Origin of the sequence: Bacillus badius NBRC 15713, from assembly GCF_001591605.1 — a bacterium.
In the GTDB taxonomy this organism is placed as follows: domain Bacteria; phylum Bacillota; class Bacilli; order Bacillales; family Domibacillaceae; genus Pseudobacillus; species Pseudobacillus badius.
In genome coordinates this window covers 1-48,798 of the sequence record NZ_BCVF01000033.1, presented here as the reverse complement: position 1 = coordinate 48,798, position 48,798 = coordinate 1, and the positions used below count along the sequence as shown (strand labels likewise).

Genomic DNA, 48,798 nt, shown 5'->3' with positions numbered 1-48,798 from the left:
TGGAAAGCAACACACCTATCCGCAAGCAAACTAAAAAAAGACCGCGGACAAACCTCGATTTTCATTGAGTTTGTCTACAGTCTGAAGCCTGGGAAACTCCCAGGCTTTTTGTTTATTTTTTTAGCATATCAAATACTTGTTCAACATCCTTGTCACCGCGGCCGGAAATGTTGATAATGATCAGCTCTTCCTTTTTCATCGCCGGCGCCAGCTTGATCGCCTGGGCAACAGCATGGGCACTTTCTAACGCCGGAATAATCCCTTCCGAGCGTGACAATAATTGAAAGGCCTCCAATACTTCTTCATTCGTCACTGTATAATAGTCGGCACGCCCTGTTTCCTTTAAGTAGCTGTGCTCTGGGCCTACACCCGGATAATCCAGCCCAGCGGCAATCGAATAAGTTGGCAGCGGATTTCCTTGTTCATCCATTAATACAAGGCATTTAAAGCCATGCAGCTCAGCCGGCTTCCCTTTTGTCAGCGTTGCGGCCTGTTCGGGTTCAACGCCAATCAGGCGGACCGCAGGCTCATTAATGTAATGGGCGAAGGCGCCAATTGCATTGCTGCCTCCGCCGACGCAAGCAATTACAGCATCCGGCAGGCGTCCTTCCTTTTCCAATATTTGCTTTTTCGATTCTTCACTAATTACGCTATGAAAATGCTTGACCATTGTTGGGTATGGATGCGGTCCTACTGCAGAGCCAAGCAAGTAAAAGGTATTTTTATAATTGGCTACATAATCATTTAATGCCGCATCAACAGCATCCTTCAAGCGGCCCTGCCCGCTTTCAACAGCTACCACCTCAGCGCCCAGGAGCTCCATTCGAAACACGTTCAGTGCTTGGCGGCGAATATCTTCCGCCCCCATGTACACCACGCACTCCATTCCGAACATGGCACAAACGGTCGCAGTGGCTACCCCATGCTGGCCAGCACCGGTCTCAGCGATAATACGCTTAGCTCCCATTTTCTTCGCAAGCAGAATTTGGCCCATGACATTATTAATCTTGTGCGAGCCTGTATGGTTTAAATCTTCCCGTTTTAAATAAATTTTGGCGCCGCCAAGCTGCTCTGTCAATTGGCTGGCATAGGTCAGCGGATTGTCACGGCCTATATATTCTTTTAAGTAATATTTATACTCCGCCATGAACTCAGCGTCGTTCTGGTAGGTCTCAAACTGTTCAGCCAGGTAATCCAAAGCCTCTTTCAATTCAGGCGGCACAAAGCTGCCTCCAAACTGTCCAAAATATCCTTTTTCTGTCTCAACTATACTCATCTTTCTCTTCTCCTCTCTAGGTAAAACTATTCTGAAAATTATTTATTACTATACCAATGTCCTGTTTATCCGTCAATTGGTTGTTATGGTATTTCTCCCTCTTTCTTCATATAAGCGGTTTTTGGCCGATATAGAACGAGAAAAGAGAAATATAGATATAGATGCACCTTTAAGATGATTGCATGGCGGTCACAGTCCATATACTTATGCAATTAAAAAGCTTATAGACTCTATTAAAGCACCTGACTGATTTTTCCAGGGAGAGCCGCCGCCTTTCGCTTCTTTACCTGAACAATGAAGGTATACAGATAGCATCATAATAATACAGAATTGGAAAATATTAATAATAAAATTAATGATATATGACCTATTCTATTAGGAGAAAAAAGTTTAATATAGTTGCAAATGAGGTATATTCAATAGGTTTTTATAACTATACAGGAGAAAAACTGATCATGTCCCTTCGCCGAAAAATTATTTTATCCTTTACTGTTGCTGTTCTATCAGGACTTGGTATCGTATACTTGGCCGTTCATCTTTTTATATGGAACCACTTTAAGTCTCTTGAAAATGCCCAAGCAAGGGAAAACATGCAGCGGGTGCTGCATTTGCTTGCTAAGATGGAGGATCATCTTGCCGCCCGTTCATTCGATTATGCAGAATGGGATGATACGTATAAATATGTAAAAAGCCCAAACAAGGCTTATGAAAAAAGCAATTTGCTCGACCAAACCTTATTTGTTAATGACTTTAATGTCCTTATTATTTTAAATAACGATCAAAAAGTAGTATTTAAAAAAGCCGTCAGACTGGATGAAAAGAGAAGAGCGGTAGTTTCCGCTTCTCTCCTGGAAAAACTAACAACTGGCCCACTATCAGAAAGTGTGGCAGCGCGCCAGTCTTTCTCGGGCCTTCTTCAACTTCGCGAGGGGCCGATGCTCCTTTCTTCGCACCCTATTATAAAAAGTGATTCCACTGGTCCGCGTGCCGGCACACTGATTGCCGGGCGCTATCTGGACCAGCAAGTGATGGATCAACTGCAAACTGACACTCTTCTTCCGGTGGAACTGTCTAACCTGAAGAAAATGCCGGTTCCGCCAATCAAAGAAACAGGCGCACCCCATTCTCTTCAATCGGCTGCCGTTTGGACCGATATGAGCCAAACCGATCAGTATAAGGTGTATGCGGCGCTTCCTGATTTAGAGGGCAAGACGGCTGCTGTATTGCAAATTGCTAATGACAGACAGCTTTATCACAATGGACAAAAAAGTATCTTTTACGTATTGGTCTTAATTGCTGCAGCCTCATTTTTATTATTAAGAGGGACACTTTCCTTTGTGGACAGAACGGTCTTCCGGCGTCTTCAGCGCCTCATGAATCATATGATTGCCATCCAGGAAAGCAACGATTTATCCGCCCGCTTCCCTGTAAAAGGAAATGATGAGATCTCTTCACTCGAACGCGAATTCAACACGATGGTGGAATCCCTTGACAACTACCGCCAGCACATTACTGAGCTAGCCTACAAGGACAGTCTTACTCATTTGCCGAACCGCACATTCTTTTACAGTGAAGTATCCAAAATTTTACAAAAAATAGAAGGCTCGGAGCAAATAAGCGCCCTTTTGTTTATTGACCTTGACGGCTTTAAAGAAGTAAATGATACTTACGGACATGATCAGGGGGATTTGCTGCTGCAAAAAATGGCGGAGCGCATACAGAAGGTGATCCGTCCGGAAGACATGCTTTCCCGTCTTGGAGGAGACGAATTTATTCTCTTTGCAGCGCATGTACATGGGCAAGACGAAGCAGCGGATCTTGCTGAACGAATTTGCGAAACAATTACCCGCCCCGTTGATTTGCATGACGTGACAGCCGCATTATCCGCCAGCGTTGGAATCAGCCTTTTTCCGAAAGATGGCCGGCACCTTGATGCCTTAATTAAAAAAGCGGACCAGGCTATGTACCAAGCGAAGAAAACGGGGAAAAACAAGCTTTATATGTACAATGAAAGAGCTGCCGCCGACGAAGCATCCCGCCAATAATTGGCGCCATTGCTTCACCGGGGCAGCTCTTTTTCTTATTGGAACACAATTGTCTTGTTTTCGTGAACAATCACACGGTCTTCCAAGTGCCATTTAACTGCTCTTGCCAATACACGGCGTTCAATTGAGCGGCCAATCTTCTTCAAATCAGCCACATGATCGCGGTGGTTCACCCGCTCAATATCTTGTTCAATAATCGGGCCTTCATCAAGATCATTAGTTACATAGTGTGAGGTTGCACCAATCAGCTTTACTCCGCGGCCGTATGCACGCTCGTAAGGACGGGCGCCGATGAAAGCCGGCAAGAAAGAGTGGTGAATGTTAATAATCTGATTTGGAAATTCGCTGACAAAATCAGGCGTTAAAATTTGCATGTAGCGGGCAAGAACAATTAAATCAATTTGATGCTCTTTTAACAATGCAATTTGTTCTTGTTCTACCTGCTTGCGGATGTCCTTGTTAGCCGGAATATAGCAAAACGGGATACCCAAGGATTCAACCATTCCTCTCGCCTCTTCATGATTGCTGATAACGAGAGCAATATCTGTCGGCAGGTCACCGCTCTGCCATTCCCATAGCAGTTCAAGCAAACAGTGCGGCTCTTTCGAAACAAAGATCGCCGTCCGTTTTCTGTCTTCTGTATAGGTAAATTGATAATCCATTGTAAATTCCTGAGCCAGCGCTTGGAAGTCAGCCTCCAGTGCTGCTTTCTTCTCCTCCAGGGACGGACAGTCAAATTCGATGCGAATAAAGAACGTGCCGCCTTCCGGATCGCTGGAATACTGGCTGGATTCAATGATGTTCGCTTGAAAGTCAGACAAAAATTTGGAAATCGCTGCGACAATTCCCGGGCGGTCCGGACACTTGACGAGCAATCTGCCGCGATTTGTCTCCCCTTTTTCCTGCATAAAAGGGGTGGTCTTTACGTTTGTCTCCATAAATAAAACCCTGCCTTTTCCTGATGATTAATTACTCATTATACTGTAAGGCAAAAGAATTGGAAATAGTTTTCTGTCAATGAGCTAATCAGCATCACCCCGCCATTCACTGATAGTCAAAAAAGGTCTTCTTCCTGAGATGCAAGCAACAAACAAGTAAACAGCCGAATAAACCGGGACAGAACAAAATACACATACGAAGGAGGAGGCTGAAAACTTGATGCAAAAACAATGGATAGATATCTCGCAGCCGCTGAATAGCCGGATCGCGCATTGGCCTGGTGACGTTCCCTTTTCTTACTCCCTTTCTGTTACAAAAGAGCAAACTGGGTCCGTCAATATCGGAACAATAACAACGAGCCTTCATACAGGGACACACATAGATGCGCCGTTCCACTTCGATTCCAAAGCGCCAAGCGTGCTTGATCTGGACTTGTCCATTTTTATTGGCAAAGCGCGGGTGATCGATGTCTCTCACCTGCAAGAAATTAATGCGGAACAAATGGCCGCATTTCCTTTGGAAGGCGCAGAACGGCTGCTTTTAAAAACAGCATCTGCAAGCAGTCCGGAAATATTTCCTGACAAAGTGACACCGCTCTCTACAGACCTTGCCTCTCTGTTCAAGAAACATAACATTTGCTTAATCGGCGTGGATGTTCCTTCTGTGGATGTACCGGACAGCAAAGAAGTGGCTGTCCATCATGCTTTCTACCAACACGGGGTCCACATTCTCGAAAATATTGTCCTTGATCATGCGCCGCCGGGAGATTACCAATTGATCGCCCTTCCTTTGCCGCTAGAAGGAGCAGATGGCAGTCCGGTCCGCGCTGTTTTACGTCCCCTTGAGGCAGGAACGGGAAAGGAGGAAACACAATGACAGCTGATGACAAGAAAGCCCCGCAGGGAGAGCTGCTGCACACCGATTTTACAAATAACATGACATACGGCGAATACTTAGCGCTTGATCAGCTGCTCTCCAGCCAAACGCTCTTATCCGGCCATCATGATGAAATGCTCTTTATCGTTATTCATCAGGTGAGTGAATTATGGATGAAGCTAATTATTCATGAAGTACAAGCGGCCATTTCTTCTATCCGCAAAGCTGAACTGCAGCCAGCGTTCAAGATGCTCGCCCGCGTATCTGCTATTCAATCGCAAATGACTCAAGCCTGGGATGTCTTATCTACCTTAACGCCGGCTGAATACATGGAATTCCGCGGCAAGCTTGGGCGGGCTTCAGGATTTCAATCTTATCAATACCGGCAAATTGAATATTTGCTTGGCTATAAAACTCCCCATATTCTAACTATTTATGAAAAGGACCCTGAACTGCATTCTCTATTAAAAACAGCCTATCACGCGCCCAGTATTTACGATGCAGCCATTGAAGCGCTCGCCCGTGCCGGATTTCCGATCGACCGCCATCTTCTTAAACGGGATTATTCTGTGACCTACACGGGAGATCCGACTGTGAAAGCCGCCTGGATGCAGATATACAACGACGTCCATGCCTATTGGAATTTATATCAGCTAGCTGAAAAGCTCATGGATGTAGAGGACAGCGTGCAGCAGTGGCGATTCCGGCATATGAAAACAGTTGAGCGAATTATTGGATTTAAGGTGGGCACAGGCGGCTCATCAGGTGTACAATATTTAAAGAATGTGCTTGACCACCGTTTCTTTCCGGAATTGTGGGATGTGCGCACAGAGCTTTGAAGTTTGAGCAGAGATAGATAGAAGAGGTGAGTAGTGATGGAAAAGAAAGAACAATGGTCTTCCCGTCTTGGCTTTATTTTGTCCTCCGCCGGAGCGGCAATTGGCCTTGGAGCCATTTGGAAATTCCCTTATGTAACCGGCCAAAGCGGCGGTGGGGCTTTCCTGCTGTTGTTTGTTGTGTTTACTTTATTAATTGGACTGCCCATGCTGGTTTCCGAGTTTATTATCGGCCGCGGTTCAGGAAGAGAAGCGGTCAGCGCTTATCAAAAGCTGGCTCCAAGCAGCCTATGGACCGTGATTGGCAAACTAGGTGTGGCTGGTTGTTTTCTCCTCCTTTCCTTTTATAGTGTAGTTGGAGGATGGGTGCTTATTTACACGCTGATGGCGCTTGGAGGACAAGTGATCAGCAGCGGGGAAAATTACGGTGCGCTGTTCGGGCAGATTACCGGCTCGCCCATGATTACGATTGGCGGTCTGGCAGCTTTCTTGCTCATCAACGTAGCTGTCATTGCATCCGGTGTCCAAAATGGCATTGAAAAAGCCAATAAATACATGATGCCGCTCTTGTTTTTATTTTTTATTATCCTTGTGATCCGGTCGCTAACTCTTGATGGGGCAATGGAAGGTGTCCGCTTTTTCCTCCAGCCTGATTTTTCAAACATCACGGCAGAAGCCGTTCTTTACGCCCTAGGGCAATCATTCTTTTCACTTGCCGTCGGCTTTTCATGCATGGTCACATACAGTTCTTATTTAAATAAAAGTGTCAGTATCCCCGCGTCCGCTGGCTCTGTTGCACTTATGAATGTCTTCGTTTCCATTCTTGCCGGATTGGCTATTTTTCCGGTTGTTTTCGCTTTTGGCTTTGAACCGGCTGAAGGACCGGGACTGTTATTTATCGTCCTTCCGTCTGTATTTTCACAGATGCCGTTTGGCAGTGTATTTTTATTCCTCTTCCTGTTGTTGTTTTTGTTTGCGACCTTAACGTCTTCCTTCAGCTTGCTGGAAATCATTGTAGCCGCTTTTCTTAAAACACAGGCTTCAAGGAAAAAAATTGCTGCCATCGCGGGAGCGGTTGTTTTTCTTGCCGGCATTCCGGCAGCTCTTTCCTTCAGCCTGCTGGCGAATGTCCAGCTATTCGACAAAACGGTCTTCGATGCAACAGATTATTTAGTCAGCAATATTTTACTGCCGCTTGGCAATTTATTAATCGCCTTATTTATTGCTTGGCGGATGAACCGCGAATTAGTAAGGGAAGAATTTATGCTTAGCCGCCAATTTCCCGGCGGTATATACTCGGCTTGGTACTTGCTGATGAAATGGCTCGTTCCCCTTACTATTGTGATCGTATTTATTAATACGACCGGTTTGTTCAAATAACCGCTTATCGAATAGGTCCTTCTTTTTAAAGAGGGGCCTATTTTATTCCATCTCATTCAGGCATTGATTACATGTCTTAATGATATTGACGAGATTATTTAGTGTGCCGTAAGATAAGGATAGATCGTTTAATTATTCACAAAATTCTTTATAAAAACGGGAGAGATGGAGATGAATATTACTCAAGAGACACCAAATAAAAGCACGCAGCTGGCAAAGCCTTATGTGGACCGCATATACCAAACTGTGTTGGAAAGAAACCCCGGGGAACAAGAATTCCATCAAGCTGTAAAGGAAATTTTCGACTCGCTTACCCCTGTCTTTGCTAAATACCCCCAGTATATGCAGTACGGCATTCTTGAAAGAATCGTTGAACCTGAACGCATGATTACCTTCCGCGTTCCATGGGTTGATGATCAAGGAAAAGTTCAAGTGAACCGCGGCTTCCGCGTTCAATATAACAGTGCTCTCGGCCCTTACAAAGGCGGCCTCCGCTTTCACCCTTCCGTCAATGCAAGCATCATTAAATTCCTAGGATTCGAACAAATCTTTAAAAATTCATTAACCGGCCAGCCCATCGGCGGCGGCAAAGGCGGATCTGATTTTGATCCGAAAGGCAAGTCAGATGCCGAAGTTATGCGCTTTACTCAAAGCTTTATGACTGAGCTCGCCCGTCACATCGGTCCGGATACAGACGTGCCTGCAGGAGACATTGGCGTAGGCGCCCGGGAAATCGGCTTTATGTTCGGCCAATATAAACGGCTGCAAAATGCTTATCATGCCGGCGTGCTTACAGGAAAAGGCGTCAGTTACGGAGGAAGCTTGGCCAGAACAGAAGCTACCGGATATGGCACCGTTTATTTCGTCGAGGAAATGCTGAAAGACAATGGCTTAAGCTTTAAAGGCAGCACGGTCGTCGTTTCCGGCTCAGGAAATGTTTCTATTTATGCAATGGAGAAAGCAGCCCAGCTAGGCGCAACAGTCGTTGCCTGCAGTGACTCCAACGGCTACATTTATGATAAAAATGGCATTAATCTGGAAACCGTTAAACGTTTAAAGGAACAAGAAAGAAAACGGATCAGCGAATACACGAATGAGCATCCGGATGCTGTATACGTAGAAGGCTGCTCAAATATATGGAATATCGCTTGTGACATCGCTCTGCCATGCGCCACTCAAAATGAAATTGATGAAACAGCGGCCCGCACACTTGTCCAGAACGGCGTGAAAGCAGTAGGAGAAGGGGCCAATATGCCATCTACGCTTGAAGCCATGGATGTTTTCTTGGAATCGAAAGTTCTTTTTGCTCCTGCCAAAGCAGCCAATGCAGGCGGTGTCGCCGTTTCTGCCTTGGAAATGGCTCAAAACAGCTCGCGTATGCCATGGTCCTTTGAAGACGTTGATCAAAAGCTGCATGCGATTATGAAAAACATTTATTCCAGCAGCATTGAGGCAGCCGCCGAGTTCGGCTATGAAGGCAACTTGGTGATTGGCGCCAATATCGCCGGATTTATGAAAGTCGCCAATGCCATGCTTGATCAAGGAATTGTTTAAAGAAAAAACACTGCAAAAGCCAGGTATCTCCTCCCTCATGGAGAGGCCTGGCTTTTTTGCATAGAGAAGTCCTTTTCATAATCCGGTAAAAATAATATGATAAAGGGGTTATATATTTTTTGAGAAAGGCTGGAAAAATCTTTGAAACGTTTTCTAAAAAGCTATCAGTTTACTTTTTTATTGCTGTCAGCTATTCTTCTCGGCGGTATTGCCGGTGTGCTGTTCGGCCCCAAAGCAGCCATCGTTAAGCCGCTTGGCGATTTATTTTTAAATTTGATGTTCATGGTCATTATTCCTCTCGTTTTCTTTAGTATTTCTTCGGCGATTGCCAGCATGGATGGCATGAAACGGCTAGGAAAGATTATGGCGGGCATCGTGATTGTCTTCCTGACCACCGCAGCTGTGGCGGCTGTCATCGGACTGGCTGGCACCTTTTTATTTAATCCGCTCGCGGGAACAGATCTCACCTCTATTAAAGAGGTCATGGATTCCTTTGATCCGGCGGAAGCAGAGACGGAGAAAGTATCGCTTGCTGCCCAGCTGGTAAATACATTTACCGTTAATGATTTTTCCTTGCTTTTATCTAAAAGCAACATGCTGCAATTGATCGTCTTTTCGATTTTATTTGGACTAGCTACGGCCATGACCAAAGAAAAAGGAAAGCCCGTAGCTGATTTTCTGGCCTCAGGTACAGCTGTCATGATGAAGATTGTCTCTATCATCATGTATTATGCGCCAATTGGGCTTGGCTGTTATTTTGCCGCTGTCATCGGGGAGCTTGGCCCGCAAATCCTGAGCGGCTATGCCCGCACATTTGTGCTTTATCTTGGACTGACAGCTCTTTATTATTTCGTGTTCTTCACGCTGTATGCTTTTATTGCAGGCGGAAAGGATGGCGTGAAGGTTTTCTGGAAACATGCCGCCCCTCCTTCCATTACAGCGATTGCTACCTGCTCAAGTGCAGCCAGCATCCCTGTCAATTTGACGGCTGCTCAAAAGATGGGCGTACCGAAAGACATTGCCGAAACGGTTATACCGCTCGGCGCCAATACGCATAAAGACGGATCCGTTTTCGGCGGCGTGCTGAAGGTCGTTTTCCTGTTCGCCCTCTTCGGTAAAGATATGACCAGCTTAACAAGCATCTTGGCGATTCTTGGTGTCTCCTTTCTCGTCGGCGCCGTTATGGGGGCGATCCCCGGCGGCGGCATGATTGGAGAAATGCTGATTCTGAGTGTATTCGGCTTTCCGCCGGAGGCCTTGCCGATTATCGCTGTTATTAGCACTATTATCGACGCTCCGGCTACTTTATTGAACTCAACGGGCAATACCGTCTGCGCCATGCTCGTTACGCGATTTGTCGAGGGCAAACATTGGCTGCAGCGCCAGATGTCTGCTCATGCTTAAAGAAAAGGTGCCTGAAAGCCTTGATGCTTTCAGGCACTCTTTCTTTATATGCTGTAGTCCAAACCATTGATTTTTGTTACGATGACAAGAAGGATAGTTGTCCAGATGGAGGGAATGTTTGTGGAATTGCTGATGATTGTGTTGCCCGCCTTCATGATTTTTTTTGCCGGCTTTCTCGGCCAAAAAATCATCGGCTTTGATATTCGGTCGATCTCTAAAGTTGCGCTTTATATTATGTCTCCATTTCTAGCTTTTCGGACTTTCTATACCAACAAACTGACTGTGGAGTACCTATATATTATTGCATTTTGCCTTATTCTCTGTACGGTTCTTGTCGCGGTCATCCTTTATATCAGTTATTTGATGGAAGCGACCAAGCCGCAAATGTCCGCCATGGTTCTTGGCGGAGCATTTATGAACAGCGGGAATTACGGTGCGCCGGTTGTGCTGTTCGCCTTTGGGGCCGCCGGTTTTGATTATGCGGTTATTATGATGGTGTTTCAATCGCTGCTCATGAATACAGTGGGACTCTTTTTCGCTTCCTTGGGCGGAGAAGATGAATCCTCTCTTAAACAATCTCTAAAAAGTGTCGTTCGCATGCCCGTCATTCACGGCGCACTGGCAGGCGTCATGCTCCAGTTGCTGGCTATCCATATCCCTCAAGCCTTTATGGAGGCTATCGGCCTCGTTGCCGACGCATCGATTCCAACTGTTATGCTCGTCCTTGGAATGCAGCTAGCTGTTATTTCAAGAACGCAGGTTGCCTATCGCTTTGTTTCTGCGGTCACTTTCATTCGAATGGCGGTCTCTCCGATTCTTGCCGTCATCATCGTTTCTTTCATGCCGATGAACCAGCTGCTGAAAGACGTCCTGATCCTTCAGGCAGCGATGCCGGCCGCTGCCAATACGACTATGTTTGCCATTCAATTTGGCACGGAACCCGATCTTGTTTCCTTTACTACACTCGTCACTACGCTGCTGAGCATCCTAACGATCCCTGCCGTGCTTTTTTATCTAGGCATTTAATATAAAAGGTAGCCGTATAATGATTACCTGTTTGAAAATAAATCGATCAAATGCTTGAGGGGACTAAAAAACTGTCGATGCAGGCGATGCTTACTTTCACTGCCATGAATCTCAAGAGAATGGCCAACTAGACTTGGCAAGGTCCCAAAATGGTCTAAATAACGGACTCGGAGCGATCTATCCTGCTCTCAAACGGCTTTAAAACCAATAAAAAATCAAAAAGAGGTTCGGAATGAAATATTCCGAACCTCCTGCTCTTTCAAACAAGCATTGTTATAACGCTTCCTTAACCTTATGCACCCTGTGAAACGGAAATCTGCAGTCCCTCATCCGCAGCATGAGTCCTTGTCTGCTAATAAATGAGCTGTCAGTTCTCTCACAAGGGAGGCCTACACCGTCTCCGCTTATTTCAAAGCAACAGCAGGCGTTTTCTCCCAAACGATTTCGCCGTCCATCAGCGTGACTTCCACTTCCGTTTTCAAGATTTCATCTGCAGGCACATCAAATAGGTTGCGGTCCAATACAACCAGGTCAGCCAGCTTTCCTTCTTCAATTGTACCGAGTTCATTTTCCCGAAACACGCTGTAAGCAGATCCGGCTGTATAAGCTTTGAGCGCTTCCGCTAGAGTAACCCGTTCTTGTTCGTTCCACGTGTCATTCAGCGTGAAGTCTTTTCTCGTTACGGCATGATAAATTTCGATCATCGGCTCAAGCGGAACAATCGGATAGTCGCTGCTGTAGGATACTTCTGCTCCCGACCTTAACAAAGTCGCGTTTGGATAAATGTACGCCTGCTTCTCTTCTCCTACACGCGTTGTATGGCTTTCTCTCGGCATTAACGCCATATGATACGGCTGAATCGATGGCATCACGCCCAGCGCTTTGAACCGGGGAACGTCCTCCGGCGCAATGACCTCAATATGCTCCAATGCGTGGCGGGCATCCCTCTGTCCGTTCACTTCCTGCGCTTTTTCGTATAAGTCCAGTCCAAGGCGGACAGCCCCGTCGCCGATTGTATGGAAGCGAATTTGGAAACCTTCCTTATCCGCTTCTACTACCCATCTCTCCAGCTGTTCTTTCGTATAAGCTGTTTCTCCTCTTGTTTCCGGCTTATCCAAATAAGGATCAAGCATGTAGGCGGTATAGCCTGTGACAACGCCATCGATAAATTGCTTTAATCCTGCCGTCCGGAGCTTATCTGACGCATATCTTTCCCGCAGCTTTTTCGCTTCCTCGATTTGGCCATTCAGCGGCGGATAAAGGTGAAAGCGGCAGGACAGCTCTCCTTTATCTTCAAATTCCTTGTAAACAGAGTAAGCCTCCAGCTTTTCGTGGGCTCGGCTCGCATATAAATCATTGACAGAGGTCACACCAAGCCTGGCTGCATGCTCCAGGAATTGGCTTACCATATCGCGCTGCTGCTCCTTTGGAAAGTCGTAGGCAAAGTCTGCTGCCAGCGCAATGGCCGTTTCAATCAAAATACCTGTCGGCTCGCCTTTTTCATCTTTGTAGATCACGCCGTACTCCGGGTTTGAGGTTTCACTTGTAATGCCGGCAATCTCAAGTGCTTTGGAGTTCACCCAGCCATAGTGCCCCTCTGCGTGCAGCAGCAGAACAGGACGGTCAGCCAACTCTTGGTCCAGCATATACCTATCCGGAAATTCTTTTTTCACCCATGTCGTATGATCCCAGCCAGTGCCGATCACCCACTGGTTTTCAGGCTTTCCATCAGCATACTCCCGAACCTTCACAGCTGCTTCCTCAGCTGATTTTGCCTCCGTTAAAGACACGCAGTAATGGCTGAATAAGCTCCCGAGCATAATATGTAAATGGGCATCATGGAAGCCCGGCATGACGAGCTTATCGCCTGCATCAATTACCTTTGTTTGCTCGCCTTCATACGCAGCTATCTTTTCTTTTGTGTCCACGGCCACGATCTTGTTGTCTTTGACCGCAACTGCCAAAGATTCCGGCTCGTCCTTCAAACCGGTAAATACCGCATTACTCTTTATAATTAAATCTGCTTTCATCATGTATCATTCTCCTTTGTTTTTTTAATACTAAGCTGATAAATCCATGACAGGAGGCTTTTGTCTAAATCCTTTCGTTAAAACGAGCATATACACAAAGCCGACAGCAAACCAAATGCCGCCTAATACTTTGGAATGGACATCCAGATTAACAAGCAGCCAGACATCAAGAAGGGCGCCAATAGACGGAATGATTAAATAAAGAATGGTTCCTTTCACAGAGCGCTGCTTTTTTCGGACATAGTAATAAGCAATAACGGCGATATTGACGCTCGTAAAGGCTAGAAAGGCGCCAAAATTAATAAACGAAGCAACAAGCGACAAGCTTAAAAATAACGCCAGCAGCGAAATAGCGCTGATTAGCAGGATGTTGTTCACAGGGGTGTTATATTTTGGATGCAATGAGCCAAAAAACTGGCTAGGAAGCTGGCCATCGCGTCCCATTGCATACAGCACGCGCGAGGCACTTGCCTGTGAAGACATGGCAGAACCAAATGCTGTCACAGCATAGACAGCCAGAAAAGCAGAAGAGAACGTTTTGCCGCCGACAAAGGTAATAATTTCATGAGCAGCCGAATCAGGATTAGCAAATGTGCTGTAATCCGGCCAAATATTTTGGGCAAAATACGACACCGTAATAAAGATCGCGCCCCCTACCAAGGTGATAATAAACACGGCACGCGGAATTGTTTTCTCTGGCTGAACAGTTTCTTCCGCAAAAGCTGTAGCTGAATCAAAACCGAGAAATGAAAAGCATAACAGCGCCGCGCCTGCAATGATAAAGGATGCCGGCTCCTCAGGGTTATAAAACGGCTTCAATGATAAAAGCGTACCTGTTCCTGCGCCGCCAAGAATTTCTTTAATGGATAGCCCAATGAAAAGAAGAATAAATGCAACAGCAAAAATGGTAATAAAGGCGTTCGCTTTGGTTGCCAGTTTGACGCCCTTCACATTAATCACGGTCACTACGATCAGCATCCCCAACACCCATACGTAGTTTGGCACCGCCGGAAACGCTGCTGAAAAGAAAATTCCGAATAGTAAATAATTTACCATAGGAATGAAGAGATAATCCATTAAAATGGCCCAGCCGACAAGAAAGCCGACATATGGATTAATCGCCTTTTGCGTGTAAGCATAGGCGGAGCCGGCAGATGGAATAGATTTTGACATTTGCCCATAGCTGTAAGCTGTAAACAGCATCACAATTAAAGCTACTAAATAAGCGCCCGGCACCATTCCGTGGGATAATTCTGCAGCAATTCCATACGTGCTAAAAACCGTGGCAAGAGCCATAAATGAAAAACCGAATAACACAACATGGATCAGCCGCAGCGACCTGTTCATTTCTTTTGCCTGTGACATAACAAACCCCCTTAACCCGTTTGGTTAATTATTGCAAATATTATGCCAATTATAAATTATTCAAAAAGACAGTCTATTCATCTGCTTTCGACAAAAAAATTATTCTGATCAGCATATTTTATTCCAATGTGCATAAAAACAGAATCTTGTTTTATCCATGCAGAGTTATGCATAAAAATAGCCGTTAAACATTCGTTTAACGGCTATGAAACTCCATTTATTCTTCTATTACACGCTTGAGCAATTCTCCATAGCTGTCAGGACGGCGGTCTCTATGAAACTGCAACACGTTGCGGGCATGCGTGACCTCTGAAAGATCAATTTCGGCCATAATAATTTCATTTTCTTTTGTTTCTGCTTCTTTAATAACAGTTCCCCACGGATTGCTGATAAAGCTGCGGCCATAAAATGTCATATGGCCTTCGTTGCTGTCCTCACGCCCTACCCGGTTCACTGCGGCAATAAACATATTATTATGAATGCCATGAGCCCGGATCGCATCCATCCATGTTTGCGATGTATCAAGCCCCGGATTATCCGGCTCTGAACCGATGGCTGAAGGATAAAATACGACGTCTGCCCCTTTTAGAGCAAGAATTCGGGACGGCTCCGGGAACCATTCATCCCAGCAAATTAACACGCCAATCGTTCCATACTTTGTTTTAAATACCGGATATCCAGTATCTCCTTCAGTGAAATAATACTTTTCAATATACTGGGGGCCTTCGGGAATATGGTGCTTGCGATACTTCCCTAAATATTCCCCCTCTTCATAGACAACGACCGTATTGAAATATAAGCCGTCACGGACATACTCATAAAGCGAAACAATAATAACGACACCAAGCTCTTCTGACAGGCTTTGCATCCGGTTGCAAATCGGTCCGGGAATTGGTTCAGCCCACTCATATTTATTCACATCGATTGTCTGCGGGAAATACTGCCCGGCAAAAAGTTCTTGTGTACAAATAATTTTGGCTCCCTGCTGGGCCGCTTCTGTAATCATTTTTTCAGCCGTCTGGATATTTTGTTCATGGCTCTCTCCACATTGATGCTGAATCAGCGCGATATTCATTTTTCCTTTTCCCATCATTCTCTCCCTTTCTGTATGTATAGCTTGTCTGTTTAGCAACAGGCCGGCATAGGACCAGTTAGTTCACAAATGCAAGTGCTATGCCAATAACAAACTGATGCAGGGGGATGATTGTTTAATTATCGTCTGTTCTTATGCAGCGCTGAATAGATTCAGCCTTTCTTCGGAACTTGGCCGGCAAGCTCCTTCCAGGAAAGATCCTTATCAATTAAAAACAGGCGGGGAAAAATGAATCATTTTTCCCCGCCTGTTTTTATTTTAGAGACTTATTAGACGGCCTTTCTTTTGTCGAAAGCTATGCTCCATTTACATATATGCGCTGACTTTACAGCGTTTTCCCTCTTGTAAAGCCGTTTTTTTCTGCGGCTTCCGCGGCTTTTCTTTCTTAGGTTTTTCCTCCCTTGCTTCATGGGAAGACTGGCTTTTTTGCAGCTTGGCAAAAGGCACAGGAGCCGGCAGCTGAGACAAGACGCTTGTCGGAATCATTGGACTGCCAGGCGCGTAGGCCTGAATAAAGCTGTTGGCCATTTCCAAGTAGCCGCCGGGTGCCGGATGCACGTCCGCCGGATTGGGAACCAGCGAATCGGCATTGTTGCCAAAACGATGAGCAACCGGCACAAAGTGAGCGCCGGTCCTTGCCGCCTCCTGCTCAATAATTTTATTTAACACAGCAAGCTGATCGGCGACAGAACGCTTCTGTTCTTCTTTTGCATGAGGATAAGGAAAATAATACCCCATGGCATAAATTTCTGCGTGCCGGTTCAATTGCCGAATTTCCTTAAATAGTTTGATGTAATTTTTACGCATCCCGTTAAGTGCGAAAGCGACAGGAATAGCCTCATAGCTTAGCATCCCGCGGACTGAATCATTTTGAATCAGCGGCAGCATATCATTCGCGCCGGCAGAAATCGTAATCAAATCCGCTTTTCGAATCAGTGCCTGTGCTTCCTTCTTGTCAAGCTGATCAATCACTTGACCGGTCGAGTAGCCAGGAAACGCCAGTTGTTTGGAGAAGCTTTGCAGCTGCCCTTTCTGCTGCAAAGCGAAAGCGATCAGGTCGGTATAGCTGGCGCCAATTTCCTTGTAAGGGGTTTGGCCGGCAGCCAGCGAGTCGCCGATAGCCACATAATGAATGCCAGCCGCCTCGGTGTTCAACGGCAGCAAAGAAGCTGCCATTAAAAAAACAGCTGCGATGCTTAAGAAAAGTTTTTTCCTCATCTAGGCCTGCCTCCCTCTTTTCCAAATGTTATCCGTTTAAATGTCTGCTTTTTAGATAATCTAAAAAAGCGCCCGCAGTCAGCGGCCGGCTGATGAAATAGCCTTGTGCAGCATCACAGCCCGCTTCTTCTAAAATCCCCAGCTGCTCTTCTGTTTCTACCCCTTCAGCTACAATCATAAGCCCCAAATTGTGGGCAAGGCTGATCATCGCTTTAGCGATTGCTTGATCAGCCCCTTCTTCTGCAATGTTTTGAATAAAGGATCGGTCGATTTTCAGCACATTCATCGGAAACTGCTTTAAATAGCTGAATGAAGAAAAGCCGGTTCCGAAATCATCAATCGAAATAGAGACCCCCAGCTGTTGCAGACGCAAAAGAATCACGGCCGCTTCCTTTGGCTTATCCATAATCGTACTCTCAGTTAACTCTAACTCAAGCGCCGACGGCTCTAAACCCGTCTCTTCTAAAACACGGGCCGTGAGCTCCGCAAAGTCTTGTTTCTGAAATTGCACCGCTGAAACGTTCACGCTTACTTTCAACTGCGTGTATCCCAGTTCGCGCCACTCTTTGCATTGGCGGCATGCTTCCCGCAGCACCCATTCTCCTAATGGAACGATCAATCCCGTTTCTTCAGCTAATTCAATAAATTCCCCTGGAGGGATTAAACTATTGCTTCTGTTCCAGCGAACCAATGCCTCCATGCCGTATATTTCTTTCGTATCTATATTTATTTTGGGCTGATAATACAGGATAAATTCTCCCTTTTCCAGCCCTTGTGAGAGTGAAATCTCCTTTTCCAGACGCCGTTCAGCCAACTCTTTCATGGACGCAGTAAAGAATTGATACCCGTTCTTTCCTTTACTTTTTAAAACATTAACCGCCAAACCGGCATGGATTAACAGAGAGTAGAGACTTTCCCCATCGTGCGGGTACATGCTAACACCAATACTGGCTGATATCGGCACTTTCCTGTCCAGCACAAGAAACGGCTGCTGGAATAGTTCCAGTACCTTTTCGCAAAGCGCTGAAATCTCGTTTGCACAGCTTGCCCGGGATGCGAGCAGAGCAAAGCGGTCGCCGCTGATCCGGGCGGTTAAAACATCCGCTGTCTCGAGCGTTCGCAACCGGCGGGCTGTTTCTTTCAGAAGCAAATCACCCGCTTCATAGCCAAGGCTGTCATTAATTTTCTTAAAAAAGTCGAGGTCAAAGACAAGCACGGCTGAACATTCTTCAGGGCCGGCCATTAAATAACTGCTGCCATAATGCTCCATGTAACGGCGATTCGGCAAGCCCGTAAGCGGGTCATAATAGGCCAGCTTCTGCAGCTTCTCTTCTGCTTCAACCCGCTCGCTGATATCTAATGAAAAGCCGAGCAAATACTCTTCTCCTGCCGCATGATCTTCAATAATGGTCGTGCCTGTAAGCATGGGAGTAGGCTTTCCGTTAAAATCCACGACGGCTTCCTTTATCCCCATTCGCTTGGATTCCCACGTCTTAAGGTCATGCTGGCGGATTTTCTCGGCGACAGAGGGGGAGAAAAAGTCAAATACAGTTTTGCCAATCAGCTCATGGAGTTCTTTTCCGTTTGTTTCGCAGGCCAGCTTATTGGCAAAAAGCGTTCGCCCCTGCCTGTCTTCTAAAAAAATATGGATGGGCAAAGCATCCAATATACTGATATTCAATGGAGACATAGCACTGACTAAACCGGCAAACGCTGCTTTTTTGGAAATGGCATTCAGTTTTTCTTCAGTGCTGTTCTGGCTCGATACATTCATGAGCGTTTCTCCCTCTATGAAAAATAGGTAGCTTTTTGTCGAAATGTTACATTTTTCTTTCATTTTACCAGAGAAAAGCTGAAAAGTAATTACTAAAGTCCCTGAATTTATGAAAGCCCCCGGGATGGGTTATGCTATAATGAAAACTTATTCTATCTTTAAACTTTGGAGGCATTATGCTGAACTTTAATGAAAAATTGGCGGTCATCGAATCTTTTCCTCAGCTAAAAAGGAACGACGTATCGCTCGGAAGAATCAACTTTCAATTTCCCGATAGTGTTACTGAGAAAAAGAACATCGTTTACCACCTGCATCCTAATGGAAACGGTTTTGTTTATGCCGGGGAATTAGCCGGCTATCAGAAAGATAAAAAAGGCATGGTAAACATCCGGGAATTTTCCGCTGAAGACCTGCGCCAAATCATTGATGAATCGATTCAATCGCTTTCTCCCAAAACGATCGCAGAAGAAGCCATTGCTGGAGAAGCTTACGAAGAAACTTGGATCAACAGAGACAATCAGACACTCCTGCTTGTTGAAGAGGAAGATATGTGGAATGTGTATGCCGGATTAAATTTAGACGGTACTTTTAACTCCTATGGAGAAGCAATTCAATACTTAGACGAAGAAGGCTTTCACCGCCTGTCTTAATAAAGAAGCCGGCTTTCCCTGCCTCATAAAGAGACCGGGAAAGCTGGTTTTGTGTTACATCGCTTTTATTTTTTGCTGGAAGCATTCATACAGACGTCTGGTCACAGGTCCCGGCTGCCCGTCGCCAATCTGGCGGCCATCAGCAGCCGTAACAGCAAGGACCTCTGATGTCGTGCTTGTCAGAAACACTTCATCGGCTTCAAGGAGCTCTTCTGGTCTGAAAGCCCGTTCTATGAAAGGAATCCCCTGCTCTCCAGTGATTTCCTTGACAGCTAAGCGGGTGATCCCGGCTAAAATATACCTGGATAACGGCCTTGTTTGCACTTTGCCTTCTTTAACAATAAATACATTCGTGCTTGACCCTTCCGTAATCATTCCATCCCGCACAAGTACGGACTCAAAGCAGCCTTGTTCAAAAGCTTCCTGCTTCGCCAGGACATTTGGCAATAAATTTAAGGATTTAATATAACAATTTTGCCAGCGCTCGTCCGGAAGCAGCACAATGTGAACTCCTTCACTGCGCACCTGATGGGACAGCTCGCGGGCCGGTTTCACGGTTATGGAGAGGGAAGCCGGGCATTTAGGAAATAAATGGTTTCTAGGCGCAACGCCTCTCGTAACCTGCACATAAAGGTCCGCGTCTGCCAACCCGCTTTTCCCTGCCAGCTCAAGCATGAGCGCCTCCAGTTCCTCCTGCTCTTTGCCAATCTCCAGTTTAATCGCTTTGGCGCTCATAAATAGGCGATCAAGGTGCTCCTTCAACATGAATGGCTTTCCTTGATAGAAACGAATCACCTCATACACTCCATCACCAAACTGGTGACCCCGTTCATCAATCGGAATAACAGGGTCGTCGATTCCGATAATATTTCCATTAAAATATGCCAATGACATCATCGGCACCTCCTTTTTTTCCAAAGAAAAGCACTCCCTTGAATACAATTTATGCCTCTAAAAGACATCCATTCATTGGGAATTTTCACTTTCCATTATACATAAAAAATAACCGCTCCTAGATGAAAAAAACCTAATACTTAAATGACTAGCGTTTCTTTCTTGGCGTTCGCCCTTTCAGAAAAAGTTTGCTTTGGCGGCAAACGGGTAGGATAAGGAAAAACAAAAAAGGAGAAATGAATGAATGAAAAATCGCGAAATTCTTTTAGTGAAACGGCCTGATGGCGCACCGACAAATGAACATTTTTCCATCAAGGAAGCGGCAATCCCCGAATTATCGGAGGGAAAAGTAATCACCCGCCTCCTCTATGTATCGGTAGACCCCTATATGCGCGGACGAATGAACGAGGGCAAGTCTTATATCGAACCCTTCCAGCTGAATGAACCGATTGAAGGCGGCGCCATAGCGGAGGTCATCCAATCGCAAGCAGACGGCTTCCAAGAAGGCGACATCGTCACTGGCTCTCTTCCATGGAGAGAATACACCTCTGTCAACGCCGACTCGTTAAGAAAAATAGATCCAGCTCTCGGCCCGATCACCACTTCTCTGCATATTCTTGGCATGACCGGACTGACCGCTTACTTCGGTCTAATGGACATTGGGCAGCCGCAGGAAGGCGAAACAGTCGTCGTTTCTGGAGCAGCCGGGGCTGTCGGCTCTACAGTGGTTCAACTTGCAACGATTGTCGGCGCCAGAGTCGTAGGCATTGCCGGTTCCGATGAAAAGGTCCAGCTGCTGCAGCAGCTTGGAGCAGATGCCGTGATTAACTACCGGACAGAAGACGTCAGCAAGGCGCTGGCGGAGGCGTGCCCGGACGGTGTAGATGTTTATTTCGATAATGTAGGCGGGGAGATTTCAGACGCTATTTACCCCCTGCTCAACAAATTTGCACGGATCGTCCAATGCGGCGCCATTTCTTCCTACAATAAGAAGAACGACCAAGGTCCCCGCATCCAGCAATATTTAATTAAATCAAGCGCATTAATCAAAGGATTCACGGTTGGCGATTACCGCGAGCGCTATCCAGAGGGCTTTCAGCACTTGTCGAAATGGCTGCAAGAAGGAAAGCTGACTTATGAAGAAACGATCACGGAAGGTTTTGAAAACATTCTGCAAGCCTTCTTTGATTTATTTACAGGTGAAAACGTCGGCAAACAGCTCGTGAAAATCAACGAGCCCTCCCATAAAGAATAAACGAGCAAGCCTCCCTGCTTTTCATGGACAGGCTCTGCCGCTAAAAAGAAGCCGGGATCAGCGCCGGCTTCTTTTTACACATTCTATTTTTTCAATTTTCTTTCTATTCCTACCTATCCGGCTTCGTTTTATTGTAAAATAGAAAAACAAGCAATTATTTTAAGCGGAGGTGTCCGAATGATCCCCAAAATTGTAGACATTGGAGAAATTAAAGTAATTGGCTTGCAAAAAACCTGCCAGGAAACAAATTTGGCAGCTGAGAAAGCAAATTTGCGGAAGCAATTCAGACAGTTTGCCATTGAGATTCCCAATCAAATAGACGGCGATGTCATGGAAATTTGCCTGCAGAAGCACGGCTGCCTGATCACGCACTGTATTGCCATAGAAGTCAACAGCGCTGATATTGTTCCATCGGGTATGATCAGCCTCTCTATCCCCCCGCAGCAGTACATTTACATGGAGCATCGCGGACATGCCCAAACCATTTGGCAGTCTGTCAATAAAATCAAGCAATGGGCGAAAAGCCATCACTGCCGGCTTGATCCCCGTCAATTTATGATTGATGTCCAGACCTCTGAAGAACCTCCTGTGCACGCACTGTATGTAAAACTTGCCGACAAAAAGCGGGAATCCGCCGAAATTGTGATTTAACTGTCCACCCCCACACGTTCAGTCAAGGTGCGGGGGAAGTAGATTAACCGAGAGCCACATCTAAAATCATCATGACCGTAAAACCTGCCATCAGGCCAAGGGTCGCTGAATCCTTGCTGCCGGCAGACTGGGATTGCGGAATCAGCTGCTCAACCACAACAAAGATCATCGCACCGGCTGCAAAGGCGAGGGCATAAGGCATCACCGGCTGAACAGCAAGCACGGCGGCTGCTCCGATAACAGCAGCGACCGGCTCGACAATGGCGGACAGCTGGCCATAATTAAATGCCCGCAGCCGGGACATGCCTTCCCCTCTTAGCGGCACGGAAAGAGCCGCTCCTTCCGGCATATTTTGGATGCCAATTCCAATGGCAAGCCCGAGAGCCCCGACTAGCGAAGCATCGCCAAGACCAATCGCGGCCGCCCCAAAAGCTACACCAATCGCAAGGCCTTCCGGAATATTATGAAGCGTAATGGCAAGGAAGAGCAGAGTAGTCTTTGACAGACCGGTTTTCGGTCCTTCCGCCTCATTTTCAGCTACTCCAGAATCAAGATGGGGAACAACGAAATCAAGCAGCCGGATAAAAAGACCGCCAAGCAAAAAGCCGATCGCAGGCGGCAGCCATGGAATCTGGCCGTTTTGTTCACTAAATTCTATGGAAGGCGCCAAGAGAGACCAAAAGGATGCAGCAATCATTACACCAGCCGCAAAGCCCAGCATCGTGTTCATGACGTTCTGATTGATCTGGCGAAAGAAAAAAACAATAGATGCGCCTAACGCAGTCAATCCCCATGTCATCAAACCGCCAATCAACGCTTGGACAGCCGGATTTAAAGTTGCAAACGAGTCCATTAACATACGAATCTTCCTTTCCGACAAGTCATGATGTTTCATTACTATGATGAAAATACGTTTATTATATAGCCTCATTTTGCCTGAGGCAAACTTTTGTTGTCAATTCCAAATTTCCATTCACTCACTTCGCAGCTGCCTGATGTATTTTATTATCAGCTCAATCAATCCGTGTCATGAATTTTTGTTAAACTGGTTAAAAACCAGGATAGCGGAGGAAACCAATGATCAATCATTACAGCAGCCCCTTCATTAAACAAGTGAGATTTAAGAAAGAAGTTATTCCCTCCTTCGATACGTACCCGTTTCACTTTCCGTTCATCCGGGCGGAAGCCATTGACCTTCATCCGAAGATTACTTACATTATCGGCGAAAACGGAATGGGCAAGTCTACTTTGCTGGAAGCCATCGCCCTTGCTGCCGGCTTCAATCCAGAAGGAGGTACGTTCCATTTTAACTTTTCTACTTATCAGTCTCATTCTGAACTTGAACATTATATAAAGCTTATTAAGGGAACGAGAAGGCCTAAGGACGGTTTCTTTCTAAGAGCGGAAACCTTTTACAACGTAGCAACAAACATTGAAGAGCTGGATAAAGAGCCTGGCATGGGACCCCGGATTATTGATGGCTTCGGCGGAAAGCCCTTGCATGAGCAATCACACGGCGAATCGTTTTTCGCTGCCTTCAATCATCGATTTAGAGGAAACGGCCTTTATATTCTCGATGAGCCCGAGGCTGCTCTTTCCCCTTTAAGGCAGCTTTCCATTCTCTCAAGAATGCACGATTTACTAGCGGAGAACTCTCAATTTATTATCGCTACCCATTCGCCGCTCTTAATGGCCTACCCGGATGCTACCATATGGGAGCTGACTGAAGAAGGGTTGCGTGAGAAGCCGCTTGAAGAAACCGGCCATTATAAAATTATGAAACAATTTTTTGAGGATAAGGAAAGACTGCTTCACCATTTGCTGTCAGGCAAGTAGGGGTGTTTTTGCCTGGCGCAGCTGTCTTATATACATGCTTTAACACTTGCACTTACGGAATAGACTGATAAAGGAAGGTCAATATGGAGCAAACAAGGAGGGCTAAAATGGAGTGTCGCTCTTATTCTTTTACTATTCGCCTGTATGATAGGAACCGTATTTTCATGGATGCATCAGCGAAAATGGAAACTGTTGCGGACGGTGCACGGACAGGAGAGCTATTATGCGATCATCGGAAAATTGAAAAACAAGGGGGTTTTGTACAAAACCAAAATTCCGGTTCACTTTGGCGGCAGAGGCTTTGACGATACTGCCCAATATGATATTTATATAAAAAAAGAAGAGGAATACGCAACCGTTGAAGCTTTACGCGAACCTCTGACAGGAAAAAACCGGCAGAGATTCTCTGCCGGTTTGCCCTTACTCCGTTACCAGCTTTAAAGGCGCTGGAATAGCTTTCTCCACTTTCTTGCCTTTCATGGTATCGGCGGCTGCCTGAACGGCGAGCTGGCCAATAAGCTCCGGCTGCTGGGCAACAGTGGCTGCCATCTGACCGGCTTTCACGGACTTAATAGCATCATCGTTGCCGTCAAAGCCGATGACGAGAATGTCTTTGCCGGAGCTTGCGATCGCTTCAATGGCTCCGAGCGCCATTTCGTCATTATGGGCAAAGACCGCTTGAATATCAGGATGGCCTTGCAAAATGTTCTCCATCACGTTCAATCCTTTTGTCCGGTCGAAATCGGCCGATTGCTTTGCAACCACTTCCAGCTTTTTATCAGCTGTCAAATGAAAGCCTTTGCCGCGCTCACGTGTCGCAGAAGCTCCTGGCACGCCTTCCAGCTCCGCCACCTTCGCTCCTTCTCCGAGCTTCTCAACGATAAAGTCGCCGGCCATTTGGCCGCCCTTCACGTTATCTGAAGCAACGAGTGTCACTACGTCTCCCTTTTCAGCCGAGCGGTCCAATGTAATGACGGGGATGCCGATCGCATTAGCAGATTGGACGGCTGTTGAAATGGCTGATGAGTCAGTCGGGTTAATGAGCAGCACATCGACTCCTTGCTGAATTAAATCCTCGACATCGTTAATTTGCTTCGCCGAATCGTTTTGTGCATCTACAACGATTGTTTCCATTTGGTTCTTTTTCGCTTCTTTCACAACCCCGTCTTTTAAGGAAACAAAGAATGGATTATTCAATGTAGAGACGGATAAACCAATTTTTATATCCTCCAGCTTGTCCTTTTTTGCCGGTTTAGCCCATTGCGGCGGTTCGAGTGAACAGCCGCCGAGCATGAACAGCGCCAATGACAATAGGATTATCGATAATTTTTTCAAGCCAATCCCCTCCTAGGCTGCCTTTTTACGGTCAATTAATACAGCGATCACGATAACAATTCCTTTAACAACCATTTGGAAGAAGGAAGAGACACCGAGCAGGTTCAGACCGTTGTTCAGTGTGCCAATAATCAACGCGCCAATAAGTGTGCCAATGATGAGCCCGCGGCCGCCCGACAAGCTTGTTCCCCCAAGGACAACAGCCGCAATAGCATCGAGCTCATAGGAAGTCCCCGCTGTCGGCTGTGCAGAATTAAGCCGTGATGTCAGGATGGCTCCAGCTAAAGCAGCGAGCAGACCGGCCAATGAATAAATCATGACCTTCACTCTGGACACCTTAATGCCTGAAATCCACGCGGCTTTTTCATTGCCGCCAATGGCATACGTTTGGCGGCCAAACGGTGTTTTATGCAAAATTATCCATAGGACAACAAAAGCAAGCATCATCGTCACAGCCGGCACGGGAATGCCAAGAAAATAGCCGCGGCCGAACAGCTGAAACAAATAACTGTCCCCAAGACCGGTAATCGGGTTTCCATCTGTATAGACGAGCGTTAAGCCGCGATACACGGTCATCGTTGCCAACGTGGCAATAAATGGCGCCATTTTCCCTTTTGTAATTAATAAACCGTTGATCGCTCCCATGATCGCCCCCAGCAAGCAGCCAATTAAAATAGCCAGCATCGGATCGATCCCTGAAACGATCATCCCGGCCATTAAAGCACTCGACAGCGCCAAAATGGAGCCGACCGATAAGTCAATGCCGCCCGTTAAAATAACAAACGTCATCCCATAGGCAATCAGTGCATTAATCGCCACTTGCCGCAGCAAGTTCAAAATATTTAAAGGAGCTAAAAAGCTTGGATTTAAAATAGAGACAATTAAAATTAATATGACTAATCCAAGCAAAGGCCCAAGCTTTTGAGTCACATCGTTGAATGATTTTACTCCCGTCTTGTTCATTTTACTGCCCTCCTGCAGCGAACGTCATAATTCTTTCCTGCGTCGCTTCTTCTTTCGTTAACTCTCCGCTGATTGTTCCTTCGTGAAAAACGAGAATGCGGTCGCTCATGCCCAATATTTCCGGCAGCTCGGAAGATACCATAATGATGGCAACTCCGCGGTCGGTCAGCTCATTCATCAGCGTATAAATTTCACGCTTGGCGCCGACATCGACACCTCTTGTCGGCTCATCCAAAATCAGCACTTTCGGCCCGATGCCGATCCATTTAGCGAGCACGACCTTTTGCTGGTTCCCGCCTGACAAGTTTTTCGCGCTTGTTTCCGCTGACTCGGCTTTAATCGTTAGCCGTTTAATCAGCAGCTCGACGAATTCCCGCTCATTCTTCTGGTCGATCATTCCTTTCGGAGCAAAGCTTTTCACGCTTGGCAAAGCAATGTTCTCTCGGATTGAGAAATCAAGAATCAGCCCTTCTTCCTTCCGATCCTCAGTAATAAAGCCGATCCCTTTGCCGACTGCGTCACTCGGTGAATGAACCGTTGTTTTTTGCCCATTTAGATAGAGTTCACCGCTGTCGATCCGATCCAATCCGAAAATGGCTCTCATCACTTCTGTTCGTCCGGCTCCCATTAAACCGGAAACACCAACGATTTCGCCTGCTTTTACTGAGAAGTTTACATCCTTGAAGACTCCCTTTTTCGTAAAGTCCTTGACTTCGAGCACAGTTTCCCCCAGAGATGGCTTTCTTGATGGGAAGCGGTCCTCCAGCTCGCGGCCAACCATTTTTTTAACGACTTCATTGAAGTTCGTTTCTTTAATTTTCTTCGTATCAACGGTTTTACCGTCGCGCATAACTGTAATGCGGTCGCAAATGGTAAAAATCTCTTCCATGCGGTGGGAGATATAGACGATAGACACGCCTTGCTTGCTTAGCGAGCGAATGACGTCGAATAACTTGGAAATTTCTCTCTCCGTTAAAGCAGCGGTCGGCTCATCCATGATAATGACCTCGGCATTTGTCATCAGCGCCTTGGCGATCTCGATCATTTGCTGCTGGCCGACTGAGCAAAGACCTGCTTCTTTCTCAAGCGGAATAGCCACATCCAGCTTCTTAAACTGCTCCCGTGCCAGCTCTTTCATTTCTTTCGTTCTTAGCAAGCCAAACGCATTTCTCTGTTCGCGGCCAATAAAAAGGTTTTCCAGCACTGTCATGGCCGGCCAAATATTCAGCTCTTGGTGAATAAAAGCGATGCCGCCTTCTTCCGCTTCTTTTGGATTGGCAAAGGACCGCTTTTGGCCATTGATTGTAACTGTGCCTTCATCCTGTGTATGCAGACCCGTCAGTATATTCATCAAAGTGGACTTGCCTGCCCCATTCTCTCCCATGAGTGCATGAACTTCTCCAGGCAGCAGTTCAAAGTTGACTCCGCTCAGCACCTGGTTTGCTCCAAATTTCTTGTGAATGTTCGTCATTTCAATTTGCATGTCATTCACCTCTTTCTAGAAGAATACGCCGGCGTGCAAAATGCAATTCGCATATGGAGAAGCTTCTCCGGTGCGAATGACGGCTTTTGCTTGCTTTGTTAATGCTTTGAATGCTTCGTGCGTCACCCATTCCATTTTCGTATCGGAAAACATGGTCTCCATATAATCAAATATCGGTTCATTCTGCGTCTGTACTTCCTCGGCTGCCGTTACTTTCTCAATCACCAAATCATCCGCCACAGCTGCCAATGTTTCTTTAAAGCCTGGCATGCCGACCGTTAACGCCAGATCAATCTTTGGCACATGATCCGGAATAGGCAGCCCGGCATCAGCTATTACAATGAAATCTGTGTGGCCAAGATCCGCCAGCACCTTGGCGATATGGCTATTTAAGATGCCGTGCTTCTTCATTTCAATGCATCCTCCACTTCTTTTCTTAACGGCATGCCGCCTTGCGCGCCAAACTTCATCACTGACAGGGAAGCGGCACGATTCGCAAAACGCAGGCTGTCCTCAACCGTTTTTCCCTCTGCCAAAGCAACGGCAAGCGCCGCATTAAACGTATCTCCAGCTCCCGTCGTATCAACAGCGGCAACTGGATAAGCGGGAATAAGCACTTCGTTTTCTCCATCGGAGTAGCGAACGCCCCGCTTTCCTTCTGTAATAAATAGCTTCTTAGGATATTTCTTTAACGCTTCCCCTTGGCTCATGCCAGTGAACAGCAAAGCGGCTTCATGCTCATTAGGTGTTATATAGGCTGCTTTTTCAACAATGTTCTCGCTAATTGGACGAGCCGGCGCCGGATTCAGCAGCAGCGGCACTCCAAGCTCATGGCAGAGGCCGGCTGTGTACTCGACCGTTTCTTCCGGAATTTCCTGCTGGATTAAGACCATATCCGCTTGGGCAATGACAGGCTTCGCCTTCTCTACATAAGCAGGCGTAACCGCATCATTCGCTCCTTTCACTACCACGATGCTGTTATCGCCTTCAGCTAGAATAATGTGGGCCGTTCCGCTTTCCATTTCGGTAACCGGTTCCACATAGTCCGTGCGGACCCCGTTCGTCTGAAAATTATCGATAATGGATTTTCCGTAATGATCGCCGCCGACACAGCCAATCATATACACCTCCGCCCCTAACCGGGCAGCGGCTACCGCCTGATTGGCTCCTTTGCCGCCGGGAACGGTCTTGAATGAATCTCCAAGTACCGTTTCCCCTGCTTCCGGCCGCTTTGCCGATGTAACGACTAAATCCATCGACGAGCTTCCAATAACTGCTATTTTAACCATCCGCCTTCACCTTCCTTGTTGTATTTCTTTCCACAAAGGACACCGGCAGCTGAATAATCTGCTCGGCAACTTCTTCTTTTTTTATTAGCTTCAGCAAAAGCTGGGCCGCCTGCTTTCCCATTTCATATACCGGCTGCTTGATCGTCGATAGCGAGGGAAAAAGCAGCCGGCTCATTGGGATGTCGTCAAAGCCGATGATCTGCACCTCTTCCGGGATCGCTTTGCCGATCCGCAAAGCTTCATGCAGCACAGCTGCCGCTGTCATGTCATTGCTTGCCAAAATACCGTCCGTCGCAGGATACTGGCGAAAAAGCTCTTTTGCCCGCTCCTCCGCTTCCTCATACGTTAAGGAAGCCATTTGGATCACCTGGAAATCGACGCTGGAGGCGGCAAGCACTTCCACTGCACCGAGAAAGCGGTCTTGCACAGGCGAGATGTGCCCCGGCCCCTTCAACACGGTAATATTGCGACTTCCGCGGCGCACCAGCTCGCGGGCAGCTATTTTGCCGCCCTCCCTGCCATCGGCGTATACGGTGTAACGCCCTTCATGTGTCCGGTCAAGAAAAACCGTCGGCACAGCTGGCTGCTCCTGATTGAACATGCCGGATGTCTGGGTAGCTGAAATAATGCCAACTACCTGATTCTGTAAAAAGGTTTCAATATAAGCTTGTTCCTTTTCGGGATTTTCGTCGCTATTGCCAAACAAAAGCCGAAAGTCTTGTTTTTGCAGCTCGTCTTCTACTCCTCTCGCCAGCTCCGGAAAAAACGGGTTCGTAATATCCGGAAGCAGCAGGCCGACCAGCTTTGACTGTCTTTTAAAAAGTGATCTTGCTACCTCGTTCGGGCTGTAATTTAATTTTTCTATCGCTTGCTGCACCTTTCTCAATGTATCCTCATGCACATAACCCTTGTTATTTAATACACGGGACACCGTTGCAACCGAAACGCCGGCCTCCGCGGCCACATCCCTTATTGTAACCATCGTCTTACCCTCTCTATGTGTAACCGTTTACACAAAGTGTATCATACTTTATCACCCGCTTCAATTTAAAAATATAGCCATTTTCTCTCTTTTTCACTGCTTTCAATACTATTAAATAGGCGCAGGAAAGTTCACCCGCTGCAATCCTCTTGCTCTAGACCCACTCAAATCCCGCCTGTTATGCTTAATAAAGAGACACAGCAAGTTTTCGGAGGCCTGAAAATGGATCATAACTACAATAACTTAAAACAAGGTGAGAAAGGTGCTTGGCTAAGCATCGGAGCCTATATTTTTCTTACCATCCTCAAGCTGGGCGTTGGATATGCCGGCCATTCCAAAGCTTTGCAAGCAGACGGATTAAATAACTCCACGGACGTCATCGCTTCCATCGCCATCTTAATCGGACTGAAAATTGCACGCAAGCCCCCCGACAAAGACCATCATTACGGACACTTTCGCGCAGAGACGATTGCCTCTTTAATTGCCGCTTTTATTATGATGAGTGTCGGCGTCCAAGTTCTTCTTGAGGCGGGACGGTCGTTCTTTATAGAAGAGAAAGCGACACCGGACATGCTGACAGCTTGGACCGCTGTTTTCAGCGCCGGCGTCATGTATGCCGTCTACCGCTATAACCGGCGCTTAGGGGAAAAAATTAAGAGCCAATCGATCATGGCAGCTGCTCAAGACAATCGCTCAGACGCCCTTGTCAGTATCGGAGCATTTATCGGGATTATCGGAACACAGTTTGGCTTGGATTGGCTGGACACTTTGACAGCATTTATCGTCGGGCTGTTAATTATGAAAACGGCATGGGAGATTTTTAAGCAGGCCACACATGCGTTAACGGACGGGTTTGACGAGGAGCTTGTCCAAGAAATAAGGGAAACGGTCTCGATCGTTCCCGGAGTCCAGCAAGTGCCGAGTGTAAAAGCCCGCCTGCATGGCAACTCGACACTCGTGGATGTAACAATTACAGTCGATCCGCGGCTGAATGTAATTGACAGCCACCTGATTACTGAGCAGATCGAGGACATCTTATTTAAAAAATACAATGTTCACTATGCGATTGTTCATATTGAGCCCGGCACTTCTTCCTAAATCCCGTCCATCATTCTTTTCCATGGAGGCGGCCGCCGAAAAAAGCGGGCCCCAAGAGTATGCACTCTTGGGCCCGCTTTTTCTCTTAAGTTCATCCTTTGCCGCTCTTGCCTATTTCCCGTAGTTTTTCATGCTCTCCTGCAGCTGGGCAATCCGTTTCATTCCATCTTCCCTGGCGCGTTTATTTTCCTCCTCAATTGCCATAGTTTCATCAAGCCCTTTGACAATTGTATTCCAGCTTTCCTCGATCGTTTCAATTTTGATGCTCGGTCCGCCGGCAAGGCGGGCAATTTCCGCGCTTTGATTAGCAATGTTTTGCGAATTGCGCAGCAGCATTTCATTTGTTCGTCTATCCAGTTCACTCATTGAATCAGCAACCAGCTTCTGGCGTTTGGCCGCTACCGCCTGGATAATGCCGTTTTTGAAAATAGGGATAGTCGTGATGAAGGCTGAATTGATTTTTCCAATCAGCTTCGTGTTTCCGCGCTGCAGCAGGCGAATTTGCGGTGCTGTCTGCAGGGCCACCATTCTGGCCATGTCTAAATCATACACCCGCTCTTCAAGAGCTTGAATCGCGTTATTGAGCGTGCTGAGCTCCATTTGCGCAAGCTGATCACCGCTGGCTGCCCGCTGTTCAAGCTCCGGTGCCTTTTGCTTCAGCTCTTCTGCCTTCATTTGGCCGGCAACCACATACTTTTCGAGCGACATATAGTATTGGTAGTTTTGTTCATACATTTGATCCATGTTATTCGTAGACCGGATCATTTCATCTTTATACTTAGAGATTTCAATATGAATCTTTTCAATTTCTTTGCCGAGTGTTTGGTACTTGCCAAAGATTTTTTCAATCATTTTTTCGCCGCGGTTGAACAGCTTGCCTAACAGCCCTTTTGGCTCCTCAAAATCATTTTTATCAAACTTGTCCATTGTTTTGCCGAGCTGCTTTAGAAGCGCCCCGGAATCCGTAACACTTGAGGATCGCATAGAAGCCAAAATCCGGTCGGAGAAGGCGGAAATCTGTTCGGCCGGCTCTTTGCCAAATTCAAGCAGTTCTGTTTGATTTCTTGTATCAATCGATCGGACCAGGTTTTGCACTTCCGGTTCATTCCGAAGCTGCAAACGCATCTCTTCGGCTTTATTCCCGTTTTCTGCTAGCACTTCCAGTTCATTTTTTGCGGTTTCCTGCATGATAGTCATCCCTTTCCTTAAAAAATTTGTTTGAAAATCCGGCTCAAGATGGAAAAGTCTTTTTTGCCGCTGTCAAATGGCAAATCAAACACCATGTCTTCAAGTAAATGGTGGTCAAAGTACTGTTTATCAATAAATCGTTCCAGATCATTGTGACCGGGCGGGTTATATAAAATAATATCTAAGCCAAATTCACTGAGCAATAACAGGAAGGCAGCATCCGCCCGCGATAAATCCCCATTCTTTTCGTTATTGTATAAGATGATTTTCGGCACATCCTGGGAATAGTCGAAGGTTTGCAGCACATTCAATATCTCCTCCGGCATCGTGATCGTCTGGGTGAATAAGTAAAGGCGCACATCTTCCTCAGATTCTCCTGAAAGCGGCTTTATTTTTGGATCAGCGCACATCCGGGAAATGGCGGCTGCTATTCCCATCTGCAGGCCATCATGCAGCTGGCCATATTGCCACCAGTTGCTTTCAAGCATTTTTGAAGGATCAAGCTGCCCATCTTTCCCCAGCGCGTGCCGATAGTGAAATTGGTTGTTTGCCTTGCTTTCCTTCCGATATGGAAAACTGGTAATTGTCACTGCATTCGGGCCATTCGTCAGCTTGTGCATCTTCTCCCAATAATCTTTGCGGTTTTTAGATACACCTGAAATTTTGGCAAACAGGTTCGGCACTTTCACTTCTTCCCCTTCAACAGCAAAGCCTGGCCGAATAAACGCTTTTTCTTTTGCCAGCAGAAACACTTCGTCGTACGTCGTTTTCAGTATGACGGAAACCGGGAGATGATTGCGAAACTGCCACGGCTTATAAAAAGCGGAGCCTTCATGATTCAGCACATGCTCAATTTCTTTTGAGGCCCGGTAAGCTACTGTTCCTTGCCGCTTTGGCTCTTCCGTAGGAAAAGGCTGCAGCTTCATCGTAGATGGATAAGCGGCCTGTACCGTCCACTCGTTTTTCGGATCGATTTCTTTAAAGTCATCTTTGCCCTCGGGATGCAGAATCACAACGTCCATTCCTAAAAGAATTAAGTAGTATAGGAAATAAGCTTGGCTTTTGCTCATATCCCCATACCAGACGATATGCGGCACGTCCTGGGCAAGCGGGATTTCCTTGACCCATGGATCTAAATGATTCCAAATCCACTTGATCATATCGAGAAATACCCGCCTGAACTCCGGATGGCCGAGCGCTCCGCCGTGGTTAGCCTGGAAAAGCGCAAAAACCTCGATAAGAGCGGAGCGGACTAGCCGGTTAAAGTCAGGATCTTCCTTGTACTTTGGCAGCAATTCAGCCCCTTCGAGGAACGCGACAAACCGGTTGATAGAGAGCTGAGGCTCCTCTTGAATAATATGATGAATTCGTTGAATAGATTGAAACCGGTCATTAGGCATCGTCTTGTCCAATGTTTCAGATAAAAGGTACACATGAGGCTGCTCGCTTAACGAATAAAGCGCCAGCAAATACTCGGTCTCGTCAAAGCCTGCTCCTAGCACCCGAGCGGCTATCCGGCTGTACTGCACTTCACTTTCTTCTTGATGATACTGCGGCCTGCCAGTAATCGGCTTGGCTAGTTCCTCCATCCAATTCGTATAGTCCACTTGCATAAAAATCGGTTTTCTTTTCACTTGTACCCCTCCTTTCAGCGAACAAAATGAAGGAATGCGGTCAGTTGCAACTAAACTTAAAGAGCGGCTTCAAGCTTTTTCAATAGGGCGGCTTCCACTATTTCTTCGGCTGCTGCGATACCTGAGGTTTCAGTTAGCCCCAAATGGCCATAGTCCGCTGCCGCTTCCCCATGGCGCGGAATCAAGCCGCAGCCTGATTTTTCAATTAAACAGACATCTAAATAAGAATCCCCCGCTGTCAAAACGGGCTTCTTTCCCTCTTTCTCGGCAATGTATTGCACAGCGTCCCATTTGTTTATAAAGCTCGGAATAAAATAAACTTTCCTGCCCTGATGGGAAAACTCCCAGCCTTGCCCTGCAGCCCATCTTGCGTACTCATTCAGCACCTCGGCCGGAGCGAGCTCCGGCTTAATAATTAAATAGATGAAAAAAGGATCTACTGTCCGGATGGATTCCAGCCACACAGCATCTGCCGTTTCTACTACTCTCTTTTTCACTTCTTCCAAAGACGTCTTGCTTTGATTAATTTTTGTTTGCACATACTCTTGCCAATGGCGGTCTATTTGCCCATTTTCGAGAATCACGCCGCCGTTGCAAGTAATCGCATACTTGGGACAGATTTCTGTCTGAAAAAGCGAGACGCGCCTGTACTGCTCGACTGTCCGGGTAGTAACCGGAACAAACATCATTTGCTGTGACAATTCCTTTAGAAGACGGATCGCCTTTTCGGTCATGAAGGAAATTTCTTTGCCTTTATATATTTCGACATTGCGGATCGGCCTATCCGGCTCCGCTCCCTCTAAAAACTTGCTGGAATAGATTAGCGTGCGGTCTAAATCACTCGCAAAAATCATTGGTCTGTCTCCATTGGCTTAATCAGCCCGCAGCATGTATAAGACATATTCTTATATTCCTCCACTGGAACATTCCTCTCTTTTGCCAGCTGGAAAATATGCTTTAAACGAGAGTCGCTCTTATCCTTCACAAGAATTTTCCAAGGAATACGGCGAAGAAGCACCCTTGTCGTCTCTCCTGCGCCCGGCTTAATGAGGTTCGTATCTTGAATGCCAAATTCCCGCTGAATCGTTTCGATCGACTGAAGCCCTTTCCATGTCGGCGTCCTGTCCATTTGCTGCAGCTCTGCTTTCGCTTGTTGTATGAGCGGCAAAGCGGCCTCAAATTCAGCTGTAATCACATCAATGTACTGATTGGACACATCTTGTTCCGCTAATTCCTTGTATACCTTTGCTCCATGAAAGTCGCCGTCTTTAATCCAATTATCATTTAAAACTGTCCGGCTCACAAGTCCGGAAACGGTAGAATTCAAACAGGCGCTCGGAATAAGAAAGTCTTCTCTTGTACCGAACAAGGAAGAGCAATGCCCGGGATCAGCCAGTACGGCCAGTTCATCGTCCAGCACTCTGCCGTGCCGCTCTTCAAACAAACGCACAGAACGCGCCAGCTCCTTGGAAATGGCCCCCTTCCCTGTCCAGCCATCGATGAAGACCAGCCGTTTACTGGGGTGCTGATCCAATATATACAACAGCGCATTTTCATCGATTCCCCGTCCTCGGATGATCGATACGCTGTAATGGGGAATTGTCCAGTCATGAGCTTTTTGGGCGTACCGTTTCATTAAAATGCCAATTGGCGTTCCCGCCCGAGCGAGCGAGACGAATACGATGTCCCGTCCTTTTTCCTCCATGACTAACTCGCACACTGTTCCTGCCGCAATCGCTACCTTTTGTTTGTATGTATCAAGCGATTCGTCAAACAGCTGCAAATATTCTCTTGTCGGCTGATACTCTACCGGGAGCATTTCTGAATAATGTATACCTTGCTGAATGGCCAGCTCTCGCTCCGCAGTGCTTTTCTCAAGGTCAGCGGCAGACAAATCTTTCAGAAGAAATATCACATCCTCCGAGGAATAGCTGCCCAGCACGGTTTGTCTCTCATTCTTTATCATCTGAGTGCTCCTTTCAATTAAAATTAACAATATGAATGTGCGGCAAGCTGCGAAACTCGCGCAAAAGAGCAGAAAGCCTCTTCTCGTCCACCGGCCGCTCGAAGAAAATAAACACTTCGTCATAGGCGCAATCGAGCACATTGTAGGCATAGTTCATAATCGCCGGATCATCCGGGCTTTCAAAGGCCAGACGGCTTCTTACCGGATATCCGTCTTCATTGAGAGGAAAAATCGGGCTTCTGGTCGTCGAATGATACCAAACGCCTTCCCCCATATGAGCAGCCGCTTTCATCGGGATATACATAAATTCTCCCGTGCCAAGGCAAAGTGTCCGCTTGCCTTGCCTTTTCATCAGCAAATGCTCTCCGATTTTACGGCAATAGTCCTCTATGGCGCCTTTGTTTTCTGAGGAAAGGCCAAAGCGTCCCGTTATCGCCAAATAAGGAGCCTCGTTTGTTGCACCTAATGAATCAATAGATGAATAAGCAATAGACGGAATAGGAGGGCTGATCGAACGAAGGCTGATCCGACTGTACTCCGGCTCTTTATCTGCGGAAGGCTTGTCGCTGATCCGTCCTTCTTCCATAGCAGGCGCTCCATGGACCTGGATAGACCCTGACAGCAGCGAATGCGTGTGAATCTCAATGCCCCATTCCCGCTCAAACTCCTTCACTCTCTGCCGATCTTGTTCTGTGCGCCAATCTAACAAGGAAAGCACAACATACTGTTTCCGCGGATATTTCCTTTGGATGGAAGCAATGATATTCAAGGCCGTCTTTCCGGTTGTGATTTCATCATCTACAAGACAAATCGGCCTGTCATTATCTAAGCTCTCTTCGGGTGCGTAGCAGCGCTGATCGGTCGCATGCGAATGTTCTTCCTCAAAATAAAGGGTGACTTCTTTATCGAGAAGCATCTCCCGTGTGGAATGGATATAAGTTGATTGGCTGAAACAGTCAAACACTCCATGACCAAGTGCGGTTGCTGTTTCCGCAAAGCCGATAAATAGCAGAGGCTTTTCTGGAGAATACGTCATATTTGTTGCGAGGGAGTAAGCTGCTTCCAGCTGCTCGGCTGAACCGCCGTTTAATGCTTCAATAAGCTGCTCTTTGCCAGGCAGCTGATCGCCGGTTTCCCTCTCATAATAAAGTGAAGCAAGCAAGGCTGAAGCAATAGAAGGAATAGAAGGGTGAAGCGGGATATGCTTGCCCAGCACCTTGCTGACGAACAGAAAAGACCGCTTCTTGTTGATCCGTGCAGCCATTTCATATAATGCTTTTGCCGGAAGGTTATATGGATTTTCGTCTATTTGCACGTCTACCTTTAAAAATCTGCCGATATTATGTGTATACCGGTTCGGATAGTAAGTCGATGAATGTGCTGTTTTCATGGAACACCCCGTAAATATCTGATTTCATTAGTATTTTTTCCGCCCATTTTAAATGGGGCTTAATTTCATTCATTTTGTTTTGAAATTCGCTTTTAAACACACCCTTGCGGCCATTCGCCTGCTGAACAATGCTTAAAGCATCTACATATTCCTCTTTGGAAACGACATGCATAGCTTGCACCGGAAGCAGGTGAGAAGGGTGAATAATCGTCTTTCCAACTAATCCATTCGCTTGGTCAAGCAGTGTTTCTTGAATTAAACCGTCGAAGTTTTTACTGATGAGCTCTTTTCTTAAACGCAATCCCTCTGAGCCGAATTGCTTTTCAAAAGGCGTCTGGCGCAATTGCGGCTTCAAAATCCGCTGACTGTTGGAAAAGTATTCCCATACCGGTCCTGATACAACATAGCCGCCGGGCTCCCTGCTAAACAAATTCACGATATCGGTAATCAGCTCGCTCACCACCGCAATATCATATACAGTCATTTGACTGCTTCTTCGCAAGCCGTACAGCCCGCACAAATCAGTGGCGCCGATGCGAATGTTAAGGATAAGCTCCTCATACCGGCCAACGATTTCCTTGATATGCAGCAGCTCGTCTAGCCGGCGTTCTTTATGCAGCACTTCAGGCGATTCCAATATCGGCATCCCATAAAGAACAGTACCTGATTGCCTATTGATCTGCTCCAGTTCAGCAAGAAAGCTTTCACCAGTTTTCGAGGAGAACTTAGGAAATACAAAACCGGTTACCTGCTCTAAAGAAGAGCCTAAGCGGTAAGATAGCTCGCGCATCTGATGCGGGCTTCTGACGCGGATAAAAATCAAGGGAGCGGTTTCATCCGTGAGCCGGCCTTCTGCCGCCGCCTCCTCAATGGTCGCCATCTGAGAAATTAATGACTCCTCGGCTTGCGCGACCTCAAGATCCCCCACCGCATCTTCCAAACAGATAGCAAGGGCCGTAAGCTCCCGGTATTTGTTGGACATGATCAGCTGGGCAATGTCCCTTCTCGTTGCCGGCATGTATAATAGCGGGCCAAGACTATAGGCAAGCTTGGTCCTGTCGGTATATTTATTAACGACCATCGGCTTTTTATAGAAAAATCCTTCCAAGTGCAGTTCCGGCAAATGATTAAAGTATCTCAAGCTTTTACACCTTCTTATAAATAAAGAAGGAGGGAGACTCCTTCTTTAAAAAATATAGATAACGTCTATTTCTGCATCACTCTTTATCTGGAAACAGGGAGCAAGCCCTTTATTCCTCTTTCTTGCCCGCCGCTGCTTCCTGCTCAGTCATCTTGCGCTGGTTCATGCGGTGAACGACAAACGTAGCCAGGAATGTAATGACTAGCACAATGAAGAACGCATAATGAGACACTTCGTAATGAGCGACACTTGCAGCCATTTTCAACGCGATCAAAGCAATTAAAATATAAGCGGTTGTTTCCAGCTCTGGAATTTTTTCGATCAGCTTCAGGAATACACCAGCCACTCCCCGCATCATGAGGACCCCAAGCATGCCGCCCAGCAAGAGCACCCAAATTTCTTCACTGACACCAAATGCCGCAAGGACACTATCGACTGAGAAAGCGATATCCATAATTTCAACAGCCACGACCGTGCCCCAAAAGGTGCCGAATAGGCGAATCAAAAATCCTTCTGTTTTTAAACCGCTTTCTGCTTCATCCTCACCGTCTTCTCCTTTGGATTTATCGATAAAGTACTTAATTGACAGCCAGGCGAGATACGCGGCACCCAAAAGCTTGACCCACCATAATTTAATCAGAAACACACCGACCCCGATGGCAATAAACCGGAAAGCATAAGCTCCAATTAAACCGTAAAATAAAGCTTTTTTCCGCTGTTTGGGCGGAAGATGCTTAACCATAACAGCGAGCACAAGCGCATTATCAGCTGAAAGCAAGCCTTCAAGAATGACAAGTGTGCCGATTAACCCCCAGCTGACTGGATCGGTTAGCACTTCTGCCCACATGTGCCAATCAAAGAAGGCAGCATACGTATTAAAAATACCATGAATAATATCCATTCGTTCCTCCTGTTGAAAAAAACCAATAAAAGGCTTTTCTGCCCTTTATTGGCTTTAAAAAATTAAACTTCTAACCCGTAGTTGCGGCAAAGCGCTGCCAACCCGCCAGAGAAGCCGCTGCCGACGGCGCTGAACTTCCAATCGCCTCCGTGCTTATACAATTCACAAAAAACCACGGCTGTTTCAATCGAAAAATCTTCTCCTAAATCAAAGCGGAGCAGCTCCTGCCCGGTTGCTTCATCCGCGAGACGAACGAACGCATTGGATACTTGTCCGAAATTCTGGTTGCGCAAATCCGCCTCGTGAATCGTTACGGTAATGCCGATTCGGTCCACATAGGCCGGAATTTTGGAGAAATCCACGATTAATTGTTCATCATCGCCTTCCCCTTCACCCGTCCGATTATCCCCTGTATGAACAACCGCACCGCTTGGATGCTGCAAATTGTTGTAAAAAATGAAGTCGTGATCGTTTTGGCAGCGATTGCCTGCATCGACAAGAAAAGCGGATGCATCCAGGTCAAACTCCCGGGCTCCGGAATATTTATTCGTATCCCAGCCAAGACCAATCACTGCTTTGACAAGACCTGGATTGGTTTTTGTTAAATCAATCTTTTGGCCTTTAGATAATGTAATCCCCATTGTCAAACTCCTCCTTACTCAATGATAAAGCGAAAGCTTTTCCAATGTGCACGGCTAGGCCGTTCTTACACTTGCAGTCCGTAGTCTTTCACGAGCGATGCCAGCCCGCCTTGATAACCGCTGCCGATCGCATTAAATTTCCATTCGCCGTTATGTCTGTAAAGCTCTCCGACAACGATGGCTGTTTCAATAGAGAAGTCCTCGCCAAGGTCATAACGGATCAACTCTTCATTGTTGTCTGCATTCACAATGCGCACATAGCTGTTGGACACTTGCCCAAAGTTTTGGTTGCGTGTCTCTGCGTCATGAATCGTGATCGTGAAGGCGATTTTTTCGATGGAAGCAGGCACATCAGCAAGCATAATTTTTACCTGCTCATCATCGCCGTCTCCTTCACCCGTTAAGTTATCGCCTGAGTGAACAACAGAACCATTTCCGCCCTCCAAGTTGTTATAGAAAATGAAATCCTTCTCACTTTCACATGTGCCGGCGCCCGTTAAAAGAAATACGGAAGAATCCAGGTCAAATGAATGGCCGCCGTCATACTTATTCGTATCCCAGCCAAGACCAACAGTAATGTGTTTTAATCCGGGATTGCCTTTTGTTAAGTCTACTTTTTGCCCTTTGCTTAATGAAATTGCCATATGAACTCCCTCTTTCCTAATTTTTTAGTTAAGTATAGCGACGAACCATTTCACGAAGCCCGGTATCGCGTGTGCCGGTTCCGACCGCAGCAAACTTCCAATCAGAGCCGTGACGATAAATCTCTGCTACTGTCAAACTTGTAGAACCGGAATAGTCTTCAGATAAGTTGAATTTAAGCAGCTCTTCTCCATTGGCCGAATTGACTACACGGATAAAAGCGTTTTCCACCATGCCAAAGTCCTGCTTGCGCGAAACACAGTCGTAAATATTCACCACAAAAACAAGCTTGGTCACATGAGAAGGCACACGCTTCAGATCGATAAGAATCTGCTCGTCATCCCCTTCTCCTTCTCCTGTCAAGTTATCTCCTGTATGTACAATGCTGCCGCAGCTGCTTTTCAGGTTGCCGAAATAAATCAACTGTTCATTGCTGACAAACTTGTCATCTTGAAGCATAATCACTGAAGCATCAATATCAAAGTTTGAGCTGCCGCCCCCGCCGAACATGCCAAGCAGACCGCCAGATTTCTTCTGAATCGGGTCCCAGCCAAGGCCGACCATAATTTTCTCAAGTCCCGGGTTGCCTTTTGTTAAATCAATTCTCTGCCCTTTCTGGAGGACAATAGCCAAATGAATCACTCCTTCAAAGTTAGCAAGAGACCTGCACTCCTGCCTAAATGGCTTTCTTTTTCCATTTTACTACACCTACTATCATACTACAAAAGATAAGCAATTTCGCTAATTTTCACTCAATTTCACAAGCTGAATTTATTAAGAATAGCGTGTTGAAAACGAGGCTTTTTCAAAATAAAGACTCTGTGATTATTTCCTATTGATTTCTTCCTCATTCACTCAAAAAAGCCTACATAAAAAACAACCCCAAAACCGGTGCTGCAGGCTTTAGGGTCAATGGATGCTTACATTTCCAGCATGATTTTCTCCAGCTGAAGCGGTTCTATGTATTCACCTTGTTTATAGGCGCGCATATTGCCGCCTGAAATTTCGTCAATCAACAAAATTTGTCCGTCTTTGCCGCGGCCGAATTCGAACTTGATATCATATAAATCAATGTCCTTCTTGGCAAGCTCGTCCTTTACCGTATTGGCAATCTTTCTAGTTAGTCCTTTCAACTCTTTATATTCTTCGTGGGAAAGGATATCAAGCATGGCAAGCGCGTCTTCAGAAATGGGCGGATCTTGGCGCTCGTCATCCTTCAAGGTCACTTCCACAAACGCATCAAGCGGCTGGCCTTCTTGCGCATACAGGCCGTAGCGGCGCAGAAAGCTTCCCACTGCCCGGTAGCGGCAAATCACCTCAAGCCCGTTGCCGAAAACAGCAGCCGGCTGAACGGTCATCGTCGCTGCCTCGATATCCGCATCAATGTAGTGGGTAGGAATCTCTTTTTCTTTTAAAACCTCAAAAAAATGCTTGGTTAAGCGAAGACCAGCCCTGCCGGCACCTTCCATCGTCAAGCCAACTGTATTCGCTCCCGGATCGAATACACCGTTTTCACCGGTGACATCATCCTTAAATTTCAACAAATAATTGCCATCTTCCCGCTCGTATACATCTTTCGTCTTGCCGGTATAAATATGTTTCACAAAGTCAGCCCCTTTTTCAATTTTCGATCATTTTTATTATGCATGATTTTTTCTGAAAATTTAATAGGCGGGCCTTATTTTTATGAACTGAATTCCTTTCCAGAGATTAATTGTAAGATAATTGAAACTTTTCGTTCACCGTCTCCGTAAGTCTAGTCGTAGAAGAAAGGAGAGAAAGCACGGTGAAGAAGATACTTGGATGCTTAGTAGTCGTTTGTGTGCTGATCGGCACCGCCGCTTGCGGCAAGAATGCGGTGTCAGAAGGCGAGGCTGCCAGGTTTGTAAAGGAGTACAAAGCGGAGCAATATACTGTAGAGGACCCTGCTAACATCCCGACCGGAGAAGAAATAGGGGAGAAGGTGAAGCGTTACCTTTCAAAAGAAGAGTTTGAAAGACAACTGGCGAACCGCACATTCAGCCTTACTCCCGATATGGCCAAGAAGATGAACAGAAGCATTAAATTGCAAAGTGTAAAGCTTAAAAAGGAAGCAGAAAACGAAGATGGAACCGTTCGTTACAACTACACGATGAAGCTGAAAATTTACGATGATGAAACCTCCGACATTGTTGAAAAACAAGGACAATTAACCCTCGCCAATGAGGACGGACTGAAAATCATGCGCGACTGGGAAGACCAAATAACAAAAATTAGCGACGAAACGTTTTAATCGCTTATATCGTGCTGCGTTTGAAACGAGTGCCAGCGGCAGCCAGATCATCTTTTCTTTATATGGCAAAACATGTGCGGTCAATGAACGCCAGAATCATAGACTTTTATTTGCCGATCTAAAGTCTTGAAAAAAAAGAACCTGATCTACAGGTTCCTACCGGCGGAATTTTTTAGAGGCGTTAAGAAGCTCTTTGCCGCTGAATCCGTCTTTTTTATTCAGGTCTGCCGCTAACTTCCTGAGCCCCTCAAGAAATTTCTCACGACGTCCGTCACAAATAGCCAGAACCGGCCAGTCTTCGGTTTCTGCCCCTTCGTTCAAAAAACGGATCAAATACTCGTTGTTTGCTTTGCAGCCGAATTGTCCGGCAACGCTCCCAGTCTCTTCTTCATAGCGGCATTTAACGGCACGTAGCAGCTCAAACTGGTCAAAGTGCTGCTCGAACTCTTGTTCATCAAACGCCAGCCTGGCTTCAATGAACAAGTGCTGTAAATACGGATAAGTAAACAGTGTGGACGCTGGCGTTAAGCCTGCTTTTCCGCCTGCCATTTTCCTGAACAATCCCTCCAAGTCGCTCAGCATGGAAGTGCTGGCCAGAAAAGAAAGATGGTGGCGGTGAGGGTCTTGCACCTTAGGCAATGTAAACAGCTTGTTCAGCAATTGATAATTCTTTTTCATCACGGCGCTGATGCCGATGCTGTAAAAGACAGCTTGGAGAGGAATCTCCTGTTCAGCTAACAAAAATGGGTCCCCGTGATGATGCCGCGACCCGGTAAGGCGTTCAGCTGTCTGGATTAACAGTTCTATCTGATCGGGTGTTCTTGCATAATAAGCGACAATCGCCGCGAACATAGCAAGCGTTTTTGTTTTTTCTGCGATCATTTGGACACGGACCGACAGCTCTTCAGCAGATGCCTCTTCTGCCGTATAGTGTTGTCCAAACAAAAAAGCGGACACCTTTCTCGTCTGTTCTGTCAGCATCTCCCTTAACTCAATTTCCCGCCTGTCTTGTATATAGCGCTTTACCCGCTTTGTTTTCACTTGAATGTTTTCCGGGCTTATCTTTTTTATGGCCGCGATATGAGTAACATTTTCATACAACTCGGTGAAAAAGTGATCGGCCCCTTTCGGATCAACAATCTTGCTAGCATCGCGAAAGCTAATGAGCTCATCCGCATGCGGGGTGAGTTTTTCCGAAAAAGCGTGCCAATACCATGAATAACGGCGGCCTTTCACCGATCTGATCAGCTCACGGAGCGCCGTGTCCCACTCTGCCGACCAGCCGGATACGATAATGCCGTATTCATCAAATACCCGCCGCAACAGCTGGGCGAGCGGAACTGTATAGTTATCCAGCTCATCTGTGACATTCTTAAAGCGGGTATCGCGATAATCCCCATTTACTTTCAGCACTGTACACTCTGCATGAGCGAGCGGCTTCATCCCTTCAATATCGGTATCATGGTAAAGCGTCTGATATTGTATATTATGCTCATCAAGAGCATGCTCAAGAAGGCGGTCAAAATTTGTCGTCACGATCACTTTAAGATACCCGCGCTGCACCAGCTTGGCAATCGCATAATGAGCATCTGTCGGCACCTTCTGCTTTTGTTCGACCTCCTCCAGCGTCGGCTCAAAAAACTCTTTCAGCAATCCATTGCGCTCAGAGGATGTTTTTGCCAGCAATTCAATCACCTGGTTATAGAGCGGGGCTTTTCCATACCGCTTCTCATACCAGGCGACCGGATCGCTCTCATCTGCTCCATTAATATACATAATCCGCCGGCAGAGCTCCCGCAAAATGCCGCGGCCGGTCGGTATGCCGGCCGCATAAGAAATGCCGGACCCTAAAAGCAGGGCATACACTCCCTTATTGGCTTCTACTGAAAACGCTAATGATAGCAGCTTCTCGTCCATTTCATAACCCCTTTCCCAGCAGCGGCAGCCATCTTATCAACGTGCCTGTTGTCCCGGATCATTCCTTCCTGTCAAGCAGCGGCACTTATCTTATCTATATGGACAACTGCCCTCTCTCATACTAGTCTTCTCTTCGCCGTTTCTGCCCTGTAATCCTGTCCGCATGAGGAATTCATGCGGCTGTGAATTTTTTTGGCTAATTCTTACTGATGCTTATGTTACAATCAACTACATACATAACAAAAAGGAGCTGTGTTTGAATGAAAAAAGAAATCATTGACAGGTTTACCTCTTATGTCAAGGTTGATACACAGTCAGACGAAAGCAGCGAAACAACCCCTTCAACTCCGGGACAGTGGACGCTGCTGCGCATGCTGGAGGAAGAGCTGAAGGCAATCGGTATGCAGGACATTCATTTGGACGAAAATGGCTATTTAATGGCCACCCTGCCTGCAAATACAACAAAGGATGTGCCAGTTATTGGCTTTTTGGCCCATGTTGATACGGCCACCGACTTCACCGGAAAGAATGTCCAGCCGCAAATTATTGAAAATTACGACGGCTCCGATATTGTTCTCAATGAAGCGCTATCGGTTGTTTTGTCGCCAAACGACTTTCCTGAGCTTGCTCAATATAAGAACCACACGTTAATCACCACAGACGGCACCACGCTGCTCGGCGCAGACAATAAAGCAGGCGTCGCGGAAATTATGACTGCCATGCACTATCTCCTGCGGCATCCTGAAATCAAGCATGGAAAAATCCGCGTCGCTTTTACGCCCGATGAAGAAATCGGCAAAGGGCCGCACAAATTTGACGTTGCCGCTTTTAACGCCAAGTTTGCTTATACAGTGGACGGAGGGCCGCTCGGCGAACTGCAGTATGAAAGCTTTAACGCAGCAGGCGCACAACTTACTATTCGCGGAAAAAACGTACACCCCGGGTCGGCAAAAGGAAAGATGATCCACTCTGCGAAAATTGCGATGGAGTTCCAGCATCAGCTCCCTGCCGGTGAAGCTCCGGAGTATACAGAAGGATATGAGGGCTTCTACCACCTCCTTGCCATTGAGGGAGACGTAGAAACAACAGAAATGCATTACATCATCCGCGACCATGACAAAGAGAAATTTCAGGAACGCAAAGAATTTTTCACGCAAGCTGTCAAAAACTTGCAAGAGAAATATGGAGCGGAGCGAGTCTCCCTTGAGCTGAACGATCAATATTACAACATGAAAGAAAAAATCGAACCTGTCCGGGAAGTGGTGGACATTGCTCATGAAGCGATGACAAGCCTAGGCATCACGCCGATCGTTGAACCGATTCGCGGCGGGACGGACGGATCACAGCTTTCCTATATGGGCCTGCCGACACCGAATATTTTTACAGGCGGGGAGAATTTCCATGGCCGCTTTGAATATGTATCTGTTGATAATATGGAAAAAGCCGTCCAGGTGATTGTCGAGATCGCCAAGCTATTTGAGGAAAAAGCGTAAGACACCTCAAAAACAGGCGGAGAAAAATGAACTATTTTTCTCCGCCTGTTTTTATTTTAGAGACTGATGATACAGCCTCCGGTTTGATTTCTTTTTACACTTGCCGAGACCAGTGCCGATGCTCGGCCAATGCGCTAATAAATGATTCACTGGATGCCTGCACGTCTTCCAGCTGGCGGGCAACAGTAACACCCGGCTCTGTGCCGGCCGGGATGCCGGCTTCCGCAAGAATCTCAGCACCTTCTGTTGCGGCGCCGATTGTTTTAAAATGCTTAAAGGCGTCCTTAATAAATTCCGCCGCTTTTTGGCCGGCTTTCAGCTGGGCCACACTCTCCTTGCCGCCCGCTACGTATACCGCATCAAATATGACCGGGTCACTTGTCAGGAAGGAGTGTACTGCTTCTGCTTCTTGCCCGTCTGCGCTCTTGACAGCACCGACATGGCTGCTGACTATTTCCGGGTGAGCGCCGGCTTTTTCCAAGGCCTCTAGCATCGGAGTGACCGTTAAGGCATCGTACCCCTCTGTCAAAAGGATCGCCACTTTGCGGGTAGCTGCGCTCTTTTTCTTATTTTGTTCTTGGCTCAACGCCGGGGAAGCGAGCCCTGCCTTTGACGCGGAGACTCCTGAAGGCGCCTTTACTCCGACGCCTGCAGCAATGGCTGCGGCCAGTTCCTCGTCCACATTGGCAAAAACATCGACAACTTGCTGTCTCACATCTTTACTCTTCACTTTGCCCACCTCGAAATGAAAAGCTTCAATGATATGCTGCTTCTCCACATCCGTCATGCTGTTCCAGAACAGCTGAGCCTGTGAATAATGATCGTTAAAGCTGTCGCTGCGCTGGCGAACTTTCCTGCCTTCCACTTTTTCCTGATAATGAACGTATCCGCCTTCTGCTTCAGCGGCAGGATGCGGATCATTCTGCTGCAAGGAGTTCTTATGATAGCTGACCTGCCCTTTATCAATAGCCATTTGATGATAACCATCGCGCTGGTTATTATGCACAGGGGCGACAGGACGGTTAATCGGGATTTGATGGAAGTTTGGTCCTCCTAGACGGATCAGCTGAGTGTCTGTATAAGAGAATAATCGTCCTTGCAGAAGCGGATCATTGGAAAAGTCAATTCCGGGCACTACATGGCCCGGGTGAAAGGCGGCCTGCTCGGTTTCGGCAAAAACATTATCCTGGTTGCGGTTTAACGTCATTTTCCCAATCATTTTAACCGGTACTATCTCTTCCGGCCACAGCTTTGTCGGGTCTAAAATATCAAAATCAAATGTATGTTCATCTTCTTCCTCGATCATTTGCACACCCAGCTCAAACTCCGGATAATCTCCCATTTCGATCGCTTCCCATAAATCGCGGCGATGAAAATCGGGATCACGGCCAGCCAGCTTTTGCGCTTCATCCCAAACAAACGAATGTACGCCAAGCACCGGTTTCCAATGAAACTTCACAAAACGGGCCTTCCCCTGCTCATTGACGAAACGGAACGTATGCACACCGAAGCCTTCCATCATGCGGTAGCTTCGCGGAATCGCCCGGTCAGACATCGCCCACATCACCATATGAGCAGATTCTGTATTGTTGGCAACGAAATCCCAAAATGTGTCGTGAGCGGTGGAAGCCTGCGGGATTTCATTGTGCGGCTCCGGTTTGAAGGAATGCACCAAGTCTGGAAATTTAATCGCATCTTGAATGAAGAAGACCGGTATGTTGTTGCCAACGAGATCATAGTTGCCTTCCTCAGTATAAAATTTGGCGGCAAACCCTCTGACATCGCGGACAGAATCAGCCGAACCGCGTGATCCCGCCACTGTAGAAAACCGGACAAACACAGGGGTTTTAACCGAAGGGTCCTGCAAAAATTTCGCCTTCGTATACTCTGCCATCGGCTCATACACCTGAAAATAACCATGCGCTCCAAAGCCGCGGGCATGAACAATTCTTTCCGGAATGCGCTCATGATCAAAGTGCGTCATCTTCTCCCGAAACTGAAAATCCTCCATTAACGTCGGTCCACGGCCGCCAGCCTTCAAAGAATGCTCATCATCCGATACACGCAGTCCTTGAGTGGTCGTCATCTTCTTTCCTTTATGATCTACGCGAAACTGTTCAAGCTGTTCATCCTTTGCGTTGTTTGAATGACCCTCTTTTTTCATCGCTTATCCCTCCTGATCTTTTTGCAAAAACCCAAGGCTATTCTTTATACAGTGAAAATCCTTCCGCTTGTTTTGGTTTTATGTATCCGCCCAGCTGCCAAGGTGATCTCGTTTTCGCTATACCCTAAGGAAATCTGAATTAAACAATCCCTCTTTTTTACAACAAAAAACCTGCCTCCAGTTGGAGACAGGCCAGA

At 46.7% G+C, this 48,798-nt stretch carries 43 protein-coding genes; 15 read left to right on the top strand and 28 right to left on the bottom strand.

Annotation, left to right across the window (positions count from 1 at the left end; genetic code table 11):
• Nucleotides 1-112: 112 nt before the first annotated feature.
• Entirely contained in the window at nucleotides 113-1,276 is a 1,164-nt protein-coding gene (gene trpB / locus BBA02S_RS15200) for a tryptophan synthase subunit beta (RefSeq protein ID WP_041095521.1), read from the bottom strand.
• A 455-nt stretch (nucleotides 1,277-1,731) separates the two neighbouring features.
• On the opposite strand from trpB, the gene BBA02S_RS15195 reads away from it, so the two are divergent.
• The gene (locus tag BBA02S_RS15195) at nucleotides 1,732-3,321 is read left to right on the top strand and encodes a sensor domain-containing diguanylate cyclase (protein WP_041113824.1); all 1,590 of its coding nucleotides are present in this window, start codon (nucleotides 1,732-1,734) and stop codon (nucleotides 3,319-3,321) included.
• A 35-nt stretch (nucleotides 3,322-3,356) separates the two neighbouring features.
• Here the strand turns inward: BBA02S_RS15195 and purU are convergent, their stop codons facing one another.
• Nucleotides 3,357-4,259 carry a formyltetrahydrofolate deformylase gene (gene purU / locus BBA02S_RS15190; protein ID WP_041095523.1) on the bottom strand — a complete coding sequence of 301 codons (903 nt, stop codon included), beginning with the start codon at nucleotides 4,257-4,259 and terminating at the stop codon, nucleotides 3,357-3,359.
• 217 nt (nucleotides 4,260-4,476) lie between these two features.
• Here purU and kynB point away from each other — a divergent pair, with 217 nt between their 5' ends.
• The 6 genes from kynB (at nucleotide 4,477) to BBA02S_RS15160 (ending at nucleotide 11,336) form a co-directional block, all read left to right on the top strand.
• Complete coding sequence (gene kynB, locus BBA02S_RS15185; RefSeq protein WP_156141471.1) at nucleotides 4,477-5,136, top strand: arylformamidase; 660 nt, start codon at nucleotides 4,477-4,479, stop codon at nucleotides 5,134-5,136.
• Nucleotides 5,133-5,975, top strand: a complete 843-nt coding sequence (kynA, locus tag BBA02S_RS15180; RefSeq protein WP_041095525.1) for a tryptophan 2,3-dioxygenase — start codon at nucleotides 5,133-5,135, stop codon at nucleotides 5,973-5,975. Before kynB ends, kynA begins: the two co-directional genes overlap by 4 nt.
• A gap of 36 nt (nucleotides 5,976-6,011) precedes the next feature.
• Nucleotides 6,012-7,352, top strand: coding sequence for a sodium-dependent transporter (locus BBA02S_RS15175; RefSeq protein ID WP_041113826.1), 1,341 nt, complete (start codon nucleotides 6,012-6,014; stop codon nucleotides 7,350-7,352).
• 171 nt (nucleotides 7,353-7,523) lie between these two features.
• A complete protein-coding gene (gene gdhA, locus BBA02S_RS15170; protein WP_041095527.1) occupies nucleotides 7,524-8,906 on the top strand; it encodes an NADP-specific glutamate dehydrogenase in 1,383 nt (460 codons plus the stop codon).
• 141 nt (nucleotides 8,907-9,047) lie between these two features.
• A complete protein-coding gene (locus tag BBA02S_RS15165) occupies nucleotides 9,048-10,310 on the top strand; it encodes a dicarboxylate/amino acid:cation symporter (RefSeq protein ID WP_041113827.1) in 1,263 nt (420 codons plus the stop codon).
• Between the two features lie 120 nt (nucleotides 10,311-10,430).
• Nucleotides 10,431-11,336, top strand: coding sequence for an AEC family transporter (locus tag BBA02S_RS15160; protein WP_041095801.1), 906 nt, complete (start codon nucleotides 10,431-10,433; stop codon nucleotides 11,334-11,336).
• Between the two features lie 404 nt (nucleotides 11,337-11,740).
• On the opposite strand, the gene BBA02S_RS15155 is transcribed toward BBA02S_RS15160, so the two are convergent.
• The 5 genes from BBA02S_RS15155 to BBA02S_RS15135 all read right to left on the bottom strand — a co-directional run bounded on the left by BBA02S_RS15155 (nucleotide 11,741) and on the right by BBA02S_RS15135 (nucleotide 18,816).
• Nucleotides 11,741-13,369 (bottom strand): amidohydrolase, encoded by a 1,629-nt coding sequence (locus BBA02S_RS15155; RefSeq protein ID WP_041113828.1) that lies wholly within the window; start codon nucleotides 13,367-13,369, stop codon nucleotides 11,741-11,743.
• Between the two features lie 27 nt (nucleotides 13,370-13,396).
• A complete protein-coding gene (locus tag BBA02S_RS15150) occupies nucleotides 13,397-14,731 on the bottom strand; it encodes an APC family permease (protein ID WP_041095530.1) in 1,335 nt (444 codons plus the stop codon).
• A gap of 217 nt (nucleotides 14,732-14,948) precedes the next feature.
• On the bottom strand, nucleotides 14,949-15,824 hold the full coding sequence (locus tag BBA02S_RS15145) for a carbon-nitrogen hydrolase (protein ID WP_231557184.1): 876 nt from the start codon (nucleotides 15,822-15,824) through the stop codon (nucleotides 14,949-14,951).
• Between the two features lie 306 nt (nucleotides 15,825-16,130).
• Nucleotides 16,131-17,042, bottom strand: coding sequence for an SGNH/GDSL hydrolase family protein (locus BBA02S_RS15140; protein WP_052475008.1), 912 nt, complete (start codon nucleotides 17,040-17,042; stop codon nucleotides 16,131-16,133).
• Nucleotides 17,043-17,070: 28 nt separating this feature from the next.
• Nucleotides 17,071-18,816 carry a sensor domain-containing protein gene (locus BBA02S_RS15135; protein WP_052477322.1) on the bottom strand — a complete coding sequence of 582 codons (1,746 nt, stop codon included), beginning with the start codon at nucleotides 18,814-18,816 and terminating at the stop codon, nucleotides 17,071-17,073.
• Between the two features lie 176 nt (nucleotides 18,817-18,992).
• On the opposite strand from BBA02S_RS15135, the gene BBA02S_RS15130 reads away from it, so the two are divergent.
• Nucleotides 18,993-19,466 (top strand): hypothetical protein, encoded by a 474-nt coding sequence (locus BBA02S_RS15130; protein WP_041095532.1) that lies wholly within the window; start codon nucleotides 18,993-18,995, stop codon nucleotides 19,464-19,466.
• Between the two features lie 54 nt (nucleotides 19,467-19,520).
• On the opposite strand, the gene dat is transcribed toward BBA02S_RS15130, so the two are convergent.
• Nucleotides 19,521-20,363 (bottom strand): D-amino-acid transaminase, encoded by an 843-nt coding sequence (gene dat / locus BBA02S_RS15125; protein WP_306305189.1) that lies wholly within the window; start codon nucleotides 20,361-20,363, stop codon nucleotides 19,521-19,523.
• A gap of 241 nt (nucleotides 20,364-20,604) precedes the next feature.
• Here dat and BBA02S_RS15120 point away from each other — a divergent pair, with 241 nt between their 5' ends.
• Nucleotides 20,605-21,615, top strand: a complete 1,011-nt coding sequence (locus tag BBA02S_RS15120; protein WP_041113830.1) for an NADP-dependent oxidoreductase — start codon at nucleotides 20,605-20,607, stop codon at nucleotides 21,613-21,615.
• Between the two features lie 177 nt (nucleotides 21,616-21,792).
• Nucleotides 21,793-22,266: a GyrI-like domain-containing protein gene (locus tag BBA02S_RS15115; RefSeq protein WP_041095535.1), complete on the top strand. Its 474-nt coding sequence runs from the start codon at nucleotides 21,793-21,795 to the stop codon at nucleotides 22,264-22,266.
• A 43-nt stretch (nucleotides 22,267-22,309) separates the two neighbouring features.
• Here the strand turns inward: BBA02S_RS15115 and BBA02S_RS15110 are convergent, their stop codons facing one another.
• A complete protein-coding gene (locus BBA02S_RS15110) occupies nucleotides 22,310-23,125 on the bottom strand; it encodes a ZIP family metal transporter (RefSeq protein WP_041095536.1) in 816 nt (271 codons plus the stop codon).
• A 218-nt stretch (nucleotides 23,126-23,343) separates the two neighbouring features.
• Between BBA02S_RS15110 and BBA02S_RS15105 the strand changes: the two genes are divergently transcribed.
• Both BBA02S_RS15105 and BBA02S_RS15100 read left to right on the top strand, forming a co-directional pair.
• Nucleotides 23,344-24,102: an AAA family ATPase gene (locus tag BBA02S_RS15105; protein ID WP_174521407.1), complete on the top strand. Its 759-nt coding sequence runs from the start codon at nucleotides 23,344-23,346 to the stop codon at nucleotides 24,100-24,102.
• Between the two features lie 168 nt (nucleotides 24,103-24,270).
• The gene (locus tag BBA02S_RS15100) at nucleotides 24,271-24,543 is read left to right on the top strand and encodes a hypothetical protein (RefSeq protein ID WP_156136546.1); all 273 of its coding nucleotides are present in this window, start codon (nucleotides 24,271-24,273) and stop codon (nucleotides 24,541-24,543) included.
• Here BBA02S_RS15100 and rbsB read toward each other — a convergent pair.
• The 6 genes from rbsB to BBA02S_RS15070 are packed head-to-tail and all read right to left on the bottom strand — an operon-like array spanning nucleotide 24,523 to nucleotide 30,154.
• Complete coding sequence (gene rbsB, locus BBA02S_RS15095; protein WP_041095538.1) at nucleotides 24,523-25,437, bottom strand: ribose ABC transporter substrate-binding protein RbsB; 915 nt, start codon at nucleotides 25,435-25,437, stop codon at nucleotides 24,523-24,525. The genes BBA02S_RS15100 and rbsB overlap by 21 nt on opposite strands.
• Before the next feature lie 12 nt (nucleotides 25,438-25,449).
• Nucleotides 25,450-26,400 carry a ribose ABC transporter permease RbsC gene (gene rbsC, locus BBA02S_RS15090; protein ID WP_041095539.1) on the bottom strand — a complete coding sequence of 317 codons (951 nt, stop codon included), beginning with the start codon at nucleotides 26,398-26,400 and terminating at the stop codon, nucleotides 25,450-25,452.
• A gap of 1 nt (nucleotide 26,401) precedes the next feature.
• Complete coding sequence (locus BBA02S_RS15085) at nucleotides 26,402-27,883, bottom strand: sugar ABC transporter ATP-binding protein (protein WP_041113831.1); 1,482 nt, start codon at nucleotides 27,881-27,883, stop codon at nucleotides 26,402-26,404.
• A 15-nt stretch (nucleotides 27,884-27,898) separates the two neighbouring features.
• Nucleotides 27,899-28,294, bottom strand: coding sequence for a D-ribose pyranase (rbsD, locus tag BBA02S_RS15080; RefSeq protein WP_041113832.1), 396 nt, complete (start codon nucleotides 28,292-28,294; stop codon nucleotides 27,899-27,901).
• Nucleotides 28,291-29,172 (bottom strand): ribokinase, encoded by an 882-nt coding sequence (rbsK, locus tag BBA02S_RS15075; RefSeq protein WP_041113833.1) that lies wholly within the window; start codon nucleotides 29,170-29,172, stop codon nucleotides 28,291-28,293. The genes rbsD and rbsK overlap by 4 nt, the downstream gene beginning before the upstream one ends.
• Nucleotides 29,165-30,154: a LacI family DNA-binding transcriptional regulator gene (locus BBA02S_RS15070; RefSeq protein WP_041113834.1), complete on the bottom strand. Its 990-nt coding sequence runs from the start codon at nucleotides 30,152-30,154 to the stop codon at nucleotides 29,165-29,167. The genes rbsK and BBA02S_RS15070 overlap by 8 nt, the downstream gene beginning before the upstream one ends.
• A 222-nt stretch (nucleotides 30,155-30,376) precedes the next feature.
• Here BBA02S_RS15070 and BBA02S_RS15065 point away from each other — a divergent pair, with 222 nt between their 5' ends.
• Complete coding sequence (locus tag BBA02S_RS15065) at nucleotides 30,377-31,252, top strand: cation diffusion facilitator family transporter (RefSeq protein WP_041095544.1); 876 nt, start codon at nucleotides 30,377-30,379, stop codon at nucleotides 31,250-31,252.
• Nucleotides 31,253-31,363: 111 nt separating this feature from the next.
• On the opposite strand, the gene BBA02S_RS15060 is transcribed toward BBA02S_RS15065, so the two are convergent.
• From BBA02S_RS15060 to BBA02S_RS15010, 11 genes are all read right to left on the bottom strand, one after another.
• Nucleotides 31,364-32,440: a toxic anion resistance protein gene (locus BBA02S_RS15060; protein ID WP_082028033.1), complete on the bottom strand. Its 1,077-nt coding sequence runs from the start codon at nucleotides 32,438-32,440 to the stop codon at nucleotides 31,364-31,366.
• A gap of 17 nt (nucleotides 32,441-32,457) precedes the next feature.
• Complete coding sequence (locus BBA02S_RS15055; RefSeq protein ID WP_231557185.1) at nucleotides 32,458-34,074, bottom strand: YceG family protein; 1,617 nt, start codon at nucleotides 34,072-34,074, stop codon at nucleotides 32,458-32,460.
• A 56-nt stretch (nucleotides 34,075-34,130) separates the two neighbouring features.
• Nucleotides 34,131-34,928, bottom strand: coding sequence for an HAD family hydrolase (locus BBA02S_RS15050; protein ID WP_041095546.1), 798 nt, complete (start codon nucleotides 34,926-34,928; stop codon nucleotides 34,131-34,133).
• Nucleotides 34,925-36,040 (bottom strand): cysteine protease StiP family protein, encoded by a 1,116-nt coding sequence (locus BBA02S_RS15045; RefSeq protein WP_041113835.1) that lies wholly within the window; start codon nucleotides 36,038-36,040, stop codon nucleotides 34,925-34,927. Before BBA02S_RS15045 ends, BBA02S_RS15050 begins: the two co-directional genes overlap by 4 nt.
• A 13-nt stretch (nucleotides 36,041-36,053) precedes the next feature.
• Complete coding sequence (locus tag BBA02S_RS15040; RefSeq protein ID WP_082040236.1) at nucleotides 36,054-37,430, bottom strand: phosphoribosyltransferase family protein; 1,377 nt, start codon at nucleotides 37,428-37,430, stop codon at nucleotides 36,054-36,056.
• Nucleotides 37,381-38,571 carry an HpcH/HpaI aldolase/citrate lyase family protein gene (locus BBA02S_RS15035; protein ID WP_041095548.1) on the bottom strand — a complete coding sequence of 397 codons (1,191 nt, stop codon included), beginning with the start codon at nucleotides 38,569-38,571 and terminating at the stop codon, nucleotides 37,381-37,383. Before BBA02S_RS15035 ends, BBA02S_RS15040 begins: the two co-directional genes overlap by 50 nt.
• Before the next feature lie 109 nt (nucleotides 38,572-38,680).
• Complete coding sequence (locus tag BBA02S_RS15030; protein WP_041095549.1) at nucleotides 38,681-39,472, bottom strand: TerC family protein; 792 nt, start codon at nucleotides 39,470-39,472, stop codon at nucleotides 38,681-38,683.
• 62 nt (nucleotides 39,473-39,534) lie between these two features.
• On the bottom strand, nucleotides 39,535-40,113 hold the full coding sequence (locus tag BBA02S_RS15025) for a TerD family protein (protein ID WP_041095550.1): 579 nt from the start codon (nucleotides 40,111-40,113) through the stop codon (nucleotides 39,535-39,537).
• 65 nt (nucleotides 40,114-40,178) lie between these two features.
• Nucleotides 40,179-40,757 (bottom strand): TerD family protein, encoded by a 579-nt coding sequence (locus BBA02S_RS15020; RefSeq protein ID WP_041113836.1) that lies wholly within the window; start codon nucleotides 40,755-40,757, stop codon nucleotides 40,179-40,181.
• A gap of 28 nt (nucleotides 40,758-40,785) precedes the next feature.
• Complete coding sequence (locus BBA02S_RS15015) at nucleotides 40,786-41,388, bottom strand: TerD family protein (RefSeq protein WP_041095552.1); 603 nt, start codon at nucleotides 41,386-41,388, stop codon at nucleotides 40,786-40,788.
• Between the two features lie 287 nt (nucleotides 41,389-41,675).
• Nucleotides 41,676-42,359 (bottom strand): phosphoribosylaminoimidazolesuccinocarboxamide synthase, encoded by a 684-nt coding sequence (locus tag BBA02S_RS15010; RefSeq protein ID WP_041095553.1) that lies wholly within the window; start codon nucleotides 42,357-42,359, stop codon nucleotides 41,676-41,678.
• A 182-nt stretch (nucleotides 42,360-42,541) separates the two neighbouring features.
• On the opposite strand from BBA02S_RS15010, the gene BBA02S_RS15005 reads away from it, so the two are divergent.
• Complete coding sequence (locus BBA02S_RS15005) at nucleotides 42,542-43,027, top strand: hypothetical protein (protein ID WP_041095554.1); 486 nt, start codon at nucleotides 42,542-42,544, stop codon at nucleotides 43,025-43,027.
• A gap of 156 nt (nucleotides 43,028-43,183) precedes the next feature.
• Here BBA02S_RS15005 and BBA02S_RS15000 read toward each other — a convergent pair whose 3' ends face one another.
• On the bottom strand, nucleotides 43,184-44,944 hold the full coding sequence (locus tag BBA02S_RS15000) for an SIR2 family protein (protein WP_041113837.1): 1,761 nt from the start codon (nucleotides 44,942-44,944) through the stop codon (nucleotides 43,184-43,186).
• Between the two features lie 260 nt (nucleotides 44,945-45,204).
• Between BBA02S_RS15000 and pepT the strand changes: the two genes are divergently transcribed.
• Nucleotides 45,205-46,437 (top strand): peptidase T, encoded by a 1,233-nt coding sequence (gene pepT / locus BBA02S_RS14995; RefSeq protein WP_041113838.1) that lies wholly within the window; start codon nucleotides 45,205-45,207, stop codon nucleotides 46,435-46,437.
• Between the two features lie 94 nt (nucleotides 46,438-46,531).
• Here pepT and BBA02S_RS14990 read toward each other — a convergent pair whose 3' ends face one another.
• The gene (locus BBA02S_RS14990; protein WP_041113839.1) at nucleotides 46,532-48,601 is read right to left on the bottom strand and encodes a catalase; all 2,070 of its coding nucleotides are present in this window, start codon (nucleotides 48,599-48,601) and stop codon (nucleotides 46,532-46,534) included.
• Between the last annotated feature and the right edge of the window lie 197 nt (nucleotides 48,602-48,798).

Bases quoted from the DNA above. Each gene is read 5' to 3' on its own strand.
- trpB (WP_041095521.1), bottom strand. From the start codon at position 1,276: ATGAGTATAGTTGAGACAGAAAAAGGATATTTTGGACAGTTTGGAGGC.
- BBA02S_RS15195 (WP_041113824.1), top strand. From the start codon at position 1,732: ATGTCCCTTCGCCGAAAAATTATTTTATCCTTTACTGTTGCTGTTCTA.
- purU (WP_041095523.1), bottom strand. From the start codon at position 4,259: ATGGAGACAAACGTAAAGACCACCCCTTTTATGCAGGAAAAAGGGGAG.
- kynA (WP_041095525.1), top strand. From the start codon at position 5,133: ATGACAGCTGATGACAAGAAAGCCCCGCAGGGAGAGCTGCTGCACACC.
- BBA02S_RS15175 (WP_041113826.1), top strand. From the start codon at position 6,012: ATGGAAAAGAAAGAACAATGGTCTTCCCGTCTTGGCTTTATTTTGTCC.
- gdhA (WP_041095527.1), top strand. From the start codon at position 7,524: ATGAATATTACTCAAGAGACACCAAATAAAAGCACGCAGCTGGCAAAG.
- BBA02S_RS15155 (WP_041113828.1), bottom strand. From the start codon at position 13,369: ATGATGAAAGCAGATTTAATTATAAAGAGTAATGCGGTATTTACCGGT.
- BBA02S_RS15150 (WP_041095530.1), bottom strand. From the start codon at position 14,731: ATGTCACAGGCAAAAGAAATGAACAGGTCGCTGCGGCTGATCCATGTT.
- BBA02S_RS15145 (WP_231557184.1), bottom strand. From the start codon at position 15,824: ATGATGGGAAAAGGAAAAATGAATATCGCGCTGATTCAGCATCAATGT.
- BBA02S_RS15140 (WP_052475008.1), bottom strand. From the start codon at position 17,042: ATGAGGAAAAAACTTTTCTTAAGCATCGCAGCTGTTTTTTTAATGGCA.
- BBA02S_RS15135 (WP_052477322.1), bottom strand. From the start codon at position 18,816: ATGAATGTATCGAGCCAGAACAGCACTGAAGAAAAACTGAATGCCATT.
- BBA02S_RS15130 (WP_041095532.1), top strand. From the start codon at position 18,993: ATGCTGAACTTTAATGAAAAATTGGCGGTCATCGAATCTTTTCCTCAG.
- dat (WP_306305189.1), bottom strand. From the start codon at position 20,363: ATGATGTCATTGGCATATTTTAATGGAAATATTATCGGAATCGACGAC.
- BBA02S_RS15120 (WP_041113830.1), top strand. From the start codon at position 20,605: ATGAAAAATCGCGAAATTCTTTTAGTGAAACGGCCTGATGGCGCACCG.
- BBA02S_RS15115 (WP_041095535.1), top strand. From the start codon at position 21,793: ATGATCCCCAAAATTGTAGACATTGGAGAAATTAAAGTAATTGGCTTG.
- BBA02S_RS15110 (WP_041095536.1), bottom strand. From the start codon at position 23,125: ATGTTAATGGACTCGTTTGCAACTTTAAATCCGGCTGTCCAAGCGTTG.
- BBA02S_RS15105 (WP_174521407.1), top strand. From the start codon at position 23,344: ATGATCAATCATTACAGCAGCCCCTTCATTAAACAAGTGAGATTTAAG.
- BBA02S_RS15100 (WP_156136546.1), top strand. From the start codon at position 24,271: ATGCATCAGCGAAAATGGAAACTGTTGCGGACGGTGCACGGACAGGAG.
- rbsC (WP_041095539.1), bottom strand. From the start codon at position 26,400: ATGAACAAGACGGGAGTAAAATCATTCAACGATGTGACTCAAAAGCTT.
- BBA02S_RS15085 (WP_041113831.1), bottom strand. From the start codon at position 27,883: ATGCAAATTGAAATGACGAACATTCACAAGAAATTTGGAGCAAACCAG.
- rbsD (WP_041113832.1), bottom strand. From the start codon at position 28,294: ATGAAGAAGCACGGCATCTTAAATAGCCATATCGCCAAGGTGCTGGCG.
- rbsK (WP_041113833.1), bottom strand. From the start codon at position 29,172: ATGGTTAAAATAGCAGTTATTGGAAGCTCGTCGATGGATTTAGTCGTT.
- BBA02S_RS15070 (WP_041113834.1), bottom strand. From the start codon at position 30,154: ATGGTTACAATAAGGGATGTGGCCGCGGAGGCCGGCGTTTCGGTTGCA.
- BBA02S_RS15065 (WP_041095544.1), top strand. From the start codon at position 30,377: ATGGATCATAACTACAATAACTTAAAACAAGGTGAGAAAGGTGCTTGG.
- BBA02S_RS15060 (WP_082028033.1), bottom strand. From the start codon at position 32,440: ATGCAGGAAACCGCAAAAAATGAACTGGAAGTGCTAGCAGAAAACGGG.
- BBA02S_RS15050 (WP_041095546.1), bottom strand. From the start codon at position 34,928: ATGATTTTTGCGAGTGATTTAGACCGCACGCTAATCTATTCCAGCAAG.
- BBA02S_RS15045 (WP_041113835.1), bottom strand. From the start codon at position 36,040: ATGATAAAGAATGAGAGACAAACCGTGCTGGGCAGCTATTCCTCGGAG.
- BBA02S_RS15040 (WP_082040236.1), bottom strand. From the start codon at position 37,430: ATGAAAACAGCACATTCATCGACTTACTATCCGAACCGGTATACACAT.
- BBA02S_RS15030 (WP_041095549.1), bottom strand. From the start codon at position 39,472: ATGGATATTATTCATGGTATTTTTAATACGTATGCTGCCTTCTTTGAT.
- BBA02S_RS15025 (WP_041095550.1), bottom strand. From the start codon at position 40,113: ATGGGGATTACATTATCTAAAGGCCAAAAGATTGATTTAACAAAAACC.
- BBA02S_RS15020 (WP_041113836.1), bottom strand. From the start codon at position 40,757: ATGGCAATTTCATTAAGCAAAGGGCAAAAAGTAGACTTAACAAAAGGC.
- BBA02S_RS15000 (WP_041113837.1), bottom strand. From the start codon at position 44,944: ATGGACGAGAAGCTGCTATCATTAGCGTTTTCAGTAGAAGCCAATAAG.
- pepT (WP_041113838.1), top strand. From the start codon at position 45,205: ATGAAAAAAGAAATCATTGACAGGTTTACCTCTTATGTCAAGGTTGAT.
- BBA02S_RS14990 (WP_041113839.1), bottom strand. From the start codon at position 48,601: ATGAAAAAAGAGGGTCATTCAAACAACGCAAAGGATGAACAGCTTGAA.